The organism is Shewanella hanedai (genome assembly GCF_007197645.1).
Taxonomy (GTDB): Bacteria; Pseudomonadota; Gammaproteobacteria; order Enterobacterales; family Shewanellaceae; genus Shewanella; species Shewanella hanedai.
This window is the reverse complement of sequence record NZ_VKGK01000011.1, coordinates 1-57,671: the sequence shown is the minus strand read 5'-3', so window position 1 is coordinate 57,671 and position 57,671 is coordinate 1. Positions and strand designations below refer to the sequence as shown.

Here is a 57,671-nt window from a genome sequence, read left to right as displayed (position 1 = left end):
ACACCGACGCCGTAACAACCCATCAGTAAGGTCTTAGCCTTACCGTTTTGGTCGAGTACGTTAGCGTTCATTGCGCTAGAGTAGTTGTCTCCAAGCTGGAAGATATGACCGACTTCGATACCACGAAGCAGGGCGATAATGCCTTTGCCACATGGGCTAGGCTCACCTTCGATAATGTTACGTAGATCGAACGCTTCAGCCTGTGGAAGATCGCGTTCCCAGTTAATCCCAAACAGATGTTTGTTATCTTGGTTTGCACCCGCGCCGAAATCACTCATCACGTTCACGCCATGATCGATATAGACAGGAATTTCAAGACCAACAGGGCCGATAGAACCAGCACCTGCACCAATCGCTTTACGAATATCAGCTTCGTCAGCAAATTCAAACGGTGCAAGTACCGCTTCAATTTTCTCTGCTTTCACTTCGTTAAGGTCGTGGTCACCTCGAATAACAAGAGCAACTAAAGGTACTTCCTCTGTTGCGCCTTTAACGATAAGGGTTTTCACTGTCTTTTCGATAGCAATGCCGTGTTGCTCAACCAATTCAGCAATGGTTTTTGCATTTGGCGTGTCAACTAAGGTCATCTCTTGTGTGGCAGCTGCGCGAGTTTCTGAAGGCATTGGCGCTTCACATTTCTCGATGTTGGCTGCGTAATCGCTCTCAGTTGAGTAAGCAATTAAGTCTTCACCACTGTTCGCTAAAACGTGAAACTCGTGTGACATGCTGCCACCGATAGAGCCAGTGTCAGCCATGACTGGACGGAACGCTAAACCTAGGCGATTAAGAATATTGCTATATGCCTGGAACATTGTCTCGTAGGTTTCATCCATTGTTTCTTGATCTAAGTGGAAAGAGTAAGCATCTTTCATCAAGAATTCACGTGAACGCATGACACCGAAACGGGGACGTACTTCATCGCGGAATTTAGTTTGAATTTGAAACAGATTCAGTGGCAACTGCTTGTAAGAGTTGACCTCTTTACGCACGATATCGGTGATCACTTCTTCGTGAGTTGGGCCAAGCACGAAATCACGGTTGTGACGATCTTGGAAACGCAAAAGCTCAGGACCAAATTTATCAAGACGGCCTGTTTCAACCCAAAGATCAGCAGGCTGAACCATAGGCATAAGAATTTCAACAGAACCGGCTTTATTCATCTCTTCACGGACAATGGCTTCTACCTTGCGCAGAACGCGAAGTCCTGTCGGTAACCAGCTGTATAGGCCTGAAGCGTTACGACGGATCATGCCGGCACGTAACATTAATTGATGACTGACCACTTCTGCATCTGCAGGGGTCTCTTTTTGAGTTGAAAGCAGGTACTTGCTAACGCGCATTACCGATATCCAGTACTGAAAATAAAATTGGTCGACATTTTATCATCTATCAGGTTTCTGTCATCAAGTTTATTGCCATCCATGGTGGAAGATTTTTTGTCTTCCATTCACCGTGCCTTTGGTTGGTATGGCTCCCTACCTGTATTTTTTGCGTAACACCAGTTCTGCGTGATTATTTTGTCTAATGGGTTGCACTTCTTTGCAGCGAGCATGAGGGCTTGTTCTTAAATATATTGCCTAATACTAATGTTAATAAAAAGTTTAATTAGTTGCCGTTATGATACAAATTCGAACTTGTTAAGTAAAAAAGCGTCATGTAGAGTTAAATCGTAACTGGCTGAATATGTAGATAACATTTCAAGATCGCGAACAGATTTCTATTTCGCATAACGCTTACAGAGGTTGTTTATCATATTCATCTAAATCAATAAATTATACATATTACAAGTGTGGTTTTTTAAATTGATGGAGTAAATTAAACGTGAAATTTAAAAGTATTGCGATAAGTATTATTTTACTTAACTTAGCGGGTTGTATGAGCTTTCAGGCATCGGTTCCTGAGGGATATTCAGGGACGACGGCGAGTGTGAATGATACATATACACACTACACAGGCTCCCAGGCGCATCTTTTTGTGTTAACCCAAGTCGATGAGAACGTCATTGAGAATGCGAGTTATCGAACTCGACTACAAAATATGGGTCGAAAAGAGATAATTACCCCTTATATGGTCAATCGAGCTGTCACTACTGAAGAGCAAGAATTTACCATCGCAGGTTTTGTTCAATTTATGCAAGACGGTCAAACCTTAATCGGCGAGAATATGTTGGTTTCTGGTAACGTATCATTCGATCCAATCGCGAATGAAACATACAGTGTTACCGGTGAACTCAGCAAATATAACTCTACCGTGTGGGTTGAAGATTCAAAAGGTAATATTGTCAGTGATAAAGTTGTGGCTAAAATCTATTAACTAAAAAATAAATCAGCTAGTCAACGATAAATAAGCCGCATAATCGCGGCTTTATATTCTTCCCTTATACTCTCATTCTTGCTATTAACGACTTCTTCCATTATCACGGTGCAGCTTATTAGTCGTTAGTCATGAGACTCATATTGATTGATATTAGTTTTTTGATGGTATTTAGGTTTCGACCCGTTGCCGGTACGCCTAAACAGGACTCGATATTGGCGACCAGTTTAGAGCGGCCAATACCATCAGGGGCATGCAGATAAAATACGCTATCTATTAACTCATAACGCTCAGTCTCTGTCGCTAATGTTAACATTTTTGTTTTATCTATTTTTGGTGCTTCTTGGCAAAAGTAGAAATGGACAAACTTACCTTCAAAACCTTGATAGGGGCAGTTAGTCATAGCGAGTTTGAACTCACTCTCGGTGAGAGAAAGAACTGCAGGCTTGAAACCAAACTGGCTTTCAATTAAATCACCAATCCTCTTTTCAGGGCACTTATCTCCTTGAAGAACAAGATTGCCGCTCTGAATATAAGTGGTGACGTTTTTAAAACCATTGTCTTCCAAGAGACACTTGAGTTCTTTCATGGGGAGTATGTTATTGCCGCCTACATTCACGCCCCTGAGTAAGATGATATATCTGTTCATGAATGTTTCTATTCCTTTAATTAGATTGGTTACAACTTAATATGATTAAGGGCTCTCTTTGTGAGTGTCTAAGTCAATAGCAGAGGGGGATTGCAGTAAGAAGTCGATTAACAACCTAACTCTTTTAGGTAAGTGTTGTCGACTTGGATACAGGAGGAAAAAGGTTAAACTACGGCTGTGCCAGTCAGGCAATAGTTTGATTAATTTTCCCTTTTTTACATTATCTCGAGCAATATGGTCAATAAGACAGCCAACCCCTCGTCCTGATAAAATAAGCTCATTCATAATTCCTGGTGAATTAATTTTATCAAAGTGAGTTGGCTTGCAGTGGTACTTTTCAAGGTCATTTTCTATGGTCAACTCATTATTTGGCATCAGCTGATCGAGTAAAATCCAAGTTTGCTGTTCCAAGTTATCTATCGATACAGGTTTACTCAATGAGTCCAGGTAGGTTGGCGATGCATATAATTGCAATCGGTCATTAAAGATAGGGCGTGCTACAAAACCGTCTTCTTCAATGTTTGCCGCTCTCAGCGCGATATCTATTCGTTCACTAATCATGTTAAGCCGTTCATCCGAGATGACGAGATCAAACTGCACCTTAGGGTAAATACGACTGAAAGCGGACAGCTTAGGAAGTAACCATTGGCTGGTAAAGTCATAAGTAGCGGTGATTCGGATAACGCCCTTAGGTTCATCTTCAGTCAATACATTACTAACTAAATCAAGCGATTCCAATACACTTTGAGCTAAAGGAAGGATTTTTTCCCCCTCCTGAGTTAAGGATAAGTTTCGAGTGGTGCGTTGTAGCAGCCGGACTGATAATAGCTGTTCTAATTTCTTGATCTGTTCGCTAACGGCTGGACGACTTATCCCGAGTAATTTTGCTGCTTTATTGAAGCTACCGCAATCAACCACTGCCGCAAATACTGCCATAGCCTTTAGTTTTGAAAGCTTCATTATTATTCCGTTTTTCGTACCAGTTAAATTGATTTTACCGCTCTTATTTTGTTTTTTAAATTAGCATATAGTAAAAACATACTAAATAACGTTAATAAAATTAGGTTAAGAACATGAAAAATAACACTCAGCAGGGAACCAACTTATCAGTTATCAATAGCTATTTTAATGCGTTAGCTAATGGGGATATGGAGACATTTGCTAGCACGTTTGCAGAAGGGGTGGTTTGGCACCAACCGGGACGCAATAAATTCTCTGGAGATAAACGAAGCTTTAGCGACATTGGAGCCATGATTGGGGGGATGATGGAGGACTCATTAGGAAGTTTCGCGGTAAAGCCGATTACTTCTGCAATGGCTAATGAGGATCTAGTGTCTGTCCCTGTTCACTTTAGTGGTAAGAAAAATAGTGCTGAAATTGATATGCAAGGTTTGGATCTATTTCGTTTGGAGGGGGGGAAAATTATCGAAGTTTGGTTATTCTCTGAAAATCAAAGTAAAGAAGATGCATTCTGGGGTTAAGATATTACCTAAATTGCTACTTTGGTGTTTAGGAGGCATTTTTGGATAGCCTTTAACATCAGCTTAATTAGGTTCGCTCCTTGATTGTATATTATCTGATACGGTGCTGGTGTCGGTATGAAAGCCTATACCGAACCGCATGACTAGTTAGTGTGAGGCTTTAATTTACTGCCTTATTATTCTTTATTTCTGCGGAGTTTTGTCTGTAAATCGATCGATATTGTCGCTAAAAGGTGAGCTGAGTGTTCATTTTTATTCTCTAACAGAAAGGTCTATATCACTCGGTTTACGTTACTTGTTCTTACTCAACTTTTCCTGCTTTTACCCCATTAACCCCTATTTTGCCCTGAGAATATGTTCCATTCAGTCAGCATCAGGCATATACCTTGGCACTCTAAATCGAGTGTTATACCAATCAGTATAAAGATTTGATCGCTCAGCGAGAGTTTAGCGATCCTGAGGCAAGGCAACGAGTGAAGAGCATAGTTATTCTACGGTTAACACAGGATCAGGACTGCTAAAACTCGCCTGTAAGGAGTGTTTTTGGCTGCCTACTTCTGTGTTGAATGAACTCATAAGGGAACAACCATTATGTCATCCATTCGCCTTGAATTAGTTTGCCAAAAAACACTCTGAGTTGATCAACTTCTTATACTGATTGGTATTAGACAAGGAGTCATGGAATGAAAAATAAAATAGCGCAGTATCTACGGCATAAGTCAGTGTCGGTTTTGTTAAGTATCAGAAGCAAGCCTAAGGATTTAAGTAGAGCCATAAAACTCTCGTTGTCTCTGTTACTTCTTTTGGTTTGTAGCGGAGCCAATGCCGCTGGAGGAATTGGTTCTGTATGGTCAACGGGAAGTGATGATAGTGCAATATCGGTCACTTGGACGGTGCCAAGCGGCAATTACAATCACGTCGGTAGCAGCTATAAAGTTTGCTATCGCAAGACACCTACGTTGAATGTGTGTGGTGGTGTGGAAAGTTACACCGCTCCCAACAACTTTACGGCTACGGGCTTGAATTCAGATACTGAATACAAGTTTAAGGTGTGGTGTTACTGCGAGAAGAAAAACTGGCGGGGTAAATGGAAAAATGCCAAGTGGCGTAAGATTGGCACTTATAAACAATCCACGTTACCAGAGCCTGAACCCGATGTGTTGATCAGCAATATATCTGTAGTGGATGTGGCACCCGGAGCATCTAAATATGAAGCTTCTATAGATGTTGAAGTGACCTATACCAACCCAGCAGCATTTGAGTTTGTGCGCACTTGCTATAAAAAGCTGGGCAACATGACTTCAATGAACTCTATTTGTTCTAAAAGAGATCTGCCACCAAGTTCATGGGGTAGTTCTGATCATGGGCGTGGATGGTTGGATGTTGAGCCTGCACCATCAGGATCGATTTTCTCCTTTGGAAGTTTAAAGCAATGCCGTCAATACAAAGTGGTTTCATACGGTTTCTATGATGGTGTCGATAATGGTTTGAAGTTAGGTGAAACCAATGCTCACACGCCAGGGGACTGTAAGGCCAATAAAATGGGCATGGTGATTGTTGATGATTATAGCGAAACAATATTGGTTGAATATGCAGAGATGATCTCCTATCACTATGATGGACATCTATTCCACTATTTAGCTGCCCAATATGATCAGGAGCTTTTTACTGCCCATAAGCTGATGATGGAAGAAGACCGAGTCGATATTGTTCAGCCTAAAGCACTGATGGAATATCTGGTTGGCAGTGAGTCTCAGGTATGGGATAACTGGCAAAATGAGAACCGTTTGCTTGAACAAAGACTCACCCTTGATGCTTATGTCGAAGATAAGTATCCGGAGCTCTATAAAGATATTCTGGATGATATACAGGAGCCTGAACAGCGAAGAAAGGCTCGCTAAATAGATTGAATAACCCAAAAGGGTTGAGCTGATTAATGCAAAAGCCATCAATGGAAGTTGATGGCTTTTTTGTGTGATTAATGATTTTTAAGTGATGTGCTGCATGTACTTTTAAACTTTATACTCAGATAGTGCCAACAGCTAACATATTTGGCATACAAATTCCTTCTCGCAACAAACGGCAAGATGCTATGAATACCTCTAAGAGAAAGTGCAGGTATGGCGCTGCTAGTTGTCGAGGATGGCCAGATAGAGCTTCGCAAAGTTGCTTAGTGACAAAGACCCGTTATGTATAAAACTCTTTATTGACTCTTCAATTGCATCTCTATAATATTGGTATCGATTCGATACTTTTGTGTGTTTTTATTCCGCATTATTATCTGATCAATTTTATAGAGAGGTTAGCCATGTCAATTTTTAAGGATGTGAAACCAAGTTTGATTACAACAATACTAATAACAGAGTATTGATTTATAAATAGAATCTACTGGAGAGCAATCATGAATAATATATTGAAAATAATTGTTTTTTTATCTTTCTTATCAATTGCACCTTTTCAGGCTGCATATGCGGCAGATGAGAAAAAGACTGAAGACTACATGCCAAGTTTGATTACCAAAACTCCACTTGAAGGACGTGAGCTTGCTATGAAAATGGTGAGAAAAACGATTGGGACTATTGTACGAGATCCGAAAGTTAAGATGGCTGTTAGACAAAAATATATAGATAACCCTCAATTGTTAATGTACTCGGCAGAGCTAGTTGCAATAGAGTTTAAAACGATTGCGATTGCAAATAACTATTGGCGATAAGGTTAACGAGTTAACTTTTTGATGAGTTAAGAAGTGAGGCACTCTGGTTTAGAGGGCTTCACGAGTTAGTTTTAGGCTGGATAAACAGAACTAGTTTAGTGCTCCATTGCAGGTTGATTATGCAATGACTGTTATCAGTATTAAGAGGTGAAAATGGAATTATTGTTTTCTTATGGGACTCTGCAACAAAAAAATGTTCAGATAGTCAATTTTGGTAGGGAGTTAGATGGACTTAAAGATACCCTTTCAAAGTATATCGTTAGCAACATAACGATTACAGATGAAAGAGTCATTAGAGAGAGCGGAAAGGATGTGCATTTAATATTAAGGTATACCGGTAACGTTGGAGACGAAGTTACTGGTACAGTTTTCGAGCTGTCGGACAACGAATTAACCTTAGCAGACGATTATGAAGTTGATGACTACAAAAGAGTGCCTGCAGAGTTAAAGTCTGGGTGTATTTGTTGGATATATGCCGCTAAAAATACATAACTCTTTAAGCTTGTTTATCTGTTTAAAACTTTTATCAGTGTGATTATTCTTAAATGTAGGATTGAACCAAATTGCCCCAAGTCCCGCTTCAAGCGCAGGTTTAATATCTTTTTCAATGTTGTCGCCAACCATAGTGGCTTGGTTTGGCGTTACATTTAACTTTTCTATAATGCTTGAATAGAATTCAGCTGAACCTTTGGATAAGCCAAGATTGGCTTTACAAAAATAGCCTGAGATATATTGAGTTAAATCGACACGTTCAAATGCGAGCTTTATGTCATCTTCTGATGAGTCATCGGCGCCTGTAGCGATGTAGATTTGGTTGTGTTGTGAGAGGTAACTGAGCGCTTCTTGAGCTCCTTCAACTGCTTCTATCTGCTCCCAATGGCACATTTTTCCTTGTATGCCAGGGAAGTCGACCATCAGAGTGTCACCCCAATCGAATAGATAAATTTGTTGCATTAGGATTCCATGATTTATTTTAAGGTACTATGTGGATGCATCATGTTATGTAAAGCGGTCGATGTGGTGTCGACCGCTTTTAAACATGGCAGGTTAGCAGCTAAGAAGGGCAGATTTCCCAAGTGATACCATCAGTACTGCATTCATACAACCTGGTGTTATCCTCTTGAAGCGTTGCCCTGGTCCAATCTCCATTACTGTCTTTGTCGACCTGAACAATATTGTCATATTCGCGTTTACGCCAAAGAAAAGTATCGATTAGCACCTCTTCATCCCAGCCTTTTGGTAATAAAGATAGATGATCGATAAGCTCTGTAGCATTTAGCTGTTCAGCCTTATCTTTCAGATTAACCCAGTCAGGGAGGGACTTAAATTCAGCTTGTGCTTCTCTGAAGTGAAATTCGGCGAAATAGTTCTTAGCACCTTCTTTAAAAGAGATGAAATGTTCGCGTACGTTTGGCGCTTTTGCATCATACTCACAGCTCTCGATAGTATCTGAATAGCTATAATCTGATGAGTTGATTAGCTCAAAACGGTTACCATTTTGTTTAAAACTCACCCTTTCAAATGAAGCGCAGCGATAGATGCCATCGGTATTATAGTAAGCATCTTCACGCTGACTAAATTGACCCGATAAGGCTTGGTTGCCCCAAGGTGTATCCACCCGAACTAAGTTACTTAGAGCTATGTCTATATCAGATAAGTTTTCTTTGAGTTTCACCTGTTCGAAACTGTAACCCGTAGCAGTAAAGATCACTGAATCACGGTACCAAGCTTTATCAAAACCAAAGTCAGCATCCTTTTCGCTATCTTGATAGATAACCACACGGATCTCTCGAGAATCAGGGAATTGAGCCTCTAACTTGTTTTTATGGACATAAGAGGCTTTAAGGCCTGTGACAATGGCTTGGGCAATATCATAAGCCTTACTATCGGCATCTGCGATAAAGTCGGCAAAAATTTGCGCCTCAGATAGATTGTAATGGCTGACAAGGTTGCGCATTACGTCACTGATCTCTCGCTTGAGATCCGTTCGCAATTGATTGTTCTGCTTTAAGTTTTCACAACTTAAATCAAGGCTACCTGTTCCCTTTAATTTTTCAGCTATCTGCTGCCACAATACTGAGGTTAATGGTGAGATATTTCGAATATCATCATCAGTTAACGGTGCCACTGTGGGGGGAAGTGACATCTGGTAGGCCTCAGTTACCTCGCCAGTATCTTCATCAATAGCGCCAATAGGCACATCGACATACAAAGTGGCATAAGGCACACAACTGGCTTGCTCTTGGGTGAATTCGAATGAATAACTACCTGCTGCACCTGATATTACTGAAGGTTCATTACTGGTATCGAGAATACCATTGCCGTTTATGTCCAGCCAGACGGTTACGCTAGACACATAGCCATCTATCACCTTGCCTGACATGCCGATAGTTTCAGGCGGTGGCGGCGGAGTTTCTACGTTCTCTTCTGCAGAGTTAGCTCCCCCACCTCAACAGGCAGTGAGTGTTAAAGCAAAAGATGCACTGATTATCCATTTTTCCTAAGCTTGATCATGTAATATCCTTTTTACATTTTTGGTCTTATAACTCGTCTAATGATGGGTTTATTAGTTATATATACTTGTTTCTTATTAAAAACCCGATGGTAATATAAATTGAGGCTGATTTTAAAAGACGTAACCACAAGGGAATATACTACATATTAGGAGTATGAAAGCAAAGTCGAATATACTATTTGGCAACAAAAGTTACACTCTGTGCACATTGTCATTGCTCAGTCTTCGAATGAAGACTGCATATATTTTTTGATTGGATATTAGAACCAGATGAGACACTGTGACGTGTATTGATGCTTATTAATGGGGAGTTTTTTGCCGTCATCCTGAATTTGTTTCAGGATCCAGCTTGCCCTTTAGGTGTTATTTATTTCCTAATAGTGGGGGTATTTATGTATCCGAGTGGAAAACTCACTTTAGGACATTCAGATCGTTAAATGGATGAAACTCCAGTTTTAATCTCTTTTTCTCGCAACACCCAAGCTAACGCTATGGCTTCTTGATCGCTGGCCAGGGGGTTCTGTCTCTCGAGAGCTTCAGTCATGGTTTCTAACGTATCAATTTGTTTTGCACGTCTGAGCTTTAGAAGAAAGTTTAACGTGGTTGGATCTATTTTTTTACTGGACATTAAAAGCCTTGTTAGTGAACTTACAGAGTAAAGGTTAAATGGAAGCTAGTAGCAAATACTTGGTTGCTATACATTTATGTACTTATCGTTACTTGACATTATAGATGTAAAAAGCGGTCTTGTATTAAAAAATATTCAGTTTTCATATTACATTTATAAGACACCAAAATACTGTCGTTAATAAAGGCTTGTTATTTAGTTAATTATATTTAGCCCTATTGAGGCGCTAATTATCATCCTAGGAGTATTATGAAACCGTTAGTGTTGCTTATTGCCTTTCTAATCGTCGGATGCAGTGATGTTGTCGATAGTCACTACTCAACATATAAAGAGGCTTCGAAAAGCCAACTTTTTGCTCGCGGCTGGCTCCCCAATATTCTACCTGAATCAGTAACAGACATAAGTGTCAGTAATGATCTTGACCAAAATACCTCAGTAGGTAGCTTCGTACTTCAACAGCCTGAACTTGAGATTTTCTTATCTCAGCTCAGTAAGGTAGATAGCGAAAGTGATCGCTTTGAATATCAACAAGCTCAAAATGTTTGGGTATTTTCTATTGAAGAGAACGGTCTGGTTAACTACAGGATGTCAGTTAACCGATAGGGTTTCAGTTCACCACAGGCTACAAATAAGTAGCCTGTGGTTTTTAGCACCGTAGATTAATCGGCAAAGGTTAGCCACCAAGTACCGTTGCTTGGGTGGAAGTTAGCGATATCTTGTCTTCCGTCACCATCAAAGTCTCCTAGTACCTGAGTGCTCCAACCACTATTGGTTGAATAGTCACTTAACAGACTTGTGGCGAAGGAACTGCCGCTTGATTCTGATAACCACCAAGTGCCGTTACTTGGGTGGTAGTTCACGACATCATCTCGCCCATCACCGCTGATATCCCCTGCAAGTTGAGATGACCAGCCGCTGTTAGTGCTAAAGTCCGCCCACTTATCGGTAGTAAAGTTGCTGCCCAGTGAATAAGAGACCCACCAAGTGCCATTGCTTGGGTGGAAGTTGGCAATATCGCTCAGACCATCATTGTTATAATCCCCAGCAAGTTGAGATGTCCAGCCACTGTTGGTGCTGTAATCTGCCCACTTAGATACACTGAAGCCAGAGCCTGTAGAGCGGGCTACCCACCAAGTGCCATTACTTGGGTGGAAGTTGGCGATATCATCTTTACCATCACCGTCGTAGTCTCCAACAATTTGGGTAGTCCAGCCGCTATTAGTTGAAAAATCCGCCCATTTAACGGTGGTGAATCCTGAGCCGGTTGATAAAGCTACCCACCAAGTGCCATTACTTGGGTGGAAGTTGGCGATATCATCTTTGCCATCACCGTTGAAGTCGCCGGCAACCTGAGTTGTCCAGCCACTATTGGTACCGAAATCTGCCCATTTGGCAGTGGTAAAACTGGTGCCATTTGACAAAGATACCCACCAAGTGCCGTTGCTGGGATGGAAGTTAGCGATATCGTCTTTGCCGTCACCGTTATAATCGCCAACAACCTGTGATGTCCAACCATCATTGGTGCTGTAATCTGACCATTGAGTGGTGTTGAAGTTTGAACCAGTAGAGCGTGATACCCACCAGGTACCATTACTTGGATGGAAGTTGGCAATGTCATCACGTCCGTCATCGTCAAAATCGCCGACCACTTGTGATGACCAGCCGTCGTTAGTGCTGAAATCTGCCCATTTCTGTGTCACTGACGGTAGAGTCGGTGGTTGGGTGCTTAGTTTTGAATACAGCAATACATTGGGAGAACCTGTGCCAACATTACCGATAACATTTGGCGTGCCGTTGGTGGTCAGAGTATTGAGCACCATAGCTGGCGTTGCCGTTGGAGATTGCTGCAGTATCAGAGCGGCAACACCGGCAACATGGGGAGAAGCCATAGAGGTGCCACTGATGGTATTGCTTGCTGAGTTGGATGTGTGCCAAGTTGAGGTGATGGATGAACCCGGTGCAAAGATATTGACGCATGTACCAATGTTTGAGAAGCCAGAGCGTTGATCTGTCGATGTCGTAGACCCAACAGTCAGTGCATTGGCAGCCCCCGCTGGAGAGCGGGTACAGGCATTGGCACCATTATCGTTGCCTGCTGCAACAACAAACGTTATCCCGCTAGCAACGGCTGCATTGACCGCGGCATCAACGGCTGCTGAACTCGGGCCACCTAAGCTCATATTGGCAACCGATGGACCACTCGCATTACTGGAGACCCATTCTATACCTGAGATCACGCCAGAATAGGTACCACTTCCAGAGCAGTTCAGCACTCTAACACCCACCAAATTGACGTTTTTCGCCACGCCGTAAGCGCTACCGCCTATGGTGCCTGCCACATGGGTTCCGTGGCCATTACAGTCACTCGCATCGTTATCGTTGTCGATAAAATCCCAGCCGCTTGAAGCTCTGCCGTTAAAGTCATTATGGGTGTTACGAATACCAGTATCGATGACATAAGCAGTCACAGAGGAACCATCTTGATCATATTGATCATATTGATAGAGATTGTTTAGGGGTAAATTACGTTGATCAACTCTGTCTAGTCCCCAGGTTGGATTAGGTTGATCTGTTTGTGTTGTGATCACTGGTTCAATCGTGAATTTCCGATCTTGCTCAATAAAGTCGATATCAGCTTCTTTACGAAGTGCTTCTATTTGCGCATCGTTGGCGATAACCAAAGCACCATTCAAACTGGATTTATATTGCTTAATAACATTAATAGAGTGTTCGGCACTCATTCGACTTACCAATTTATTAAATGATTGCTTGGATTTTGCAGTATCTTTTTTAAACACGACGATATATTGGTTATCGATAGCAGTATTTTTATCAGCAAGAATAAGCCTTGCATCGGCCGCCATCCCCTGTGAAGAAAACAGAGATATTGTCGCTGCAGTAAAACCAAGTCGAATTGATTTAGTAAATAAATTTAGTTTCATTAGATTCCATCCTTTGATTATTGCTAGTTTAGTCAATAAGCACTAGTTACAAAGTGTTAAGAGGTGATAGAAGTTATCTCCCACCTTTCTAATCAACCTTGTGTTTAAACATTTCCAAATGCTTAAGCTGGGCTTTATATTACACATTGTATTGTTTCAGCAATATTAACCTAACACAGTGAAAAATCATTAATGTACATAGTCGAATGAGGATTTATGACTGAGTATTGCTATTTAACTGATATGAAAGGGTAAGGTTGAGTGTAAATATTTAAGATTCAAACTAAAGTGTTATACATAATTCAAACTAACTTGCGAATAATCTTGGAATTAAAGTTTAAATGGTTTTTTGGGCTGAATTTTATAAGTTGTAACCTTTGTTCCACTATTAAAGAAGTAATAGAATGGGGCTTGAAGGTTAATTAGTTGAGCTCTTAATTGTGACTTATAGCTTTCAATGAAGTATATAGAGATATTATGAGGTTTAAGTAGAGGTTTTACTCTTTTCACTACCCTTGTTATAAACATCAGAAATCTAGGTATTTACAAACTAAAGCTATCCACCACGGTGAATATGGCATAGCCATGTGATTATGAACGAGAAGCATGGATGCTGAACTGGCAACTAAACATGGACGTTATTGAACACGGAGAACCACGGAGAGAAGCCACTGCCCGAAAGCTTGTGAAAACCTCCAGCTTTTCTCCGTGAACTCTGTGGAGCGTAGCGCTCCGTGGTGAGACTGCCTTTTCTTAAACAATCTAAACTAAAGCTTTTATTACGGAGAGTAACGGGGGAGGAGAGGAGAAAGAGTGAAAACCACATTCACTCTTATTCACTGTTCTAATTAAAGCGAAGTCTTATTAGTTATTTTCTCGCAGTCATAAGCACAAGTTATTGCAGGTTTGGGGCTTTTATCTTTGCCATGCTCTAATTTATGTTCAGCATCTTGTATTGAGATTTTTTGGAAGAATACTTCCATAATGATGTTAAGCCTCTCCTCTGCATCTCCAAACTTATCAAAACCACCGTACCTTACTGAATCGAAATCAAGGTGAGCCACCTTGTTTCCTTTGTTATCAGTAACGTCTAAGTTTACGTAACGCATATAAGTTGCAATATCCCACCACCAGTTAGCGTTGAACTCAAACATAACTTGATCGTCATCTAATTGAGCACTTGGACTTGCAGTTTCCTTAGATACTTTATAACCGTTATCAACCATCCAGCCAGTGACAATATTCCTAACCTGTGCCGTTTGTTTTGAATCGTTTGTCATAACGATCTCTTTATCAAAGTTTGAATCCATTTGCTTTAACTCTGTTAGGCCATTGCTTGAACAGCCCGTAGCAGCAAGTAAAAACAAACCTAGTAATATCTTTTTCATTTTATTCTCTTTTTAATGTGTTAAGGGGCTTTACACGACTAAGTACACAACAATCTATTGAAAGTTGCGAATGATGATAACAGGTGGCTGACAAGTCACAATCAATTTGATTGGATTTACTCTATAAACATTGATTATAATCAATTGATTACGAGTAATTGGCTGTTGAAATCGAAGCCCTCGAACTCTCCTACACCTGTTCAATAATCTCTTCGATTCGGCCTTACTGTTGTTATCGCCGTCAATTAGCGATACATCTTGATGCAAACTACTCTTTTTTAATGATATTCCCTGTGGGATATTGAATACCATACGGTAAGTAAGGTATTGTATCCATAATCAAGGAAATGCTGGCAAGCCTTTATTATATAAGTGAAAACTGAATAATAAAACAGCGCCAATCAAGGATGAAACAGTAGAACGCTTTGTGTTGAATGCCAAAGGCTTCAAAGCACTAACTTACCTACCTCACTCGACTCTTTCAAAGAGCATTTCCCAGTGCATTAAATTAGTTAGTTTTCAATGATAAATTGGGTGGTAGGCAATGATTTTTTAAGTTGTCTTTAGGTGTTTATTTGTATTGTACCCAATAAATTAGCCAATTATTTCAGAATAAGGAAATACGGATGAGTATGTTTCACTGGGTAAAAAAGGATGACAAACCCAACTTGATTGTCTTTATACATGGTCTCAAAGGAGGGCTTGAAACTTGGTCATATGACGATAACACCTCCTTCCCTGAACTTTTAAAATCTCAAACCGATTTCATTTCAGGTTTTGATATTGCTTGTTTCGACTATTTTACAACTTTTACCGAAACTTACGGTAAAACTAAAAGTCTATTCCGTGGTCTATTTTCGTCGTTTAAGACAAAAGAGACAAACCTCCCTATAGAAGAACTATCTGAATTGTTAAAGACAGAGATAGCTCTTACTGATTTCGATAACATCATTTTCATTGCCCACAGTATGGGTGGACTAATAGCTAAATCTTGCATTTTAAAGCAAATAGACGAAAATCATGTTAGTAATATTAGAGGATTAATATCTCTCGCTGTGCCTCATTCTGGCGCACTTATTGCCAATATCGGTGGTTTAGTCTCAAGCAACGTACAACTTCAAGATTTAAGTGTTTTAAGCCCTACAATCGACAAGCTAAATAGACAATGGATACAAACCCCAAATACTCCGTGCACAAAATATATTTATGCAAGCCACGACAAGTATGTAGATAAAAAAAGCGCGCTGGCAATTGATGCATTGAAAAAAGATTCTATGGCTGTAAATGCCGATCATTCAACCATATGTAAACCTAAGGATGTAGATGAATCGGCCTTTAAAGTTGTAATTAAACATATTGAGACAATGAAAGGTGAGTTTAAAAACCAAGTCCCTCTTCAATCTTTAGCTGAACCTGACGCATACTCCAATGAATACTTTGTTATAAAAATGGTTTTAGCTGATATTCACAGTAGAATTCAAGGGCATGCAAAGGAATACTTTTACAATGCCGAGCTGGCAAGAAAAGTATTTACAAGTGAATCCGACCGGAAAAAACTCGAGAAACTGTATAGTAAAATCAGGTGTCTGTATCAAGAAGAATTAGAGGCACACATAGCAGACGGTACAATTACAGATAAATTCATCACCTCTGTTCACCAGCGAATAACAGATGAAGACGAGCGAATTTTAAACCAAATTTTAGGTGGTCTAGATTCTGTCCATAAAAAGGGAATGCTACACCAGTTATCAAACAAGTTTGATACCGATATCATTTGGGAAAAGAATACATCCATATTACAGATTCGCACATCAAGGGAGGGGGCTCATAATGAGCTTTAACTTACCTTATATAGCCATAGATGAGGATTTATACTTAAACACTGCAATTATGACTCTCATTCTCAATAAGTTATCGCGAAACACTAAGGGGAGTTTGAAGCTTGATTTACCGAAAATTCAAGTGTTTATGTTTCTTATAAAACACCCGTCACATATAAATGCAATCCTTGAGGCTACAGGGAAACGTTCTCCAGATCTCAAACAATATTCTACTTATACGATGGACAGTCTAGCAATAAATGTAGATGAACTGTTTAACATAAAAAAAACTAGGTTGTTGCTCAGAAAACTCGCAAGTTTAAATTTGCTAGGTGCTATCGACGATCCTAAGAATGGCCTAAGTTTTCACTTGACAGAAGATGGAGTTAAGTTGGCCAGCGAATTCACGGAAGCACACTTTGAAAGTGTTAACCTCTATATTGAAGCACTAACTCCTCTGCTTTCAATTACCTCTTCCAAGCTACACTCCGCACTTAACAGCATATTTAAGGACAAATAAATGCATTCATATATACAAGTTAAAAAGCTAATCCTGGTCGGAGTCAGAAAGAACTACACCACAACATTTCATTCAGGGGTAAATATTATTTATGGTGACTCTGATACTGGTAAATCGAGCATCTTAGAGTTCATAAACTATTTGTTAGGAAGTAGTTCAATTGAAGTTGGCGATGAAATTGCTACCTCTGTAAAGCATGCTGCCCTTGAAATAGATATAAATGGAAAACCGAAAACAATAGTCCGTGAAATCTACGATAATAACGCTTATGTAAATGTATACCCTTGCACATTTGATGAAACTTCAAACTTTCATCCGGACATTTACAGCCCAAATTTCATCAGTAACAATGCACCTGATGGCTTCTTTTCTGACTTTTTATTAGACTCTTTAAACTACCCAAAAGTCAAAATAAAAAAAGCACCAACTCAAGCCTCCTCGGACATGCAAAGGCTCGGATTCAGAAGCCTCTTCAAATATTGTTACCTTAATCAGGACGACGTTGGGAGCAAAAGTTTTCTTGACTTGGGTAACTGGGGAAAAGCAACTATCAACAGAGAGGTGTTTAAGTACATTTTTAATGTTTTGGATAGTAACATCACAGAAATGCAGCAGGAAATAGGCTTAAAAACCAAAATAATACAATTAACAAAATCCAAGTTAAACACTGTTTCAGAATTTTTGAGAGATACTAACTGTAAATCACTAGACGATATAGATTTTAAGTTAGCAGTAATCGAAGAGATGAGTGATCATTTATCAGGTGAGCTAAATAACCTCAACAGCGAAATGGTTGCAAGTAATGAGAATTACGCCAAACTCAATTCCATCTTCAAAGAATTATCACTTAACGAAAAATCAATAAAAAGCCAGATTCAATCAACTGGCCAGCTAGTAGACAAGTACTCTCGACTGAAAAATGATTACGGCAATGACATAAATAAAATAAAAAGTACTTTGGTAGCACAAGGTAGGATTGGCGATGTTTCTTTAATGAGCAAGCTTACAACCCCTGCTTTGCCCTGCCCTGTATGTGAGCAAGATATAAAGCCATCAATGGAGGAGACCCATTACTTAATATCCCCCAAAGATATGCTTAACCAAGAGCTTGCTTCATTAAAAAATAGGAGAAGAGACATTGCATCACTTATCGAATCAAGCATCCATAAGTCACAAGCACTACAAAGGGGGCTAATCCCTGTACAAGAAGACATCTCAAAAATTAGGACTATGTTAGACACCGAAAGCGTTGAAATGATTACCCCTTATTTGACTCAAAGGGATACTTTGGTTAGTGAGTTAGCAAGCTTAAGTAAAGAAAAGGAAGCTCAACAAACCAGTCTAAAAATGAGAAACCAACAAGTAAAAATTAAAGAATACTTAGATAACCAAATAAAATTATTAGGTGAACTGGAAGACAAACTTGCATCACTTCAAGCCAGCACCCCAAGTATGGACCTAGTTCTTAATGATCTTGGTGATTCTCTGAACACTTATTTAGAGAATGTTCATATCAATAAAAGAACCGGAATATCAATAAGTTCAAAGTCCTATGCTCCTGTAATAAGAGATAAAGACTACTACTCCATTACATCGGGAGGGCTGAGAACTATTTGTTCTATTGGATATATGTTATCAATTTTAGATTATTCTTATACTCATGAAATGAATCACCCCAAACTACTGCTCATTGATACCGTAGGTAAATATTTAGGAAAAACGACAAAGCCAAGATATCAAGAATTAACAGATACAAAAGCTGACGTTTCAGAAGGTGTCTCCGACCCATCTAAATACAAAAACATATATGACCAAATAATAACAAGCTCAGAAAAAGCTGAGAAACTGGGTATTAAAAGCCAAATTATCTTAGTCGACAATGACGTACCCGATGCAATGGTAGAGTCGTATAGTCAATACATCGTTGCCCACTTTAGCTCTACTGGAGAAGATGGACTGGATTATGGTTTGATAGATGACGCTAATGAACAACATTAATGTCGATATTTGGGAAAGTGAGGAATAGTACATCTTTTGGAAACAGATAGTGGTCTTCTAGTCCTCCCATAGCTCCAAACTTCGCCGCAGGTTATAACAAGTCCCCGTTGGAAGTTGTCGAAATATGTAACTAAAAATCCCGTAGAGCCATCATGGGTGATGGATTAGGCTCGGAGTTACATGGATGTAGCATCTGAGCCGCTAGGTGATTTTTATTGGAGTATGAGGCTCGTACTCAATGCATGAACTTCGTCGGGCGGCAAGGGGAGATGCAACTGCTCGAAAGCTTTTGAAAACCTCCAGCTTTTCTCCGTGTACTCCGTGAAAGCGTAGCGCTCCGTGGTGAGACTGTCTTTTCTTAAAGTAAACCAAAGCCAAAGCTATCTACACGGAGAGAAGCCACAGTCAGAGGCTAAATATTGATCTCATGACCTTATCGCAGCAGAGCGTCCTAGAAGTGAGCTTGCGAGCGTTCTCGCAGGCACGTAGTGCCGCCCTAGCAGGGCAAAGCCCGTCCTTCTTCCCAGTGGTGAGACAGCTCTCTAATCCATCTGTTTGAGCACTTCCTCAAATAACCAAGCCCCTTTAACACCCAAATCCAAAATCACATCGAAATGGTTACGACCAGCAATCTCACTGAAAGTAACAACAAACCCTTGTTCCTCTAGTTGAGCTTTCATAGCCAAACTCTGGCGTTTGAACTCACTGGTTTCATTATCACCAAAGGCGATAATCACTGGGCATTGATTCAAGGTTAAATGTCGCAGAGGGCTATTGGCTTCGACTTCAAGTACCGTTAACTGCAATGGATCATTGATAGTGGTTTTCAGCAGAGGCGCAATGTCATAGATGCCACTGACGGCGCAGACGCCTTTGATAAAGGGCTGCTTAGCGTTAGCTTTTGCTGCAGGAACGGGCTCAATAGTGGTGTTAATGTTTGGCTGATTTGCTTGGTAAGCGCTAGTCAAATGGCTTTTATCTAAGTCACTTTTAGCTAAGTAGATTGGCCAATCGGTTTGGAGCATCATTAGGCAGAGGTGTGCGCCAGCAGAGCTACCTGACAGGTAGATCTCATTGGCATCGAACCCCAGACTATCGGCGTTAGCGGCTAGCCAAACAAGGGCGCGGCGGTTTTGCTCCACTATCTCAGTTAAACTCGCCTTAGGTGCCAAGCTGTAGTTGATGACGGCAAAGTAGTGGCCAGCTTGCTGGAACGCGTTGGCTGCAAATGCGGATTCCTCTTTGGTGAGTTCTTGCCAGTAGCCGCCATGGATAAAGACATGCAACTTCTTTCCCTGAGCTGTTGCAGCCTCTTGGGCTTTGACGCTGTGATGAGTAGGAAGAAAGAGGTCGAGCACTTCATCCTCTTTATTCTTACACTGAGGGTCACCGTAGCTCAGGTTTCTGAGTACAGAGTTGTCAGCAACAGCTTGTTGGATGACGGTTTGGCTTTGATCTATATATTGCTGAATATAGATCATGATGTCATCGACACAACTACTGGGTGAGTACTCTTGCTCGAGAAGGGCTTGTTCAAGGCACTCTTTTTCAAGATAGGCTTGAGCTAGCATTGTCTTATCGGGTGGCGGCAACATTTAGAGGTGTGTCCGCAGTTCAAACAGTTCAGGAAAGAAACTGATATCTAATGCTTTTTTAAGAAAGCTAACACCGGATGAACCACCAGTGCCCATCTTGTTACCAATGATACGTTGCACTGTGTACATGTGCTTGAAGCGCCATTGCTGAAATGCATCTTCAATATCGATTAATTTCTCGGCCAGTTCATAGAGTTCAAAATGCTCATCGGCATTACGGTAGACGCTGAGCCACGCATTGAGAACGGACTCATTGGTTTCATAAGCTTGGCTGAAGTCACGGTTCAGAGCGTCATCATCAATGGATAGCCCCTGTTTATGCAGTACTTTAATGACTTCATCGTAAAGGCTGGGGCGTTCGAGTATCGTTTTAAGTTCGCTGTGTACCTTAGGGTCGCTTTCATGCACCTGAATGAGGCTGGCGTTTTTATTGCCCAGTAGAAACTCAATCTTGCGGTAACCGTAAGATTGGAAGCCTGAGGAGTGACCGAGCGAGTCTCTAAATTTGAGGTAATCGACAGGGGTTAACGTGGAGAGGATATTCCAAGATTGGGTGAGCTGATTTAAAATCTGTTTCACCCGTGAGATCACCTTGAAGGCATGACTAAAATCCCCCTCCTGAACATTTTTTATCATGGTGTCGAGTTCGTTGCCCGCCAGCTTTAACCAGAGTTCGCTGGTTTGGTGAATGATGATAAATAGCATCTCATCTGGGACGTCGGATTGAGGGTGCTGGGCTGTGAGTACTTGCTCAAGGCAGAGGTAATCCCCGTAGGACATATCATCCTCAAAATCGGTATGGATAGAGTCTTCCATCTCCCGAGTTTGGCTCGATTTTGGACGTTCTTGGCTATTTGTTGGCTTAGGGCTACCTGCTTGCTTAGGGCTACTGCTATGTGGGCACACCATGACTATTTCTCCAGTTTTTCTAATACAAGTTTATGCAGTAATTGATAAACATGGGGTGCTTGCCACTCTTGATGAATATTATCCAATTGCATTATCTCGTCCATGATCTCTTTTTGTATCTCCCCAATCGCCAGCGCAGATGAGTAGGGCAGATGAGGTGAGAAGGTGACCATCGAATACAGAGGAACCCAAAGTTGTGGGTACATCCTATTGAATTCGCTTTCAATCTTCTTACGTAATAAGAAGTCACTATCGCCTGATAAATCACTCATTTCAACAAAGTTTCGCTTTGCTAACTCGATAATGGCATCGCCGTTGGGCTTTCGCTCCGCTTGGTAGGCGGCCAATATATGATCCCAGTTGTGTGCATGCTCATCGATTAATTCGTTGAGAATACGGCAATCCTCAAAGCCACAATTCATCCCTTGTCCATAAAAAGGCACCATGGCATGAGCAGCATCGCCAATGAGTCCAACCTTGTTATTCACTACCCAAGGATAGATATGAACCAGACAAAGGGGAGAGGCGGACTTTTGCATGAAATCATCGACAGGATTGTCGAGTAGAGGCAGCGCATCGGCAAAATTATCTTCGAAGAAACCTGTGACTTTTTCCCTGCTGTTAAGGGACTCAAATGACAGTTCACCCTCATGATTTAAAAACAGAGTGCAGGTGAAAGAGCCATCGGTATTCGGTAGGGCGATGAGCATAAAAGCTTTTCTAGGCCAGATATGCAGGGCATTTTTTTCGAGCTTGTGGCTGCCATCTTTATTGGCGGCAATGGTGAGTTCGATATAGCTTTGTGGCATATATTCAAGGCTATAACTAATACGTTCTTTAGTTAACTCTTGTGCCAAGCGCCTTACCTTTGAGAATGCGCCGTCGGCGCCAAAGAGCAAGTCACTCTGGTGATGCTTCGTTTCTTTATCCTTGGTTGAGAACACGCTGCTGGCGCTGTCGAAATCAAGTTGAGTCAGGTGATGTTCGAAGTGAACATCAATTAACGGCTCCGCCTCGGCAAGTGAGATAAGTTGCTCATTAATCCCTGAACGCGACACTGACCAGATAGCCTGATTTTCTTTGCCGTAGGGTTGCTTGGTTAAATTGCCCTGTAAGTCATGCATCACGCGGCAGTACATTGGGATAGCATGCTCACGAATACTCTCATCTAGCCCCACGGCTTGCAGCGCTAGCCAGCCACGATCGGACAAGGCGAGATTAATCGATTTACCCTGATAGATACTCGCTTTGCGAGAGTCGACTCTTGACTCAAACAGGTCAACTTTATAGCCTTGTTTTGCCAGCATCACTGAGAGGAGGGCGCCGACAGGTCCTGCGCCGGCAACCGTGATATTTTTTACCTGCTTTTCCATACTACCTCCAGTTTTTCGCTAAAGACTTCAAGGTTTGCCCCAGTAGATAGACATCTTCGAAGCTGTTGTACAGCGGCGTTGGTGCCAGTCTGATGACATCGGGCTCACGAAAATCGGCGATAACCCCAGCTTTGGTTAGGGCTTGGAAAAAGTCTTTGTTGGTGCCAACCAGCTTAATTGAAAGCTGACATCCACGGCGAGTCGGTTCGTTAGGCGTGATGATCTCAAGGCTAATATCGGCAAATTGGTCGACAATATCATTAAAGATAAATTCAAGATAAGCGGTCAGTTTAAGGCTTTTGGCTCTGAGGTTTTCAATTCCAGCTTCATCAAAGATATCTAGCGACGATTTTAGTATCGCCATGCCCATCACAGGTGCGTTACTTATCTGCCACCCTTCGGCGCCAGTCATCGGCTCAAAGCTGTTTTCCATCAGGAAGCGTCGCTCTTTGTTGTGTCCCCACCAGCCGCCGAATCGATTGATTTCGGTGTTATTACCGTGGCGGTCGTTGACGAAAATACCGCCGACATTACCTGCACTGGAGTTAAGGTATTTATAGGTACACCAGGCCGCAAAATCCACATCCCAGTCGTGCAATTTCATCGGCACATTCCCCACTGCATGGGCAAGGTCAAAGCCTGCTAAGGCACCGACGTTATGGGCTGCTTTGGTGAGCTTTTCCATGTCGAATAGCTGGCCTGTGAAATAGTTAACTCCACCAAAAAACAGCAGCGCAAGTTCGTCAGCATTGTCGTTTACCGCGGCAATAATATCTTCTTCACGGATCAGGTATTCGCCATCACGGGGGGATATTTCGATAATCGCGTCATCGGGATTAAGCCCATGGTGACGGACTTGAGTTTCGAGCAGATAGCGATCTGAGGGAAACATTTTTGCTTCGCTGATGATCTTAAAACGCTTTGCTGTCGGTTTGTAAAACGAGACAAACAAGAGGTGAAGATTGGTGGTTAGTGAGTTCATACACACCACTTCTGACTCGTTGGCGCCAACCAATTTTGCTGATGCTGGCGTTAAAATCTCATGGTAACTGACCCAAGGGTTCTTGGCATGAAAGTGACCTTCGACGCCCCATTGAGCCCAATCTTCTAACTCTTGATTGATATATTCTTTGGCCGTTTTAGGCTGCAAGCCTAGGGAGTTGCCGGTGAAGTAAAGCACTTGCTTACCATCGATAACAGGATGATGGAACTGCGCCTTGTAGTGGGCTAGCGGATCATTTTTATCTTGCTGCTGAGCAAATGCGAGTGTGTTTTCGAATGTCATGGTTTGTCCTTATAAACTCAGGTTATTTGCTTCGGCTATGTGTTTGAACTGAGAGTGCTGTTATTTAATGTAGAGAAGTGGCATGGCGCTAAGCCTTCAATCTCTGCTGATATCGTTTGTCCTGGTGCTAAGGCAACCGCGGCGGTTGCGGCTCCCGCCAAGATAATTTGCCCTGCTTGTAGCGACTCACCATATTGAGCCACGCAGCGTGCCGCTTCGATAAGTGAGTTGAGCGGGTGATCTAATATATCTTGGCTACTGCCGCGCTCAACTTCGGTATCGTTGACCTTTAATGCCATTGCTAGGCCGTCGATATTGGTGTCAGCCGATTGCCAAGGGCCGATGACAAACCCTGTGCTTGAGCAGTTGTCGGCGATAACATCACTGAGTGAGAATTTAAAATTTTGATAGCGTGAATCAATCACCTCGATTGCACCTGCGACTGCGTCAATGGCAGCGAGCGCTTCCTCTTTAGTGACGATGCCAGCAAGCGGGCTCTTAAGGCGAAAAGCGATTTCAGGTTCCGCTCTAGGGTGAACGTAATGGGTTAAGTCTATGGTGCCGCCATCTTGGATCATCATGGTGTCGGTTAATCGACCCCAGATCAGATCGTCGACGCCCATTTGAATCATCTTGGCGCGGCTGGTAAAGCCCATCTTGTAGCCGACTAACTTCTCCCCACGGGATAACCTTTGTTCGATACTCAACTTTTGTACTTGATAAGCATCATCTAGGGATAATTGAGTCGATGAGGATAGCTGAGGAATGCTGATGGCATTGGCAGCTGCTTGGTCGAGTTTCTTGGCTAAATCATTGAGCATATTATCTCTCTTCTTGTTCAAATTAGGTTGCAGCAAGTTAACGCTGATTAAAGGCTAAAAAACTGTTCGGCGTTACTGGCGAGCAATTTTTGCTTTGTCTGGTCGCTAAGATCTGCTGAGGTTTTAATTAACTGACCCATCTGTTGTTCGCCTAAGGGAAAGGGGTAGTCAGTGCCAAACATCAGTCGTTCTGGCCCCATCTTCTTCACGAGTAGGTCTAATGCGTCGTGATCAAACACGGCCGTATCAAGATGAAAGCGATTAAGGTAGTGGCTCGGCGGATGTTGGGACTTGCCTCGTGCAATGTCTTTGTGGTGCCAAGCGTTCTCTAAACGGCCAAGCAGGAAGGCAAATGAGCCGCCGCCATGGGCAAAGCAGATCTTAAGAGTGTCACTGACGCGATCGAAGCCGCCGCCTAAAATCATCGACACGATAGAGAGCTGGGTTTCGGCTGGCATGCCAACAGTCCAGCCCATCATGTAATCTTTGGTGCGCTCGCTCGCCATCATGTCCCAAGGGTGAACAAATACAGGAATATCTTCATCTGCGCAGTGCTGTAAAAAGGTGAGTACCCCTTCATCGTCCATGTTTTTTTCGCCGACATGGTTACCTATCTGTACGCCCACATGGCCACACGCTTTAGCGCGGCTGACTTCGATACAAGAGGCGTCGATATTCTGTAGTGGGACTTGCGCTAAGGCGAACAGGCGTTGAGTATCTTTTGAGCAGATATCTAACGCAGCATCATTAAAGAGCTGAGCGCAGTAGCTTGCTTGCTCTACGGGTCGGTCATAGGCAAATAAAATCGGCGTCGCTGAGATGATCTGTTTATCCACCCCGTCACGGTCCATTTCGTCTAAACGAACTTGAGCATCCCAACAGGCTGAATAAACAGGTCTAAAGGCTTGCTTTCCCTTCATCAACATGGCTTTTTCTGGTTGGGTATTATTCACATTACTTTCAGAATGAGACAGCCAAGGCCAGCCATCGCCACCAAATTTCTTTTGCAGGTTCTCCCACTCTTTAGGGATGAAATGTGAGTGAATATCGACGACCTTCATGATTTGTCCTTTTCTTTACTTTGTTCTGTATCTTCAAGCGTCACCCAACCTTGCGGGGCCTCTTTGCCTGGGTGTAACTCGCCACATTCTGGGCAAGTTCTCGCTTGCTCATCTTCATAGAAAGCTTGGTAGATGGGCGGGAGATCTCGCACGATAGATTTAAGTGCCACTTCAGCTCTGTGAACTAAGGCATCACATTTAAAACAGTACCACTCAAATGCATCTTTCATTCCCTCGGGGCGCTTAGGCTCTATGACTAAGCCGATACTGCCGGCCATAGGACGTTGAGGAGAGTGACGTACGTGAGGAGGAAGAAAGAAGATGTCGCCTTCGCGGATAAACAGATCGCGGCATTTACCCTCTTCGATAACCTTGAGGACCATGTCGCCCTTGAGTTGATAGAAGAACTCCTCAACCGGATCATCATGAAAATCGGTACGCTGATTGGGCCCACCCACGACAGTGACCATCATGTCGGTGTCTTCCCAGATCTGCACATTGCCGACGGGGGGCTTAAGCAGATGTTGATGCTCATCTATCCAGTTTTGAAAGTTAAATGCGGCTAATTTACTCATCTGCTTAGGTTACCTTTTAATCAATTTCTTTTAGAAGCGAGTGTGTATTATTTGATTGGCTTATAGGCCACGGCTTTGCACTCAATCAGTAGGTGCGGATGAGGCAGTTGATGCACAGCAACTGTGGTACGAGTCGGCCCGTCGTAATCAAAGTATTCTGCATAGACACGGTTGTAGCCTGCAAAGTCATTCATGTTGACCAGAAAAGTGCTGATCTCGACCAGATCGTCTAAATCGGCATCGACTGAGCGTAAAATGTCACGAATGTTGTCAATGACGGCTCGTGTCTGAGCTTCTATATCTAAATTAGTGGCACCCATCTCATCAACTTCAACGCCAGCAAAGGAGTTATCTGGCAGCCTAGAGCTGGTGCCTGATACATAGATAAAGTCGCCAGCGCGTTTAAGGTGAGGGAAGCGGCCTCTTGGTTTGGCTTTGCCCTCTACGAGTTTTGCAGTTGTTTTGTCGTTTGACTTCATTGGTCTCTATTCTCGTTTTATTGCCAGAGCCAGTGAGGTGTTCAACCTTGGCTCTAGAGTTAAATCTCTAGTGTTAAATTAACTATCGATGTGAATGCAGATGTTGATGGGCTCGCTGTAGAAGGCGAGTGAGTGTTTACCACCTTCACGGCCTATTCCGGATAACTTAACGCCACCAAAGGGAGCGCGTAGATCTCGCAAGAACCAAGTATTCACCCACACCAGACCGACATCTAACTGAGGTGAAACGCGGTGAGCACGTGAGAGATTCTCTGTCCATACAGAAGCGGCAAGGCCATAATCGGTATTGTTGACCCTATCTATCACCTCATCTTCATCATCAAACACTGAGATATGGCAGATTGGGCCGAAAACCTCTTCTTGATTCACACGAGCGTTATCACTGAGCCCTGTAATGATGGTGGGTTCAATAAAACAGCCCATATCGCGCTCATCATTGAATTGGGGCACACCACCGCCAGCAACAAATGTGGCTCCCTCGTCCTTGGCCAGTTGGTAGTAAGAGAGCACTTTTTGCTGGTGGACTTTGGAGACTAACGGGCCCATAAATACATCTTTATCTGTGGGGTAACCTATTTTAATCTGTAAAGCTGCTTGTTTAAGGCCCTCAACAAATGGCTCGAAGATTGAGCGATGAACATAGACTTTCTCAGTGCAGAGACAGACTTGGCCACAGTTGGTGAAGCTAGAGCGGGTCACCCCTTTTATCGCTTTATCCAGATCGGCATCGGCAAATACGATGGCAGAGTTTTTACCACCCAGTTCAAATGAGATGGGTTTTACACTATTGGCAACGGATTTCATTATTTGTTTGCCGGTGGATGATGCGCCGGTGAAGGTGATTGCATCAATCCCTTTCGCGCTGGTAAGCGCATCGCCTACCGCACGGCCGCGTCCCAATATCAGATTGAATGCGCCTTTTGGTATCCCGACTTCATCCATCACTTGTGCAAGAAGAAAGGCGGTGGAAGAGGTCTCCTCTGATGGTTTTAATATCACGCTATTACCACAAGCCATGGCGGGGGCTATTTTCCAGGTCGCCAGTAGCAGGGGGAGATTCCAAGGAGAGATAACACCGACTACGCCTAAGGGCTTATTGATGCTGTAGTTAAGGGCTTTATCTCCGGTGGGTGTATCAGTAATAAAGGTTTCACCTGAATTAAACTTTGCTAGATCGGCAAAAAACCTGAAATTTGCAGTACCTCGGGGAATATCTATGGTTTTAACCTGAAAAAGTGATTTTCCGGTGTCGGCTATTTCGGCGGCGATAAACTCCTCTTCACGCTCAGCCATTCGGTCGGCGACTTTATGTAATAACGCGCAACGTTTATTAACGGTCATCTTGCCCCAGCTCGACTCTTGAGCGGCCCGTGCACTTGCCACTGCATTTTCAATCATGGCGGGTGTTGCTTCACTAATATGTGCAATAGCCTGACCATTGACAGGATTTATATTGTCAAAATGAGTATCACTATTAACGAAGTCGCCATCGATGTAGCAAGTTAATATTGGTAGTTCAGACATTTACCTAGCCTCAGAATAGCGGTCGCTATTGTTTTTGATATTTATTAAAGGTTATCTGCTTTTAAAAAATAACCATAATTTTATAAATCTTCTATTTAGATACAAAAAATGAATGCTTTAGTGCGGAATGATCGGTTTAGAGGCTTGATGTGCTCGGTGTTTGGGTGGACATGAGTACGATAACGATTGTCATCTTTGTTACCATCTTGTTGGCTTTGGTGGGATAAAAAGCTAGAAAGTGTGATTTTTGTCAGTATGATGGTTTCATGCAAAAACAATGAAATAACACTAAGCCTTTGTTTAATAGGCTTTTATAATAAGGTTGTTAAGTATGAGTGTACGTGGTCAGTTTTCATCGAAGCTTGGTTTTGTGCTTGCTGCTGCAGGTTCAGCCGTGGGTTTAGGTAACATTTGGGGGTTTCCCACTCAGGTTGCTAGTAACGGTGGAGCCGCCTTTGTTCTCGTCTATTTGATATTAACTTTCCTGTTGGCTTACCCCATCTTAATGGCTGAGTTGGTTATTGGGCGTTATTCACAGTCGAATATGGTTAATGCGTTACAGGGGATATCTCAGGGGCCTGTTAGTAAATTAAGTGGAAAGTTAACGGGTTATTGGGCATTAACAGTTGTTTGTTTAATATTAAGTTTCTACTCCATTGTTGCGGGTTGGATGCTGGCTTATGCCTCAGCCTCTATCACTGATATTTTAGGATTAGAACAGATTTCATTGTGGTTAACCGCCTTCTCTACACCACGAAATATAGTATTTTGTATTATCTTCTCTTTATTAACCATCGGCATTGTGCATAAGGGGGTGAGTGATGGAATAGAGAAGTGGTCTGCTAGATTGATGCCGTTATTATTAATTCTATTGGTTTCATTAATTATATTTGTCGCGACACTCGAAGGGGCTGCATTAGGCTGGGAAGTGTATGTTATTCCGGATTTTTCAAAAATATTAAGCTCAGAGTTATTAATTAGTGCCTTAGGTCAGGCATTTTTCTCCCTCTCTTTGGGAGTGGGTACCATGCTTATTTACGGCTCATACATCAGTAAAAAAGAGAATATTGTGGTCTTAGGGGCGCAAGTTACCTTAGTTGATATTGGCATTGCGATATTAGCGGGCATGTTAATTATCCCTGCCATGTATGTGGCTCAGCATAATGGCGTCACTATTTTTACTGAAAGTGGTGAATTGATTAATGGCGACAGATTAATATTTACTGTCATACCTGAATTGTTTAATGCCATGGGTGATCTTGGTAATGTCATCTCCTTTATCTTTTTCTCCTTGATGGCGATAGCTGCGGTGACGTCTTCTATCTCAATGCTTGAAGTCCCCGTTGCCTATACGGTAGAAAACACCTCACTTAAAAGAAGCAGAGCGACCTGGCTGATTGGAGCTGTAATTGTGTTGAGCAGTACGGTGATTATCTTTAACTTCGAACTTCTGTTTGGTGCCGTTATTGCGTTTACGACTCAATATAGCCAACCATTACTCGGGTTAGTGTTATCTATATTCGCGGGCTGGGTATGGCGTCGTGATGTGATATTGCAAGAGTTGAAATTAGGCTGTCCAGAGATTGAATCTTCTTGGTTCTGGAAAATATGGCCTAGTTATGTGCGTTTTGTCTGCCCGGTAGTGATTGTGGTGATGTTTTATCACTCAATATTTAGCTAATTATATTTAAATATAGCGGTTAAGTTCATTGGTTGTATTTTGACTTAATTAGCCACCTTTAGGTTCATTGTAGTTTTGCTAATTAATATCACAGGTATTAATTAGCATTAATGGCGTTTTAATCATAAAAATTTGTCTCTGAATTATTCAATATCATGTCTTCATTAATATGAAGTCATCGATGAGTAATTGCTCAGATAATAAATAGTAAATGGAGCAATGATAATGAAAATATTTCGCGCTAATTCATTAACGCTAGCGATAGGCTTAGCAATGGGTAGTACAACTCTGATGGCCCATTCCGCCGAAGAAACATCGATGGATAAAGCTGAGCAAGAGGTCGAAACCATTATGGTATTGGGGACCCGAGTCTCTAATCGCACCGCGACTGAATCTGCTGTGCCGGTTGATATCATTACCGCAGAGAGCCTGACTCGTGGTGGCTTTACGGAACTTGGGCAAAGTCTGCAGGCCAGTGTGCCTTCGTTTAACTTCAGTCGAACCCAAGTCTCCGATGGTTCAGATCTATTTCGTCCTGCAACGTTACGCGGGCTTCAACCTGATCAAACATTGGTATTGATTAATGGTAAGCGTCGCCACAACCAAGCAATATTTGGCCTTAACGGTACCGTTGGAGCGGGCGCCGCTGGTACTGATATGAATGCTATTCCCTTGATTGCACTGAAAGATGTTCAAGTGCTTCGAGATGGCGCCGCGGCGCAATATGGCTCTGACGCCATCGCTGGTGTGATTAACTTATCCCTGAGAGACAGTACTGATGTGACCTCTGGCTATGTTCAAGGTGGCACCACAGGTGAAGGCGATGGTGATAACTATTCGGTAGGGGTAAACACCGGTTTTGATCTGGGTGATGATGGCGGTTTTATTAATCTATCGCTTGAGTACCGTGACGCGGACGGTACTAACCGTGCAGAGCGAGATATTGGTGGTTCATCGACAATACCTAAGGACACCCTGTCTGATGAGGTACGTTGGAGTCAAGGTAATGCCGCTTCTGAATTTAAGTCGGTATTTTATAATGCCATGATGCCTGTGGGCGAGTTTGAGCTTTATTCATTTGGTGGTTATTCAAATCGCACCGCATTAGGTAACGGTTTTTGGCGTAACTTTGATGAAGCAGCAAAAGTTGTGCCTCAAGTCTACCCTGATGGATTTCTGCCGCGCATTTATAATGAAGCGCAGGACACGTCGGTAGCTGTTGGGTTAAGAGGCGATATTAACGATGATTGGCAATTTGATATATCAGGTGTCTATGGTCAAAACCGTTATGATTTTGATTCTAGAAACACGATAAACGCCTCTATTGCTGCTGAATATAAGGTTAACAACCCTAGCGCAACGGACGCAGAAATTGCCGCAAATTCAGGACCTACATCGGGTTACTCTGGCGGTTTTCGTTTTGATCAAACCACGTTCAATGCTGATGTAACTGGTGTGGTTGATATCGGTCGAGACGCCCCCTTATATGTTGCGTTCGGTACTGAGTATCGCAGTGAAAACTATGAGATTGTTGCTGGTGAACTGGCTTCATACTCTTGTGGTAGTACAAATACAGGTAGAGAGTTCGATTCCGTTATGGACCCTGAGAAGTTAGCTGATTGTGGCTTTCAAGCTTACCCAGGCTTAAGACCTGATGCAGCGGGTAAGGCTGACAGAAGCAGTTATGCCTTTTATCTTGATATTGAGACACAGCTTACTGATGACTGGATGTTAGGCACTGCACTTCGATTTGAAGATTTCTCAGATTCTGGCAATGATTTAGTCGGTAAGATATCTTCTCGTTATGATATCAGTGACTCATTTGCTTTACGTGGCGCCGTTTCTACCGGCTTTAGAGCGCCATCGTTGCAACAGAGTGCTTATACCGCTTACACCACAAACTTAGGTGATAACGGGGAGCTGATAAACTCTTTCACTGCTACCGCAGGATCTGATTTCCCCTCGGCATTGGGAGTGGATAACCTAAAGCTTGAAACCTCTAAGAACATGAGTTTAGGGTTTGTGTTAAACGCGACTGATGATCTTTCGTTAACTTTAGATGCTTATAGAATAGAGATTAAGGACAGGATCACCCTTGGCAGTCTTCTATCAGCCGAGGATGTAGCCTTTAGTGCTGATGCCGTTGCAGCCCTAGCTGCGACAGGTGCAGAGCAGGCGAACTACTTCTCTAATTCAGTTAATTCAACCACACAAGGTATCGATCTTATTATTACCCATAAGGCTGACCTGTTTGGTGGTGACTTCAATACCACGTTGGCGGGTAACTTAAATGAAACAGAAATTGACAGTGTTAATGCGCCTGAGGGGATCCCTGAGGATGTTGCACTTGACGATGAGCAGCGTAGTTTCTTAACCGACGGTCAGCCCCATGAACGCGCAACCTTAACCTTCGATTACAGTAGAAATGATTGGCGTGGCATGGTACGAGCTAACTATTTTGGTGAAACTGATGTGACTTACTTCGGTAATGATCATATTGGATTACCAGATGGTATTTTACCCACAGGATCCTTTCAGCCTACCAGTATTGTCGAGTCAGCTGTGTTAGTGGACATTAATCTGGAGTATCACTTCACCGATTCTTTGAGTTTCTCTGCTGGTGTGAATAACATCTTTGATGTGACGCCCGATGAATTAGGTGCAGATGAACCGTTGGATTTCATTACCAATCAAGCGTTCAAGTATCCAGTCAGAGCATTGCCATATGGGTTCGACGGTATTACCTACACGGCTAAGATGAACTTTATTTTTTAATCTTTTGCTGGGTTAGCAATAACCACTGTTAAAACTACAGCCATCGAGTTCTCTCGGTGGCTTTTTTCTATCTCTTAGTACATAACGTAAATAAACGGGCTTTGTTAATAGGATTTAAATTGTGAAAAGCGCTCGAAAATCATTTGGGCGTATTATGCATAAAGACATGGTCTAGAAGGATTTTTTCGTTTATGTTGGTGTAATTGGATTTCCCACTAATTTGATTAATTGACAGCATCTGGAGACGGACCTTGGATCAGACGACCAGCAAAGTAAAAGACATGTATGAGCAATACCCATACCCATCAGGCGAGCCGACTATCAGGCCAGGTTTCGATATCAGGTTGCTGTTGAGCTATGTCGCGCTGAAACGAGACTCAAATAGGCCGCTTGAGGTATTGGATGCTGGCTGCGGTCGAGGCCCCGGTGTTATCGGTGCGGCTTCATTGCAACCCAAAGTGAACTTCACCGCGATTGATATCAACTCTGTGGGTTTAGCGGAAGCAAGGGAAAACGCAAAAGCGCGTGGGTTGACCAATATTAATTTCATTCAAGCGGATTTGATGACTTTAGAGGGGGTAGATGTACCGGAAGGTGGCTTTGATGTTATCTACTCCTCTGGTGTGCTGCATCACTTAGCTGATCCGCAAGTTGGGTTGAATAATCTCACCAAAATTTTAGCGCCTCATGGCGTTATATCGTTAATGTTATATGGCAGCTTCGGACGTCAGGCGCTGTATCGATTAATTGAAGGCATTAATATCCTCTCTCCTAAAGATGATCCTATTGAGAGTCGCATTCCCATTGGGAGGCTTCTTTCTAAAGCGGCCGAGGAAACCATCTTTAAAGATACCTATTTGAAAAGTACCTACCTAAATCCAGACGTTGAATTTGTTGATACTTGCTTGAATGTCAATGAAGTAAGCTATGACATCGCTGATTTATGGCAGTTCATCGAACAAGCCAATATGAAGTTTGTACGCTGGGTAGAACCTGATGTTTGGTCAATCGAGAAACGTTTTAACGATCCTGAGTTACTGGATAAGTTGAGGGAGCTGAGTGAGTTTGAGCAATATCAAGTTATCGAACGATTATTTGAAATACCTAAACTTGATTTCATTATCTGTGGAGCTGGCAATAATGCTCGCGAACGGATAACCGCTGCTGAAATTGGAAGTTGTACTTTGGTCGTCAATCCTGAAGCCTCTTTTTTCATCGAGAAACGTAATCAAGATCAAGCTCAACGTATAGAGAGTGTCGGTTATAAGGTGAGGCATAGAAAGGAGCAAGGTGTGAGTGATCCTATTCTTGCTCAACTGATATTACTACTTGCTGATCAAACGATCAGTTTCAGTGGTGAAGAGTTGATCAAAGTGCTGAGCCAAAGTGGTGTCGATAGAGAGATTGCTAGTGAGGTGATTTTAGATCTCCTCGACGAAGAGATTATCTTTATTCCATAAACTTGCTGGTGGTTTAACGTGTAATAAGGAAGGTTATTCATCATCGGGATTCATCGCCTCTTTTATTTCATCACTGCCAAACCCTTTGCGAGATAAATAGGCGTAAGCTTTCGACTTTTCTTTGTAGTCTGATAAGTCATAACGTTTTTTAGCCAGTTCATTTTTACAGCTTTGATAAAAATCGACATCCTCTGTTAATGTTAACTGGTACAAGGTTTCTTCAAAGTCAGTGACATCAATCAGCCGCTGTTTGAGTTCTTGTAGAATGAGGGTTTCGCCTTTGCCTTTGTTGAATAGCTTGATGATCTCAGTGGTTAAGTCGACTTTATCTGCTTTAACCGCTAATTTGCTGCGCAATGTGTCACGTTCAGGATGTTGTGATAAAGCATGATCAATTTCAGCACGAGAAAACCCTTTTGTGGTCATTTGTGAATAGACTTTCTCTTTGTTGGTGCCATGGAAGTGCTCAAACTTACTTAGCAGTCTAGATGTTGCCATTGCATAGGCATCGACATTTTGCTCGTCCATCACTTGTTCTAAAGCGGTATCAATTTCTGCAGCAGTTATACCTCGTAGCTGCAATTTACGTTTTATTGCGCCACTGCCGAGTTGATTACTAAAAGCCAATTCACAATAGCGTACAGCAAAGTCGAAGTTATTCTTTAGGTAACCGTTCTCTATGAGTTTAGCGAGTACAATATCAATCCATTCTTGGTTTTCGGTTTTACGCTCAAGCTTGGTGCGGATTTCGTTAATGGTAAAATCTTGCTGTCCAAGGTGCCAGTAGGCGCTATTAAAAACGTTATCGATGGTTTTGGCTTGACGAAGTGGTGTGCGCTGCATAAAAGTGATCTTAACTGAAAAGTGACCCAAAGCAGTGTAGCAGAACACTCGGTTGTAGAGTACGTACTAGAGGCAATGTTATGTTGGACATGAATTCAAGGTTTTAAGCTCAGCCTAAAACCTCTTCTTGGCTTGTTAGTGTTCGCGACTTATTAACATGGTTACACCTAACCAAGAAAACCATATGATTTGAGTTAGACCGAATATTTCTGTCAATATTTCAGCGGGGTAAATAGTGAAAATACCAGCAAAACCAACAAATATGCCGAAATAGTTTAATGGTGTTGAAAGCTCGTTAGTTTTTAAAGCGGCGATACTCAATAAAAACACCCATAACCCACCTACAACTTCATTTCCGCCCCCTAAACCCTCAACGATAGTACCTATCACTATCCAGACCGTCATAGCTTGCTCAGCGTCTTTGGCTGACAGACTGATTACCGTATTTAGTCCTATGTTTGCAATCATTCCACTTGCAATGACGAGACCAACCCAAATCAGACCGAAAGTAGAAGCGGTTTGTGATAACACAGGGGCTTTGGTTTTAAGGCGTTGGTGAAGGGCGATAACTAACACTGCCAAAAAACATCCAAAGATGACATACATGCATAAATTAACGATGGACAGAATGGTTTGATTATCCGCTAGAAAAGCAAACTTTTGAATATTATCAGCGCCAACAGGGTAATCCCAAAATACGCCAAAAAAGACAAAAGCTGATATGTAAATGGCAGCCTCAAAAAGTGCTGCAACCCCACCTATCCTTTGTAAGTTATTCATCATTTCACTCTTTTTATTAGCCAAAATAGTAAGCTAACACGAAGTCATAAACGCCCACGACTTCAATGTGTAACAAAAGCTTAAAGTCAGTTGGCTGGAATGTTGAGGAAGGGGATTTTTGACTGTTTACAGAAAAGCCATTGGCATTATTCATGCTCAATGGCTTGTTGATTTTATCCTACGGTAAAACCTGCTTTATTTAGCTCAAGCAGGGCTTAAGCCATTCGTTGCGTTGGCTTCCAGCGTAGCAGCTGAGTTGGCAATTTAACCCCTTGTGAGGTTAATGAGTTAATTCGGTTAAGGTAGGCAGCGCCGTACATTAAGTGCTTAGCCAAATCGACGGCGTTGCGGTCTTGATAGTTATCTAAATAACTGCCTTTAGCCCACTGGTTAAATGCACCGAGTGCTGGACCTGCCCAGATCTGGTAATCCATTTCACGGCCGACTTCGCCAGAGTTTGACCAACGGCTAGAAAGTCCGAGATACCAGCGGAAAATAAGTGCCATTTTACGCTTTGGGTTACCTTCAGCGCGTTCGATCTGTTTAGGATCGCGTTCATTAAAGTGGGCGACCGTACCTGCCCAAATATCATCAAGGCTTGAGCGGAACACTTGCTTTTCAAGTTTTTCACGCTCTTCAGTCGGGATAGACTCGATAGAGTCATAACGGGTGTAAAGCTCGTACAGTTTGTTAGCGCGCATAGGGAACAGGGTACCGCGCTTAACCACTTGCAGCTTAACGCCCATCTCGAACATGTCTGCGGCCGGAGCCATCGTCACGTCGGCCATCTCTGTGGTAGCAAGTAATTTTCGAGTGTGCTCGCTAGCGCCAGCTTCAACACACGCTTGGTTGATAGAACCTGTGACAATGTAGGCTGCGCCCATATTGAAAGTCGCTAAAGCCGCATCGGGAGTACCGACACCGCCACCACAACCGACACGAATAGGCGTGTCGTATTGGTATTTAGCTTGTATCTCATCTTTAAGTGCCAAAATCGTTGGAAGTAAAGTGACTAAAGGACGATTATCGGTATGACCGCCAGAGTCAGCTTCTGCCGTCACGTCATCGGCCATGGGCACAAGTTGAGCTAGTTCCATCTGCTCAGGGGTTATCGCGCCTTCGTCGACCAGCTTTTGTAGCATTTTAACGGGGGCTGGCATCATGAATTTTTCAGCAACTTCAGTACGGCTGACTTTGGCGATAACTTTGTTGGCAACCAAAATATTCCCGTGACCGTCACGGCTTAAACCCGCGGCGCGGTAGTAGACAATTTGTGGCGTTAGGCCTAGAAATGCAGACGCTTCAACGGTGCGCACTTTATGCTTTAAAAATAGCTCTACGCTGCCACGCTCTAATGCTGGCTCGCTTGGGCTATGGATAAGGTTGAACATGTAAGGGCCGTTTGGCAAGGCCGTTTGAATGCGGTTGATTGCTGCTTCAACGCGACTTGGAATAAGACCTGCAGCGCCAAATGAGCATAGAATACCAGCTGTACCTAATGCAATCACTAGCTCTTCAGATGAGATGCCATTTGCCATCGCGCCAGCATAGTAAGCGTATTTTACTCCGTGAACTCGGCGGAAATTACTGTCACCTAAGCTTTCTGTCCCTAAAGCAGGGGCAAAAGCACTGACGGGTAATGAAGTCGTGTTAGCGGCTTGTACATCATCTGAAACAATTTGTGCGGTTTGCGCAAGGCCGAAGCCTTTCTCACTGTGATTCACGACGTAACAGCCGCGACTGAAATCTTTGAGTTGCTGTTCTATCCCATTCACATCAAAGCTGATGTCGGCATCGGTAACTGACCAAGGCCATGGAGAGTGTATTTTACTTACTGTCGTAGGATTCATTAAATTTAAGACCCTTAAATAAGTTAGAGACTTTAAGTCTCTAACTCTTTGTTATTTTTAATTCAAGCAAAAAAGCGCAGCTTTTAGGCTTCTTCGATTGAGATCGCGATATCAAATACTTCGTATATGCGCAGGCCGTCTTTACTGAGACTTGCGTTACCTGTGATCACTTTCTTGCCATCGACATCTTTAATGGAGGTAATGCTCACATCCATCGACATCTGCTTGTTCAGTGGGTTGATTTGGCCACGGTACTTCCACTTAATATCAGACAGTATCTGACCAAATTTTGGATTTTTAAATCCAGCACCCAAATCTTTACTGATGGCGTAAGTTTGCATGGTTTCTATAATCGCTTCAACACCTAAGGAGCCTGGCATAACCGGATCTTGGTGGAAGTGGAACTGGAAGAACCAATCACTTGGGTCAATCGTTCGCTCGGCGTATAAGTAACCTAATCCCTCAGTACCGCCATTGTCGACGATCTCAACACTGTCGATAAAGTTGAGCTGACCACCGGCTAAACGGTAGTGTGGTTGACCTACTGGGGCGTTAAAGTGACGACTGCTCTTGTCGAGTAAATTCACCTTAGTATCAGCGGTAATGCCTTTTGATACATGCCATGGTTGAGTGACTTTGCCGTTATCGAGTCCAAGCTGATCTTTAAGCGCATCACCTTTAAAGTAACCGAATACCGCTTTACCTTCGTAGAAGGGAATACCATCAGTGCTTAGCTCGAAGCTGAAGCTCTGAATGATGTTAGTTCCCGCCATTACCGTTGACAGTAGACGAGAATCATTGCGTATTGTTTTACCACGCAGATCAACATTGCGTAACATCTTACCGTTACCATCTAAGTTACGGAAGAACAGCTCAAGTCCTGGGAAACCAAGGGTGGTGCCCATGTAACCTGAGATAAAACCATTTGGCTGCAATGAAATCTCCATCAAAATGGAGTAAGGCATGGTGGCTTCGTGGCTATTCTTATCAAAGTACCATGCATCCTCTGGCACTTCATATTCTGCGATACACGATGATGGCTTCTTGAATTCACCGCGCTTACCGTTAACTTCAATCACTCGAGTCGTCACTTGCAGATCGCCACAAGGAGTACGTGGTGGGATCATGCCGCGGTAGATTGAAAATTCAGGGCCGAAACAGTTTTCGATATTACCAGTGGCAAACTCAAACATGTGATACGGCGTAAATGGCACGGTATCAGGTACACGGTTTGGGTAATCCGGCGTGATAGGCGCTTCAACGTGTGAGATTGGAACCACACCCTTGTTGGGCGCTTTTGTCAGATCCGGTATTTGTGCCATCAAAGGCGCATTAGGTCGATCAATTTTCGCTGTACTTGAAGTAGTTGAAACCACATCACTTGAACTAACAACCGAGGTTAATTTAGGGTAACGAGTACACTCATCTTCCTCTTTGATCATTACTCCTAGATTTTGGAAATCAACCACAGGCTTACCATTAAGCAGAATATCGATATTCGCTTTAGCATAAGGACGTGGACTGAAACCAATTTCAGTCACTTCCATGCGGTAGGTTAGTAGGCCTGATTGAGGCAGAACTTGTCCGCGACAACGAACCTGCTGTGAAGCATTTTCTAATGGCTGGAAACGACCATTGTTAGTTTGAGTGTGCATACCAAGGTGCAACATATAGAACTGGAGTAACTGACCACAACCTTCAGCCATAAGAGAGCCTGCCATCACTTGATCACCTTGGAAGTGACAAGGGAAGTACCAGTGATTAGCTTCAAGCTGCTTATGGCCTTCGATTAGACCTAGACCCCAAGTACCGCCATTGCGATCAACCTTGCTGACTTGCTCAATCATCAGGAACTTCTCTGATGCGAAACAAAGCGATGGTTGAGCTGCGCCTGTGTGACTTGGACCAAAACAGCCTTGGATATCAGCGGTTAATAGTTTATGAATGTCACCATAGTTGAAGCTTGATTTAGGGCAATCAAGTAGTGGGTTAAAGGTTTGTTTAACCACTAAGCTGCGCGCTTTAATTTCATCTTCAGTGCGAATGACGCCTTTACCGTCAGCAAGTTCTTCATCGGTGAAGAAACCAGCACAACCGCCGTCCATCTTAAGCACCATCTTGTCGCCAACAAAACACTCGTAAGAGAAGAAAAACAATAAAGTTTCACCGTTACGGGCGTAGTTATTGATCTTAATGTCATAACGAAGAGTGTCGCCACCGCGTGGCAGATCGCCAAGGAAGGTGAGGGTACAATCAAGTAGACGATAGACACGCTCACCCTTGTTTTCAAAGTCGATACCGAGGTAACTGATCAACATTAAATCACATTGGCCTGACTCAACGGCAACCGCCCATGGGATTTGACCATCGACTAAGTATGGGGCATCGACAGGGATGTCATATTCAGTGGTCATTGAGCAAGGCTTATACTCGTTCATGGTTGCATCGAGTTTGGTCACACGCGATACCAGCAGGTAATCAGTGGTCGGTAGGCGTACACGGCGCGAGTAGCTGTCGATGATGGCGTAATCGCTGCCAAATACGTTTGCGATATCACCTTCGGCATATTCAACCAAATCAGCATAGTTCCAGATGCAAGGTTTTAGCATCGGCGTTGGCGCAATGTAGGGCGCCACATTAGCGTGATCTGGTGTTAACTCTTTAAGAGCGGCTGTTGGCTGCTGCGCTAATGGCGCTGCAGACTGCAAAACTTGGGGAGCGACAGTTTGGCCTGTTACTTGTGATAGTTGCTGCTTCAAAAGTGCATCTGCGACTTTCATGCCCGCAGAGCGGCTCTTTAAAAAGGCTTGATGTGCTTGCTGAGTCAACTGCTGATTCTGTTGAAATGCGTTTAAGTCGCCCGCTGAAACATCTATTTTTTGGGTTGGCGTTGTTGTCACCGGAGTCAGCGCTTGGCTCATTATGGTTTTAGCTTGAGAGGTCATTGGATTACCTAATACTGGTGTAGGGCTCACTGATGTTGATGCAGCTTGAATATGTTCAGTGACTTGTTGTGGTGCTATCTGCACTCTTGTTTCTACTGTGGATTGTGCCGCTCTTGCGATTAATGGCTTGTGACGCTTCACTACCGATGAAGCCGTGCCTTGAGCCAGCTTGCTTTGAATCGAGGCTAAGCTTGCTAGTGGTGCGTCGACAATATGTTGATAGATATCGCGGCCACCTAAGGTCACTTGCTTTAATAGTTGATGTTTAGCATCGGATTTAAGCTCAGCGTTTAATCGAGTTGTCAGTGCTTGCTGCTCAGAGGATGTTTGACTGAGAAGTAGTTGTGAAACTTGGTTCTCACTGATGTTGGTCACTAAGGCTTTATTGCTATTCACACTCGATTTACGTGACAGGTTCAGCAGGCCGTGGAGCACACTTGCCATTCCTGTCGCAGCAAAACAGTGGCCAATACGGCTGTCTGCACTCGTGGTTGTCGCGTTAGCAAAAGTGGCGTTTGACAGAAACACGTCAGCGCCAGCAAGGCTACCTGGGGCTATATTGGTTTCAACCACTCCAATGCTGCTTGAGTCAGTGCCCGTTTGTGTAAACAACTTATCGGTGACAGAAGACACATGCTCTGCATGGCCAAAGGCGATAGCATCGATTTGTCCGTAGGCGCTGACATTTGTGGTTTCATCTTTGACTAATACAATCGCACCTGCACCTTCACCGACATTCCAAGTATCACTTTTTATGGCAGAGGTTGGGTTCATTTCAACAGGCGCGATACTGTTTTTCAGTATCACTTGCTCGAAACTACCGGATAGATCCACTGCGGCAATCACGACAGCGTCTAAATGCTCTTGTGACATCAGATTCTGGGCGACATCAATACAGCGGCTCACGGATTGCTCGGCTGCTGAAATGGTGAACGCTGGGCCATCAAAGTCCCATAGTGATGCGATGCGTGATGCCATAATGTTGCCGATAAAGCTGGTGTACTGGTTCAACTTAGCCGCATCTAGCACGCTGTCCATGGTGATCGCTTCAAGGGCTTGATACTCATCACTGCTTAAGCTTACGCCCATGGCATTCAGACTTTCCTGAAGCTGAGTATGCAAGTTAACTCGGCCACGGAACTGGTGCAGTTCTAGCTCTGTTTCCATGGCAACTAACACTGCGACTTTCTGACCTGGTTGTAGCTTGGCATCACGAATGGCTTCATCGGTCACTTTCATCAACATAAGCTGTTGTGAAATTAATCGGTCATCTTCGTTAGGCGGCAGTTTAAAGCGCAAGAAGTCCAGTTCGAAGCTGTCAACATAGGCGCCTTTAGGTGTGTCGCTTAGGCCAAATTCAGCAAGCAGTTCTGTATGCTTCTCTAACCCTTTCCAACGCTTTTGCGGCAGAGGAATAAAACCGTTGCTGTTATTTTCGATGGCCTTATCAAGCTGATTAATGCTGCTTAGTGGGCCAAAATGAGCACCGAGACCGATAACTTTAAGCGCTTGAGTGTCCGGTGAACGAGTCGCTGTTTGTTGGCTCGTGCCAGCGGCTTGTTGGCCTGAGTACGATTCAAGTAACAAGTGTGCGTTACAACCACCAAAGCCAAATACTGATACGCCTGCGTGACGCAAAGTATTGCCCTCTTTAGCCGGCCATGCTTGCACTTGATTTGGCAAGGTTGCAGAATTAAACAAGCCATTAGGTGAAGAGATTGCATCGCTAATGTTGATACTCGGCGGCAACGCTTGCTCTTTCATAGCGAAGATCATCTTCATGATCCCAGGCATGCCAGCCGCAGTAAGCAGATGGCCAAGGTTAGATTTGGCTGAGCCAATTAACGGCGCTTTGCTCCCCGCGAGCTTATCTTCAAAGAAGGTTTCCATTGAGGTGAGTTCAATTTTGTCTCCAAGCGGGGTGCCCGTTGCGTGACATTCGATCACTTCGATATCTTTAGGTTCAATATCGCTGGCGGCGTAGGCACGCTCGAAGGCTTTTACCTGACCTTTCGGATTCGGGCTAAGCACAAATTGACCTTTACCGTCGTTAGACAATCCAACACCACTGACCACGGCATAGATTTTATCGCCATCACGCTCGGCATCATCAAGTCGTTTTAAGACTAATACGCCAGCGCCTTCACCGGCGAATAAACCTTTACTGTTACTGTCAAAGGGCACGGATACACCGTGATCTGGATAAGCATGGAAGATGGAGAAGCCCATGTTGATAAAGAATGGGTCTGCACCTGAAACCGCACCGGCCAACATGACATCAGCTTTGCCTGTGCTTAAGTAATCACAGGCAAGTTTGAGAGAGTAAACCGAGCTGGCACAAGCCGCATCAAGGCTTAGTTGAGCACTGCCTAAACCGAGTGCATCCGCCACTACTTTAGAGGTGTTATGAGCAATCGAGCCATTGGCGCTGTCGATAACACTGTCATTATGTGATCGACAGCTTGCGGCATTGGTTGGATTCAGCTTGAACTGAGCACTGGCTAATTTATCCTGCAGCGCTTTTTCAACCGCGCTGTGATAGATAGGCAAAAATAGATCGTTTGAGCGAGCCGTTGGGAAAGAGAGAGCACCCATGATTACGCCTGTGCGTTGCAACAGGTCGTTATTGTTAAGGGCGATACCCGCATCTTCTAGCGCTTTGCGGCTGGTGTCTAATGCCCAAAGGAAGCTGTTATCGAGTCCAGTTAAGCTTTCTGGCGATAATTTATAGCCTGACGCATCGAAACTGAAGTCTTCGATGTAGCCGCCTTTATCACAATAAAAGCGATCTGATTGGCCTTGAACACCTTGGTAATCGGCACTGTTCGCGCCCAATTTTTCGTTGGTTAAGGTGCTGCGAGAATCGCGTTTGTCGAGCAGATTCTGCCAAAACTCTTGTGGGCTTTTTGCATCAGGGTAAAGCGTGGCTAAACCGACTATGGCGATTTTGCTCTGCTTATGATCGTTAACCGCACTGTGGGTTAAAGACTTGTCTGCGAAAGTCATTAGACTTCCCCTTGTAGTAATGGTTTCGACATGTGTGTTTCAGTATTCGATGCGACTCTCGGGTTTGCGTCGTGCAGTTGCTGCAATGCAATTTCACGATTTAATCCATCGATGAGTGGCTGAACACTGAGTGGGACTCGGTGACTGATAAGTTGTCCTAATGCCTTGAGGAGGGTGGTAATATCTTCACCGCCTTTGGCATTGACAGGCACTGTGCAAACGCTAGCAGTAGCCGATGTATTGGTTTCACTCGCATGATCGAGTTTGACTATTTTGTCGATAAGGGTGCAGTTTTGTCTATCAGCCCCTAGCTCAACAAACAGTTTGGCCCCTTGCTTTTGAGCGCTATGGATAAGCGCAGTAAAGTTTAGGGTGTTGCAGAAAGTGTCGGCAATCGATGTTGCTATAAGCTGGCTATCAAGAAAACCTGACTCATTAACGGCTTGATGGCTATCGACATCAGTTAAGTTGGCAGCACTGATAAATTTAATCTCAGTTGGCAAAGCCGTTTGCAACGGCTGAGTGTAAAACTCAACCACATTGGCGTGTTCTTCCATTGCCGGTGCAGTATGCATCGCCGTGACGCGATTAGCCGCAATGCCTCGCTTACCTAACTGGGTGAGCAGTGCGCGACACTGAGTTTCACATCCAGCGATGACACAGGTATCCCCTTGGATAATAGCGAGATAAGCATGGGGGAACTCAGGTAGAAGTGCTTCAATCGATTCAGCTTCAGCTCTGACGACAAAGCTGTTCCACACGATATCGGCGTCAGTATGACTCAATTGCCATGCTTTACGCACCGCAGTAAGTGGGCCTGAAATTGCACGGGTAAAAAGCGGATCATGCTGGGTTTTTTCAATTAATGTATGAGGATTACTCCACACTCCCAGACTTGCCCACATAGAAGCTTCACCCATTGAATAACCTAAGGCAAAGTTGGGCGTGATATTGAACTCATTGACCAATAACTGAGTCAGCAGGTAACTGCTGCCTACACCTGCAATGGCAAGGTCGCCCAATGGCATGGCAGGTGGTATTTTTGCGTCTACATTGTAGATGGCATCGGCTTGCAACATCGATTTAAGATCGCCTTCACGCTCTAGTTTTGAATAGAGTGATGGGAAATATCGATGTAGCTCGCTAAACATATCGCCATAGACAGTCCCTACGCCAGGGTAGACGAAGGCGAGGCCGCTGGATTGTTTAGTGCCCAAAGGCTCTGCGGTAAAATAGCTGCCCGCTGGCGTTTTGAATTGGCCTTTCTCACTCATCACTTTAGGTAACATGCCAGCCATAACATTTAGCTCTTGCAGTAATGCTGGAAGTGAACTTGCTTGCAATGTGATGGCGTAAATGGCGCTGCTTTTTTCAAACGCGACCAAATTATTCCTCATCACAGTGAGTAAGTCCTGACTGTTAGATGTGAGTTGAGTATTAAGGCCATCAAGCGCGGCTAATAAACCAGCTTGCGTGTCAGCTGATAACACAAACTGTAAACGCTGATGATTCACTATCGATTTTGGCGCAATAAAGCCTGTACCTTGAGCCAGAATATAACTGGTACAGCTCTGGTCGCTCGATAGATTACTGGTGGACGTATTACCAAGAGAAGTGCTGAAGCTAATCGCCGCCACTCTTGCTTGGTGATTTGGGGTAAACCAGTAGTGGCTTTTGGCTTGCTTAGGGCCGAGTTCAACCCCTGCATTCATCTCATCACGTACCGTGGTACGAGAAGCAAGCTCTGTGATTAGCTGATAAACAGCGGCAAACTGTTGCTCACTGGTGAGGTTGTCTTGGGTAACCAGTTTACTCACTGTCGCAGGATCACGTTTAGCCTGATTGAGTGCACCCGCTAAGGTTTGTTCAATACCAGACTCACCTTTTTGCATGGCGCAAAGCAGTGCATGAGGATGGATCCTCATCTGCGCCGCTTTTAACGCAGGCATCATCAATAACGAGTGCTGCTCGGTTGAAAGCTGGACGACTTGGCCGTTTTCTATGGCATCGACGGTGGCGTGCAGTTGTTTTTCAAAACTGGTGTCGCCGAAATCATCAACCTTGATCTTTTTGAGCAGATTGGAAGTTGCTGTTTCAAACGGATTGGTTTCAAAAGAGAGCAAGCCTGAACGATAAAGCTCAGGCTGCAACACCTCAAGTGGATGAGTCGACGAACCATTGAAACTCAGCTCCGTCGACGGCAACACTAAAAGTGCGATGCGCAGCGGCATCGCAACTTTTTGAGGCGCTTGTTGCTGTGAAGCATTAAGCGTTTGATTCACTATTTAGCCCCACTTTCTTTACTTAGAACCTTTGTTGAGTCAGCTAAGAAGGCATCATTCAAACTCTTGCTGATAGTGACTTTCGCCCCTTTCATCATGGTACTGAGTTCGCCATTTTCATGGTAAAGCGCAACATTAGCCTGCAATGAACGACTGGTCGTCTTGACGACTTCAAGTTCGAGGAACCCTTTGTCACCAAAGGCCATTGGCTTATTTGAGATAAACTCACCAATCGTCGAAGGAAGACTGGCCGCCCCGTATTTGAGTCTTGCCCATACCAACATGGCTTGAAGCAAGAGGTCTTCAGCAAATGGCTGAGAACCACCAAGGTGCAACTGAGCCACAAATTGTCCGCAATCAGTATCGCTGACTTGTGGCAGCTGACAACTGGCTAGCAAACCTGAGTCGTCAAAGTTGAACATTTGCTTGATGCCCTGCAAACGTGGCCCATGAAACAAGGTTCCGTTGCTATAAAGCTCACTTGCTGAGGTCACTGGCTTCTCACCCTTTAAATTAATCAATTTAGCGGGTGGAATATCAGTTGAGGCTATTAAAATAGCCTTATATTGTGGGCGACCTTGGCAGCTGATTAACGCATTCAGCTTTGGTTCTTTTGAAACCGCTGAGTGCTCCCCATTTACTACCGTCGCTGCAGGCGCTTCAGGTGTCAGTTCAAGAGTCATCTCTTGCAGGTCATTGGTGTCAAACACGATGCCTTTGAGTAACTTGTAATCGAGCACCTTAACGCGAGAGCCAAGCATTTCGCTTGCCGCTTCGCGCATCCATTGAATCGCACATACAGTTGGCAGCACTGGGTTACCGCCAATGCGGTGGTCTTGAATAAAGACCAAAGCATTGGGGTTTAGGCTTCTCGTTAAAGTGAGAGGCGTTAGCGTAACAGCAGACAACGGGCGCTTAGTCGCAAGACTCTGCGGGATCAGTGCAGCTTGCACCTCACCCGCATTAAGCTTTTTTACAGAAGCGTTCCCTGTAGAAGCATCAGCTTTGCTGGAATCGCCACCTTGCATCGAAGTGCCAATCAGTAGTTGCACGCCAGTTTCGCTCAGTAGTTGCGTAGCAAACAGCTCTGCCCCCGCTTTGAGTGGAATAACGTAGACACCGCGATCGGTAAACATCTTCTTAAGGGCTGGATTAACCATGCCTCCATCCCAAGGACCCCAGTTAAAGCTCATCACTTTAGCTTGTGGGTTACGTGCAGTGAACTGCAGTGCGGCCTTGTTGAGGATGTCGTTAGACATGGCGTAATCGCTCTGTCCTGTATTACCGTAGAAACCTGCAGCAGAAGAGAACATAGCCAGCAGTTTAATCTTGCTAGCATCCAGTGCTGCCAGTACCGCTTTAAGGCCATTAACCTTAGTGCCGTAAACGCGGGCAAGTTCGGCAAGGGTCTTATCTTGAATATGCTTGTCGGCCAACACGCCGGCACCATGAATAAGACCTGTTATCTGTTTGTCTTTACCTGAAAGCGCCGCGGTGATAGCCGCAGTGTCGGTAACGTCCATGCTGACATACTCAGCACTTGCTCCCACATTAGCAAAGGCTTCAAGAGCAGTATTTATCTCAATGCTGCTTTGAACAGGCCAGACAAGCGCATCGACCTGTTTAGGGGTTGGCTTTTGGCCTGTCGCAATAATGTGAGCAATGGCAGCAGATTTAAGCTCGGTAACTAACTTGTTTTCAGCCCATGTAGGGATGGCAAGTAGTTCACTTCGACCCGCTAAGATAAAGTGAGATTGAGTGCGACTCGCAAGGGCGAGGGCACATTCGAACGTTACGCCTTTAGCGCCACCCGTTACCAATACCGTGTCGGTATTATCCAGCTCTGCTTTTGCTGTTTTGATGCTTGCATCAGCAGCAATGAGCGTGACGCGAGACAGGTTACCTTTGGTGTCAGTTGATATTCCAACCTCAATCAAGTTGGTCTGTGCATCAACAAGTTCAAGGGTTATCGCGTCAGCTAAATGTGTAGCATCAACATCGCCAGCCACATCTAATGCGCGGCAGAACACGCTTGGCCACTCGTGGCTTAATGTCTTGGTTAAACCGGCCAGTGCCGCTTGGTTTAGCTCAGCGGTTTGTAGCTGTTGAGTGTTTAAGTAACCAAAACCACCATCGATACGACTGACGGTGATAAAACAATGACGGCCAGCGCTTTCAAGCGTCAGCTTTGGTTGTAACAACTTAGCCCAAAGGAAAGCTTGGCTAACATGGGTAAAGCTGTCATCGCTTAGGTTTAGTGCAGCAGGGTTAGTGGCATCAGCTTCTGGCTGTAGGTGAATGAATCCACCGATTTGACCTAGCTGTTGCTCGATTTGACCGATAACCGCTTTGATACCTGCTTCATCGATTGTTTTTGCCTGAAAGCTAGCGACATCACTGTTAAGTGGTGATTGCGCACTGCCTTTAGGAAGACGAACAACGGCAACGTTTAGGCCTTGTTTTGTCAGTTTCTCAGCTAATACACCGGCGTTGTGACCGTCATCTGTGATCACAACGTTAGTGTCTGCGGCGAAACAGTCTTTAAGTATGTCCGCCGCATTAAGCTTTTTTAGCGCTACCTCGCTGTGAGGAGGAAGCTCAAGAGAAGAGGTAATAGTTTCAGCTACTGACTTAACTGCGCCAGTAACTACAGCACTTGCATTAGTCAGCTTAGAGTTCATGTACGAAACGATTTCACCTAATGTTCTACACTCGGCTAAATCTTCAGGGTTGAGTTCAGGTAGCCCAGGCAGTTCATCTTGAACGGTTCCAAGAATTTCAACACGCTTGATAGAGTCGATGCCTAAATCTGCTTCCATGTCCATGCTCAGTTCGAGCATCTCAGTCGGGTAACCAGTCTTATCGGCCACCACTGACATCATGGTTGCCTGAACTTTTTGCGCGCTCAAGGCTGTCTCAGCAGCACTTGTATTAGTAGAGTCTTCAGCGGCACTAACTTGAGGAACCGCCGCGGCGCAAGAGCCCTCAGCTGCACTTGTATTAGTCAGCTTGCTGTTCATGTAGGCAACGATTTCACCTAATGTGCGACATTCAGCTAAATCTTCAGGGTTAAGCTCAGGTAATCCTGGTAGTTCATCTTGAACAGTCCCGAGAATTTCAACACGTTTAATCGAGTCGATACCAAGGTCTGCTTCCATGTCCATGCTCAGTTCGAGCATTTCAGTCGGGTAACCTGTCTTATCAGCAACCACTGACATCATCGTGCTTTGAACTTTCTCAGCAGAGAGTGAGCCCTCAGCTGCACTTGTATTAGTAGAGCCCTCAGCGGTTTGTGAAGGTAAAGAGGTCGCGGTGCTTGTGCTTGCGACTGTAGTAGATACAGTCGCAAGTTTGTTATTCATATACGCAACAATTTCACCCAGTGTACGACACTCGGCTAAATCTTCAGGATTCAGTTCAGGCAGACCCGGAAGCTCATCTTGAACAGTACCTAGTATCTCGACTCTTTTAATAGAATCAATACCAAGGTCGGCTTCCATGTCCATCTCAAGTTCTAGCATTTCAGTCGGGTAACCGGTTTTCTCGGCAACCACTGACATCATTGTAGCTTGCACTTTTTGCGCGCTCAAGGCTGTCTCAGCAGAGAGCGAGCCCTCAGCGGATGTTGTATAAGTAGAGCCTTCAGCGGCTTTTAAAGGTAAAGAGTCCGTTATGCTTGTTGCTGTTGCTTGAGAATCTACTGATGGTAGTTTCGAATTCATGTAAGCAACGATTTCACCCAGTGTGCGACATTCTGCTAAATCTTCAGGGCTAAGCTCAGGCAGGCCTGGTAGCTCATCTTGAACGGTGCCTAATATCTCGACTCTTTTAATAGAATCGATACCGAGGTCGGCTTCCATGTCCATTTCAAGTTCTAGCATTTCAGTCGGGTAACCGGTTTTCTCGGCAACCACTGACATCATTGTAGCTTGAACCTTCTCTGCGCTAAGGCCGCTAACATTAACTGGGGCAGCAGCGTTAACAACAGGAGCTGAACTCGTATGAGAGCCTTCAGCTGCACTTGTATTAGTCAACTTGCTGTTCATGTAGGCAACAATTTCACCCAGTGTGCGACATTCAGCTAAATCTTCAGGGCTAAGCTCTGGCAGACCTGGTAGCTCATCTTGAACGGTGCCTAATATCTCGACTCTTTTAATAGAATCGATGCCGAGATCGGCTTCCATGTCCATCTCAAGTTCAAGCATTTCAGTTGGGTAACCGGTCTTTTCGGCAACCACTTCAAGCATGGTCGCTTGAACCTTAGCTGCTGATAAAGCGTTTGTATTTGATGCTGGTGACGCAACTGGAGCAACGGCCACTGGTGCATTTTGCACAGGTGCTGCTTGGCGACTCACTTGCGGTGCTTGGGCTTGTGGAGCTTGAACTTGAGTCGTTACAGCTACCGGTGCCGATTGTGCTGGTGCTGCGACAGGTGCAGCGATTGAAGCAGTAGGCACGACTGTTGGAGCTGTATGCACGATAGCTGAAACGGTTGGTGCACTCTGTATTGCTGGCGCATAGGTTTGAGTTGGTGTGCCATTAAGCATGTTAAGTGCAGCAATGTTACTACCAGCCTGCATCTCAAGGAATTGAGTATGGCTTTGCAATGTTTGAGCTTGAAGCTGATGGAACTGCTCCATCGAGCGCTGTAAGCTTTCAGGTATCGCAATACCGTTGCCAGCTAACTTAGTTTGTTCAGTCATTAAGGTCGTGAAAGTCTGACCGTATTGCTGTGGGATCTCTAGGAACTGCTGATGAAGCTCTGCGGCTTGCTGCTGAGCGGCAAAAAAGTTGCTTAGCGCGTCACCACTAACAGGTGATAAAGGTTTATTTTGAGACACTGATACGACACTCTCATTAACTGAATTGACATCAAACTGAGCTGATACTGCTTGGCTTGTAATATTGGGTTGAGATACTTCAACGATTTTTTCTACAATCTTTTCAACTTCGACACGTTTTTCAACGATGACTTCAACAATCTTCTCTTCAATCACTCTTTCTATTTGAGGAGCAAGACTTGTCACTGTTCCCGTCTCTAATGATTTAGCCATTTTAGCGCGAGTTGCCTTGCTAATATAGTTAGCTGCGTTGAGCGTGATATTCATTGGCGATGCTTTAGCTGGGGCTGCAATATCGGCTTGGTATGGGTCGATATTGTCGAGTTGTACACCCGCAACGGCTAATTGAACCGCGGCTTGCTTAAGTTGTAGATCACTATCACCTTTAGGGCTCGGGTTGATAGAGACTGTGCAAAGCTCATTTATTCTATCGCCAAGGGTACCTTGTACTAGTTTTTGCAGAATGTTCTTTGGACCAAATTCGACAAAGATACGCGCTCCTGCGTCATACATGGCTTCAAGTTCAGTAGTAAAGCGTACTGATTGAAGCATATGTTTCTTGAACGAGGCCTTAATCTTAGCGGCAGTATTGTCGTGCAGCGCACCCGTGGCGTTAGAGTACAGCGCACGAGTTGGCTTAGTGAATTTAGCTGCATCAATTGCCTTAGCGAATGGTGCTTGAGCGTGACCCACTAGTTCGGTATGGAAAGCACCCGATACCGGTAAGTTGATCGCCTTGTAGCCAAGTTCACTGAGTGCTTTAGCGGCTTCACCAGTCGATGCAGTTGGACCTGCAATCACAGACTGAGTCGGCGCATTGTAGTTAGCCACTTTTACCCCATCGAACTTAGCGATAGTGGTCTCAAGTGTTGCAAGGTCTTCAGCTGACTTAGTGATGATGGCGTACATTGCGCCACTATCTTGTTGAGAGTCAGCTTCAGTTTCGCCTTTCGGAAGCTCAGCTTTCGTTGCCATGGCATCGCCACGAGCGAAAGCAAGTTTATAGAAGTCGTCAGTTGAAATAACACCAGCGGCACAAAGCGCACTGAGTTCACCAAAGCTGTGACCCGCGACCATGTCGGCATTAAAGCCTGCAGCGGTAAACAACTCATACTGACCCATCGCGATAGCACCAATGGCACTTTGCGCGTTGGCAGTGTTGGTTAGTACCGTTTCTTGTGCCTTTAAGTCATCTTTATTAAAGACAGGCTTTGGATATAAGGTTTGTGACAGCGGCGTTTTGCCATTAGCGGCAAAGACTTTATCTGCGGTGACAAGCTGCTGACGCATCTCTGGGTAGTAACAGGCAAGATCCCGGCCCATATTCAGATACTGTGAACCTTGACCTGCAAACAAGGCGGCCACTTTACCTGTCACAGCACTTGCACGGTAGCTGGTGCCACCTGGTAACTGCCAGCTTACAGAATCATCACCGCTTGTCAGTTTAGCGATAGCTTGTTTGATTGAGGTTGCAAGCTCATCACTTGTATTAACCACTAAACCAATACGCGGCGAATTAGCATCAAGTTCGCGCAGGGCATAGTTGGCAGCGGCATCTTTTAAGTTGAACTCAACTTGAGTTGCAGATGCGGCGAGTGTGTTTAGCTCGTTTATCAGTGCATCTTTGCTTGCTGCGTTAATAAGGAAGCTTTGAGCTACTTGGCGCTGACGGTATTTAGCTTTCTCACTGTCAATGCGATTGTGCTCAGGCGCATACTCTTCCAGAACGAAGTGGAAGTTAGTGCCACCAAAACCAAATGAGCTGATACCTGCACGGCGGGGCGTACCATCAACACGAGGAAGCCATGGACGTGTCTCGGTGTTGAGATAAAAAGGTGAGTTTTCGATATCCAGTTTTGGACTCGGTTCGCTGATGTTAATCGTCGCTGGCAACACTTTGTGATGCAGTGCCAAAGAGGCTTTGATTAGACCTGCAGTACCTGCGGTCGACTTAGTATGGCCGATTTGCGATTTTACTGAGCCCAAAGCGATATGTTGCTTGGTATCGTCACCTTGACTAAACACAGAGCAAAGACCGGCAAATTCAGCAGCATCACCTGCGGCTGTACCTGTACCATGAGCTTCGATAAGGCCTAAGGTGTGCGGCGCAAAACCAGCGTCATCATAGGCACGGTTTAGTGCTTTTGCTTGACCTTCTGGGCGCGGTGCATAGATAGACTTGAACTTACCGTCTGATGATGAACCGATACCTTTAATCACTGAGTAAATACGGTCGCCGTCACGTTCAGCATCTTCAAGACGCTTAAGTGCGATCATGCCGATACCTTCACCAATCATCATGCCTTTAGAGTCGATATCAAAAGGCTGAATGGTTTCATTGGTGGTGAACGCTGGGGTTTTCGAGAAGCTCATGTACATAGAAGGTGAGTTGTCGGTACACACACCACCAGTGATCATCATCTCTGAACGGCCTTCAACCAACTCACTAAGCGCCATACGCATTGCAGCTAAAGAGCCTGCACATGCAGCATCGACCACACAGTTCATGCCACCAAAATCGAATCGGTTCGCGATACGACCAGCAATCACGTTGCCTAATGAACCTGGGAATGAGTTCTCTTCCCAATGCACATATTGGTCTTGGAATTTCTTAATCAGCATCTCGCTGTCAGCGTCACTAATGCCGCTGTTAGAGAAGACTTTCTTTAGTACTGGGTACTGAAGACGCGCGGTTAAGCTATGACTGATTTTTTGTCCGCCGCCCACACCCAATGTGATACCAATTTTGTCTCTGTCGTAACCTTCAGGCAGGTTAGCATCGGCCAATACTTCTTTAGCCACAATCAAAGACAGCAGCTGTGATGTATCCGTTAACTCAAGGATATTTGGCGGCAAGCCAAATTCCATTGGGTTGAAATCAACATCTGGCAAGAAACCGCCACGTTTACAATAACTCTTATCTGGCGTGCTCTTATTCGCATCAAAATAGTCTTCTGGTTGCCAATGTGTTGATGGCAGTTCAGTGATGGCATCAATTTTCTCACTGATAAGATCCCAGAACTTATTTAAATAACGCGAATTAGCAAAGATACTGGCCATACCGACAATCGCGATAGGCATATCTTTTAGGCGTTTATTGAGTCGTGAATCGGCTTGCGTATCCTGCTTTGATTCTGCAGTTTTAGCATTTGAGGGTTTAGAGGTTTGGCTCATTATGAGTCTCCACTGGGTGCCTGAGTATCAGGCGTCTTGTTGTTAGTTTCAACGAGTTCTGTGACAGGGCCATGACTAAACTTGGCACCAGGAAAACGTTGCAAAAAGGTGTGGTAGTTGCGAACAAGCAACTTACGCAGATGAAACGGCCCATGCTTTAACACATTGGCGATATATCGGTTTGTGGCTTGTGTATTGCCATCTTTATAGATATCTAAATAGATCCAATCACTGTCTGGATCGACACCAAGAAGAATTGAAAAGGATTCTTCGTCGGTGAGTTGAGGCGGAATCGTCAAAGACACGATTTGTAATACGTTGTCACTATTGGTATTTGGCAAGGCCAAGGTTTCTGCAAGTGTTTCGTAATGGAGCGTATAGGTTTGTATATCGCTGCCTTGAGTTATCGGCAGCTGATTAAAATAACGCATCGGTACATGAGGGCTTTCGATGCCGTTAATGCGAGAGACACCATAACGTTTCAGGCAACGAGCAAGGCCTGAACGTGACACATTAGGATTAATGTATTTTTGGGTCACGACTAATAATCTGTCTAACGGAATTTTTAACTGATACCTCAGCCCAACGACAACATATTCTTGTAATGGGGTTAGTGTCGTATTGAGATGATGGGGAGTGTTAGACGTATCGATCACGGAATCGCGTTTGCGCCACTTGCGCACAGTCGCTTCGCTAATGTTGAGCACTTTAGCGAGTTGGGACACTGTAAGATCCGATCCTTGGATAAATCGACGCATCTCCGGTGTCGTAGTGGCATTACGGTGCCGAGTCTCTGTGGCACATTGCGTACGCTTATCCGAATTTATGTGTTCCGGATTTGTTTTCTCACTAGCTTGCTCTGCCATCTATTTAATGAGTATCCATGAACAATCTGTTGGGACTTATTGCGACGTTATGATTAAAATTAATCAACAAAACATCCTTATTTATCGTATTTAATCAGTATTTATAGACTAATGGATGAGCAGATTACCTGACCTTATGGGGCAATACAATCACCTGGGACTTAATTGTTTCTCATTCGACCAGTTCTAGCTTACACGTGTATTTTTATTTGTGTTTAATATTTTTATTTCACTCGCCGAATAAACCGTGTTTAAGGCGAGTTTTCTGCCTGTGACTAGGGAGTAGCCCATTTGTTGGGATATTTAACTGTGAGGTTATATTTAGCATTACCTGTTCATCATTAATGATGGAAATATTACCCATGAGTCGTTAGGCCCAGTGCTGAGAAGATATCGAATTACCTGATTTTGCTGTTATCTATTGAAGTTGATTATTCTTTGATGTTACTTTTCCCCAAAGAACATTACTTAATCAATATTGGTGCTTATGGAAGAGATAAAAACCTTGCTTCAATCCTATGGTCAGGCCTTTGATGACAAAGATGCTGTGGCTATTTCAACTAAATATACGATGCCGTGTGCGATATCGGATGCAGATGGTGCGCTAGTATTTAGCGAAGGTGCAGCATTAATTGAGAAGTTTGATAGAAACTGCAAGCGTCTTACCGAACAAGGTCATCAATATTCAGAGTTTGTGATCTCTGAAATTCGTCAACTTGGCCGAAATGTTGCCAAAGTGGATGTTGGATGGCGGGTTTATTTCTCCGATATGTCGAGTGAATTTCGGTGTTTGTACATCATGCATAAAACGGATCTCGGATGGCGGATATTTAGCGCGCAGTTATATGCTGAAGCCCACTCAAAAGGCTAGTGAAGCTAAAGTTTGATAGCGTAGAGTGTTATTGAAATATTGATTTCATCAGCAGGGGATTGTCGGCATTAAGCTTCAAATAAGTTATGTCGAACACTGATCTCCTACTAATAATAAACCTACATTTGTAGGTTTTATTTCCTATCTTTACTATGTTTCTGGTATTGTCGAATTAATGTAATGTATTTTTAATCTTTGTTCATGTTTACGTGACGACGGATTTTAATGAAAATTGACCTTGATTGAGATGACTATGCTAGCTGATTGGTTAAACCTAAAAGAACAACTTAGACACTATGTGCTTAACAAAATTGATGATGTCGATGCAGTTGATGACATTCTGCAAGAGGTCTATATCAAAGCGAGCAGTAACTTGCATCAGCTAAAATCTCAGGACAGCTTAAAAAGTTGGCTATACCGTATTACTCATAATGTGATGATGGACTTCTACCGTGGTAGAGAGATGCACGATGAGTTGTCAGACTCTTATGTCGATGAGGTGCCAGAGGAAGCGGCATTACAGAAAATGGCACAGTGTTTAAGGCCTATGTTTGATTGTCTGCCAGAAAAATATCGTTTAGCGATGATACTCGCTGAGGTCTATGGCTTACCGCAACAAGTAATAGCAGATAGATTAGGTATCTCCCTTTCTGGTGCTAAAAGCCGGATTCAACGTGGCCGAGTTAAATTTAAAGACTTACTGCTGACCAACTGTGATATTGAAGTTGGCCGTGAGGGGATTGTTGATTTTAAACCTAAGCCTCAATGCCAGCACTTAGCTTGTTGATTACTAGCTTGTTGATTACTAGTTTGTTGATTATGAGCTTGCCTAGACGTTAGGTTATTAGTGTTCTAGGCAAGTGAGCCCACCCTTTTACTGTTTTATTGTTATTGTTATTGTCTTTTCTCATTTTCCTGTCTCGATGTTTTCCTTAAACCAAATAATTGTAAAAAGTTTATCCTCTTTTGCGTCTTTTTTTTCTGTTGTCCGTCTTAGTTACATATCGACATTAAACGACGAGAAAAATATGTTCAATGCACAACTAAATAATAAGCAAATCAGCGACAAATTTATTAAGAACGACAGCAAAATGCTCAATCAAGTTTATGGTACCGATGATCTTGTGCCTTATTGGATTGCCGATATGGAGTTTCCTATTGCACCGGTGATTAGCAATGCGATGCAAAATTTAGTGCACAGAGAAACTTACTCTTACGAGTTTGACTCGCAGACGGTGTTTAACAGCATTGCCAGTTGGAGCAATCAGCGTCACCAGCTGGAGCTTAACCCTGAGCATTTTGTCCAAGTACCAGGTGTATTAAGTGCAATAGCCTTGTTGATCAGAGAGTTTTCTGAAATGGGCGACGGCGTGCTTATTCAAACACCTGTCTATCATCAATTTCGCCGTCTAATTGAGTCAGCGGGTAGAACCGTGGTAAATAATCCATTGAAGGTTGAAAACGGCCGTTATGAATTGGATTTAGAGGGTTTTGAAAACCAGTTAAAGCAGGGCAAGGTAAAGATTGTACTGCTGTGCAACCCACATAACCCAGTGGGTCGAGTGTGGTCGGATAAGCGGCACCTGTTACCAAGTGCCGCTCTCCTAAGAACCGTACGTGCAACTTTCACTGCATACGGCTCAAGCCTCCACTAAGGCGTACTATGTTACCCGGTAACCATACGGGT

39 protein-coding genes (1 of these 39 running past the window's edge) are annotated in these 57,671 nt (G+C 43.8%); 15 read left to right on the top strand and 24 right to left on the bottom strand.

Features of this window, described 5'->3' with window-relative positions:
- On the bottom strand, positions 1 to 1,340 hold the 5' portion of the coding sequence (locus FN961_RS10720) for a proline--tRNA ligase (RefSeq protein ID WP_144040178.1). It extends 370 nt beyond the left edge of the window; the window shows 1,340 of its 1,710 coding nt (coding positions 1-1,340); its start codon is at positions 1,338 to 1,340; its stop codon lies off the left edge, out of view.
- A 481-nt stretch (positions 1,341 to 1,821) separates the two neighbouring features.
- Between FN961_RS10720 and FN961_RS10715 the strand changes: the two genes are divergently transcribed.
- Positions 1,822 to 2,313, top strand: coding sequence for a hypothetical protein (locus FN961_RS10715; RefSeq protein ID WP_144040177.1), 492 nt, complete (start codon positions 1,822 to 1,824; stop codon positions 2,311 to 2,313).
- A 118-nt stretch (positions 2,314 to 2,431) separates the two neighbouring features.
- On the opposite strand, the gene FN961_RS10710 is transcribed toward FN961_RS10715, so the two are convergent.
- Positions 2,432 to 2,962, bottom strand: coding sequence for a DUF1697 domain-containing protein (locus FN961_RS10710; RefSeq protein ID WP_144040176.1), 531 nt, complete (start codon positions 2,960 to 2,962; stop codon positions 2,432 to 2,434).
- Between the two features lie 45 nt (positions 2,963 to 3,007).
- Complete coding sequence (locus FN961_RS10705; RefSeq protein WP_185972771.1) at positions 3,008 to 3,922, bottom strand: LysR family transcriptional regulator; 915 nt, start codon at positions 3,920 to 3,922, stop codon at positions 3,008 to 3,010.
- A gap of 113 nt (positions 3,923 to 4,035) precedes the next feature.
- On the opposite strand from FN961_RS10705, the gene FN961_RS10700 reads away from it, so the two are divergent.
- From FN961_RS10700 to FN961_RS10680, 4 genes are all read left to right on the top strand, one after another.
- On the top strand, positions 4,036 to 4,443 hold the full coding sequence (locus FN961_RS10700) for a nuclear transport factor 2 family protein (protein WP_144040175.1): 408 nt from the start codon (positions 4,036 to 4,038) through the stop codon (positions 4,441 to 4,443).
- A 683-nt stretch (positions 4,444 to 5,126) separates the two neighbouring features.
- Entirely contained in the window at positions 5,127 to 6,344 is a 1,218-nt protein-coding gene (locus tag FN961_RS10690; RefSeq protein ID WP_144040174.1) for a fibronectin type III domain-containing protein, read from the top strand.
- A gap of 500 nt (positions 6,345 to 6,844) precedes the next feature.
- Complete coding sequence (locus tag FN961_RS10685; protein WP_144040173.1) at positions 6,845 to 7,156, top strand: hexameric tyrosine-coordinated heme protein; 312 nt, start codon at positions 6,845 to 6,847, stop codon at positions 7,154 to 7,156.
- A gap of 153 nt (positions 7,157 to 7,309) precedes the next feature.
- Complete coding sequence (locus tag FN961_RS10680) at positions 7,310 to 7,648, top strand: gamma-glutamylcyclotransferase family protein (RefSeq protein WP_144040172.1); 339 nt, start codon at positions 7,310 to 7,312, stop codon at positions 7,646 to 7,648.
- On the opposite strand, the gene FN961_RS10675 is transcribed toward FN961_RS10680, so the two are convergent.
- The 3 genes from FN961_RS10675 to FN961_RS10665 form a co-directional block, all read right to left on the bottom strand.
- Positions 7,601 to 8,110: an HAD family hydrolase gene (locus FN961_RS10675; RefSeq protein WP_144040171.1), complete on the bottom strand. Its 510-nt coding sequence runs from the start codon at positions 8,108 to 8,110 to the stop codon at positions 7,601 to 7,603. The genes FN961_RS10680 and FN961_RS10675 overlap by 48 nt on opposite strands.
- Before the next feature lie 100 nt (positions 8,111 to 8,210).
- The gene (locus tag FN961_RS10670; protein ID WP_229814672.1) at positions 8,211 to 9,539 is read right to left on the bottom strand and encodes a hypothetical protein; all 1,329 of its coding nucleotides are present in this window, start codon (positions 9,537 to 9,539) and stop codon (positions 8,211 to 8,213) included.
- A gap of 565 nt (positions 9,540 to 10,104) precedes the next feature.
- A complete protein-coding gene (locus FN961_RS10665) occupies positions 10,105 to 10,299 on the bottom strand; it encodes a hypothetical protein (RefSeq protein WP_144040170.1) in 195 nt (64 codons plus the stop codon).
- A gap of 249 nt (positions 10,300 to 10,548) precedes the next feature.
- Here FN961_RS10665 and FN961_RS10660 point away from each other — a divergent pair, with 249 nt between their 5' ends.
- The gene (locus FN961_RS10660; protein WP_144040169.1) at positions 10,549 to 10,902 is read left to right on the top strand and encodes a YbbD-related protein; all 354 of its coding nucleotides are present in this window, start codon (positions 10,549 to 10,551) and stop codon (positions 10,900 to 10,902) included.
- Between the two features lie 56 nt (positions 10,903 to 10,958).
- On the opposite strand, the gene FN961_RS10655 is transcribed toward FN961_RS10660, so the two are convergent.
- Together FN961_RS10655 and FN961_RS10650 are read right to left on the bottom strand one after the other, a co-directional pair.
- A complete protein-coding gene (locus FN961_RS10655; protein WP_144040168.1) occupies positions 10,959 to 13,241 on the bottom strand; it encodes a S8 family serine peptidase in 2,283 nt (760 codons plus the stop codon).
- Between the two features lie 848 nt (positions 13,242 to 14,089).
- A complete protein-coding gene (locus FN961_RS10650) occupies positions 14,090 to 14,629 on the bottom strand; it encodes an Sbal_3080 family lipoprotein (protein ID WP_144040167.1) in 540 nt (179 codons plus the stop codon).
- Positions 14,630 to 15,255: 626 nt separating this feature from the next.
- Between FN961_RS10650 and FN961_RS10645 the strand changes: the two genes are divergently transcribed.
- From FN961_RS10645 to FN961_RS10635, 3 genes are read left to right on the top strand one after another with little or no spacing between them, the layout of a single operon-like run.
- Positions 15,256 to 16,470 (top strand): ABC-three component system protein, encoded by a 1,215-nt coding sequence (locus FN961_RS10645; RefSeq protein WP_144040166.1) that lies wholly within the window; start codon positions 15,256 to 15,258, stop codon positions 16,468 to 16,470.
- Entirely contained in the window at positions 16,460 to 16,969 is a 510-nt protein-coding gene (locus FN961_RS10640) for an ABC-three component system middle component 4 (RefSeq protein ID WP_144040165.1), read from the top strand. The genes FN961_RS10645 and FN961_RS10640 overlap by 11 nt, the downstream gene beginning before the upstream one ends.
- The gene (locus tag FN961_RS10635; protein WP_144040164.1) at positions 16,970 to 18,967 is read left to right on the top strand and encodes an ATP-binding protein; all 1,998 of its coding nucleotides are present in this window, start codon (positions 16,970 to 16,972) and stop codon (positions 18,965 to 18,967) included.
- Between the two features lie 542 nt (positions 18,968 to 19,509).
- On the opposite strand, the gene FN961_RS10630 is transcribed toward FN961_RS10635, so the two are convergent.
- The 9 genes from FN961_RS10630 to FN961_RS10590 form a co-directional block, all read right to left on the bottom strand.
- Complete coding sequence (locus tag FN961_RS10630; protein WP_144040163.1) at positions 19,510 to 20,562, bottom strand: alpha/beta hydrolase; 1,053 nt, start codon at positions 20,560 to 20,562, stop codon at positions 19,510 to 19,512.
- A complete protein-coding gene (kynA, locus tag FN961_RS10625; RefSeq protein WP_229814673.1) occupies positions 20,563 to 21,471 on the bottom strand; it encodes a tryptophan 2,3-dioxygenase in 909 nt (302 codons plus the stop codon).
- A gap of 2 nt (positions 21,472 to 21,473) precedes the next feature.
- Positions 21,474 to 22,844, bottom strand: coding sequence for an FAD-dependent oxidoreductase (locus tag FN961_RS10620; RefSeq protein WP_144040162.1), 1,371 nt, complete (start codon positions 22,842 to 22,844; stop codon positions 21,474 to 21,476).
- Position 22,845: 1 nt separating this feature from the next.
- Positions 22,846 to 24,129 carry a kynureninase gene (gene kynU, locus FN961_RS10615; protein WP_144040161.1) on the bottom strand — a complete coding sequence of 428 codons (1,284 nt, stop codon included), beginning with the start codon at positions 24,127 to 24,129 and terminating at the stop codon, positions 22,846 to 22,848.
- Between the two features lie 35 nt (positions 24,130 to 24,164).
- Entirely contained in the window at positions 24,165 to 24,950 is a 786-nt protein-coding gene (locus FN961_RS10610) for a 2-keto-4-pentenoate hydratase (protein ID WP_144040160.1), read from the bottom strand.
- Between the two features lie 47 nt (positions 24,951 to 24,997).
- The gene (locus FN961_RS10605) at positions 24,998 to 26,011 is read right to left on the bottom strand and encodes an amidohydrolase family protein (protein ID WP_144040159.1); all 1,014 of its coding nucleotides are present in this window, start codon (positions 26,009 to 26,011) and stop codon (positions 24,998 to 25,000) included.
- Entirely contained in the window at positions 26,008 to 26,586 is a 579-nt protein-coding gene (locus FN961_RS10600) for a 3-hydroxyanthranilate 3,4-dioxygenase (protein WP_144040158.1), read from the bottom strand. Before FN961_RS10600 ends, FN961_RS10605 begins: the two co-directional genes overlap by 4 nt.
- 47 nt (positions 26,587 to 26,633) lie before the next feature.
- Complete coding sequence (locus FN961_RS10595; protein ID WP_144040157.1) at positions 26,634 to 27,065, bottom strand: RidA family protein; 432 nt, start codon at positions 27,063 to 27,065, stop codon at positions 26,634 to 26,636.
- A 78-nt stretch (positions 27,066 to 27,143) separates the two neighbouring features.
- On the bottom strand, positions 27,144 to 28,610 hold the full coding sequence (locus FN961_RS10590) for a 2-hydroxymuconic semialdehyde dehydrogenase (protein WP_144040156.1): 1,467 nt from the start codon (positions 28,608 to 28,610) through the stop codon (positions 27,144 to 27,146).
- Between the two features lie 331 nt (positions 28,611 to 28,941).
- Between FN961_RS10590 and FN961_RS10585 the strand changes: the two genes are divergently transcribed.
- The 3 genes from FN961_RS10585 (at position 28,942) to FN961_RS10575 (ending at position 34,526) form a co-directional block, all read left to right on the top strand.
- Positions 28,942 to 30,291 (top strand): sodium-dependent transporter, encoded by a 1,350-nt coding sequence (locus FN961_RS10585; RefSeq protein ID WP_144040155.1) that lies wholly within the window; start codon positions 28,942 to 28,944, stop codon positions 30,289 to 30,291.
- Between the two features lie 225 nt (positions 30,292 to 30,516).
- A complete protein-coding gene (locus FN961_RS10580) occupies positions 30,517 to 33,066 on the top strand; it encodes a TonB-dependent receptor plug domain-containing protein (protein ID WP_144040154.1) in 2,550 nt (849 codons plus the stop codon).
- A 251-nt stretch (positions 33,067 to 33,317) separates the two neighbouring features.
- Positions 33,318 to 34,526: a class I SAM-dependent methyltransferase gene (locus FN961_RS10575; protein WP_144040153.1), complete on the top strand. Its 1,209-nt coding sequence runs from the start codon at positions 33,318 to 33,320 to the stop codon at positions 34,524 to 34,526.
- A gap of 33 nt (positions 34,527 to 34,559) precedes the next feature.
- Here the strand turns inward: FN961_RS10575 and FN961_RS10570 are convergent, their stop codons facing one another.
- The 7 genes from FN961_RS10570 to FN961_RS10540 form a co-directional block, all read right to left on the bottom strand.
- Positions 34,560 to 35,369: a regulatory protein RecX gene (locus FN961_RS10570; RefSeq protein ID WP_144040152.1), complete on the bottom strand. Its 810-nt coding sequence runs from the start codon at positions 35,367 to 35,369 to the stop codon at positions 34,560 to 34,562.
- 135 nt (positions 35,370 to 35,504) lie between these two features.
- Entirely contained in the window at positions 35,505 to 36,149 is a 645-nt protein-coding gene (locus FN961_RS10565) for a DUF4386 family protein (RefSeq protein ID WP_144040266.1), read from the bottom strand.
- A gap of 215 nt (positions 36,150 to 36,364) precedes the next feature.
- Positions 36,365 to 37,999: an eicosapentaenoate synthase subunit PfaD gene (pfaD, locus tag FN961_RS10560; protein WP_144040151.1), complete on the bottom strand. Its 1,635-nt coding sequence runs from the start codon at positions 37,997 to 37,999 to the stop codon at positions 36,365 to 36,367.
- Between the two features lie 83 nt (positions 38,000 to 38,082).
- Positions 38,083 to 43,950, bottom strand: a complete 5,868-nt coding sequence (locus FN961_RS10555) for a hotdog fold thioesterase (protein WP_144040150.1) — start codon at positions 43,948 to 43,950, stop codon at positions 38,083 to 38,085.
- Positions 43,950 to 46,232 carry a PfaB family protein gene (locus FN961_RS10550; protein WP_229814674.1) on the bottom strand — a complete coding sequence of 761 codons (2,283 nt, stop codon included), beginning with the start codon at positions 46,230 to 46,232 and terminating at the stop codon, positions 43,950 to 43,952. The genes FN961_RS10555 and FN961_RS10550 overlap by 1 nt, the downstream gene beginning before the upstream one ends.
- On the bottom strand, positions 46,232 to 54,247 hold the full coding sequence (locus FN961_RS10545; RefSeq protein ID WP_144040149.1) for a type I polyketide synthase: 8,016 nt from the start codon (positions 54,245 to 54,247) through the stop codon (positions 46,232 to 46,234). Before FN961_RS10545 ends, FN961_RS10550 begins: the two co-directional genes overlap by 1 nt.
- Positions 54,247 to 55,113 (bottom strand): transcriptional regulator, encoded by an 867-nt coding sequence (locus FN961_RS10540; RefSeq protein WP_144040148.1) that lies wholly within the window; start codon positions 55,111 to 55,113, stop codon positions 54,247 to 54,249. Before FN961_RS10540 ends, FN961_RS10545 begins: the two co-directional genes overlap by 1 nt.
- Positions 55,114 to 55,600: 487 nt before the next feature.
- On the opposite strand from FN961_RS10540, the gene FN961_RS10535 reads away from it, so the two are divergent.
- The 3 genes from FN961_RS10535 (at position 55,601) to FN961_RS10525 (ending at position 57,639) form a co-directional block, all read left to right on the top strand.
- A complete protein-coding gene (locus FN961_RS10535; protein WP_144040147.1) occupies positions 55,601 to 55,984 on the top strand; it encodes a Cif family virulence factor in 384 nt (127 codons plus the stop codon).
- A gap of 247 nt (positions 55,985 to 56,231) precedes the next feature.
- On the top strand, positions 56,232 to 56,771 hold the full coding sequence (gene sigZ / locus FN961_RS10530; RefSeq protein WP_229814818.1) for an RNA polymerase sigma factor SigZ: 540 nt from the start codon (positions 56,232 to 56,234) through the stop codon (positions 56,769 to 56,771).
- A 241-nt stretch (positions 56,772 to 57,012) separates the two neighbouring features.
- The gene (locus FN961_RS10525) at positions 57,013 to 57,639 is read left to right on the top strand and encodes an aminotransferase class I/II-fold pyridoxal phosphate-dependent enzyme (RefSeq protein ID WP_144040146.1); all 627 of its coding nucleotides are present in this window, start codon (positions 57,013 to 57,015) and stop codon (positions 57,637 to 57,639) included.
- Positions 57,640 to 57,671: the final 32 nt, after the last annotated feature.

What these genes read in the sequence shown, in the direction of transcription:
- FN961_RS10710 (WP_144040176.1), bottom strand. Translation starts at nt 2,962, where the DNA reads ATGAACAGATATATCATCTTACTCAGGGGCGTGAATGTAGGCGGCAAT.
- FN961_RS10705 (WP_185972771.1), bottom strand. Translation starts at nt 3,922, where the DNA reads ATGAAGCTTTCAAAACTAAAGGCTATGGCAGTATTTGCGGCAGTGGTT.
- FN961_RS10700 (WP_144040175.1), top strand. Translation starts at nt 4,036, where the DNA reads ATGAAAAATAACACTCAGCAGGGAACCAACTTATCAGTTATCAATAGC.
- FN961_RS10690 (WP_144040174.1), top strand. Translation starts at nt 5,127, where the DNA reads ATGAAAAATAAAATAGCGCAGTATCTACGGCATAAGTCAGTGTCGGTT.
- FN961_RS10685 (WP_144040173.1), top strand. Translation starts at nt 6,845, where the DNA reads ATGAATAATATATTGAAAATAATTGTTTTTTTATCTTTCTTATCAATT.
- FN961_RS10680 (WP_144040172.1), top strand. Translation starts at nt 7,310, where the DNA reads ATGGAATTATTGTTTTCTTATGGGACTCTGCAACAAAAAAATGTTCAG.
- FN961_RS10675 (WP_144040171.1), bottom strand. Translation starts at nt 8,110, where the DNA reads ATGCAACAAATTTATCTATTCGATTGGGGTGACACTCTGATGGTCGAC.
- FN961_RS10670 (WP_229814672.1), bottom strand. Translation starts at nt 9,539, where the DNA reads ATGTCAGGCAAGGTGATAGATGGCTATGTGTCTAGCGTAACCGTCTGG.
- FN961_RS10665 (WP_144040170.1), bottom strand. Translation starts at nt 10,299, where the DNA reads ATGTCCAGTAAAAAAATAGATCCAACCACGTTAAACTTTCTTCTAAAG.
- FN961_RS10660 (WP_144040169.1), top strand. Translation starts at nt 10,549, where the DNA reads ATGAAACCGTTAGTGTTGCTTATTGCCTTTCTAATCGTCGGATGCAGT.
- FN961_RS10655 (WP_144040168.1), bottom strand. Translation starts at nt 13,241, where the DNA reads ATGAAACTAAATTTATTTACTAAATCAATTCGACTTGGTTTTACTGCA.
- FN961_RS10650 (WP_144040167.1), bottom strand. Translation starts at nt 14,629, where the DNA reads ATGAAAAAGATATTACTAGGTTTGTTTTTACTTGCTGCTACGGGCTGT.
- FN961_RS10645 (WP_144040166.1), top strand. Translation starts at nt 15,256, where the DNA reads ATGAGTATGTTTCACTGGGTAAAAAAGGATGACAAACCCAACTTGATT.
- FN961_RS10640 (WP_144040165.1), top strand. Translation starts at nt 16,460, where the DNA reads ATGAGCTTTAACTTACCTTATATAGCCATAGATGAGGATTTATACTTA.
- FN961_RS10635 (WP_144040164.1), top strand. Translation starts at nt 16,970, where the DNA reads ATGCATTCATATATACAAGTTAAAAAGCTAATCCTGGTCGGAGTCAGA.
- FN961_RS10630 (WP_144040163.1), bottom strand. Translation starts at nt 20,562, where the DNA reads ATGTTGCCGCCACCCGATAAGACAATGCTAGCTCAAGCCTATCTTGAA.
- kynA (WP_229814673.1), bottom strand. Translation starts at nt 21,471, where the DNA reads ATGGTGTGCCCACATAGCAGTAGCCCTAAGCAAGCAGGTAGCCCTAAG.
- FN961_RS10620 (WP_144040162.1), bottom strand. Translation starts at nt 22,844, where the DNA reads ATGGAAAAGCAGGTAAAAAATATCACGGTTGCCGGCGCAGGACCTGTC.
- kynU (WP_144040161.1), bottom strand. Translation starts at nt 24,129, where the DNA reads ATGACATTCGAAAACACACTCGCATTTGCTCAGCAGCAAGATAAAAAT.
- FN961_RS10610 (WP_144040160.1), bottom strand. Translation starts at nt 24,950, where the DNA reads ATGCTCAATGATTTAGCCAAGAAACTCGACCAAGCAGCTGCCAATGCC.
- FN961_RS10605 (WP_144040159.1), bottom strand. Translation starts at nt 26,011, where the DNA reads ATGAAGGTCGTCGATATTCACTCACATTTCATCCCTAAAGAGTGGGAG.
- FN961_RS10600 (WP_144040158.1), bottom strand. Translation starts at nt 26,586, where the DNA reads ATGAGTAAATTAGCCGCATTTAACTTTCAAAACTGGATAGATGAGCAT.
- FN961_RS10595 (WP_144040157.1), bottom strand. Translation starts at nt 27,065, where the DNA reads ATGAAGTCAAACGACAAAACAACTGCAAAACTCGTAGAGGGCAAAGCC.
- FN961_RS10590 (WP_144040156.1), bottom strand. Translation starts at nt 28,610, where the DNA reads ATGTCTGAACTACCAATATTAACTTGCTACATCGATGGCGACTTCGTT.
- FN961_RS10585 (WP_144040155.1), top strand. Translation starts at nt 28,942, where the DNA reads ATGAGTGTACGTGGTCAGTTTTCATCGAAGCTTGGTTTTGTGCTTGCT.
- FN961_RS10580 (WP_144040154.1), top strand. Translation starts at nt 30,517, where the DNA reads ATGAAAATATTTCGCGCTAATTCATTAACGCTAGCGATAGGCTTAGCA.
- FN961_RS10570 (WP_144040152.1), bottom strand. Translation starts at nt 35,369, where the DNA reads ATGCAGCGCACACCACTTCGTCAAGCCAAAACCATCGATAACGTTTTT.
- FN961_RS10565 (WP_144040266.1), bottom strand. Translation starts at nt 36,149, where the DNA reads ATGAATAACTTACAAAGGATAGGTGGGGTTGCAGCACTTTTTGAGGCT.
- pfaD (WP_144040151.1), bottom strand. Translation starts at nt 37,999, where the DNA reads ATGAATCCTACGACAGTAAGTAAAATACACTCTCCATGGCCTTGGTCA.
- FN961_RS10555 (WP_144040150.1), bottom strand. Translation starts at nt 43,950, where the DNA reads ATGACTTTCGCAGACAAGTCTTTAACCCACAGTGCGGTTAACGATCAT.
- FN961_RS10545 (WP_144040149.1), bottom strand. Translation starts at nt 54,247, where the DNA reads ATGAGCCAAACCTCTAAACCCTCAAATGCTAAAACTGCAGAATCAAAG.
- FN961_RS10540 (WP_144040148.1), bottom strand. Translation starts at nt 55,113, where the DNA reads ATGGCAGAGCAAGCTAGTGAGAAAACAAATCCGGAACACATAAATTCG.
- FN961_RS10535 (WP_144040147.1), top strand. Translation starts at nt 55,601, where the DNA reads ATGGAAGAGATAAAAACCTTGCTTCAATCCTATGGTCAGGCCTTTGAT.
- sigZ (WP_229814818.1), top strand. Translation starts at nt 56,232, where the DNA reads ATGACTATGCTAGCTGATTGGTTAAACCTAAAAGAACAACTTAGACAC.
- FN961_RS10525 (WP_144040146.1), top strand. Translation starts at nt 57,013, where the DNA reads ATGTTCAATGCACAACTAAATAATAAGCAAATCAGCGACAAATTTATT.